The organism is uncultured Bacteroides sp., assembly GCF_937912035.1.
GTDB lineage: Bacteria > Bacteroidota > Bacteroidia > Bacteroidales > Bacteroidaceae > Phocaeicola.
The window spans coordinates 115,344-173,014 of sequence record NZ_CALDPF010000039.1 but is presented as its reverse complement, the minus strand read 5'-3'; the positions used below and the strand labels follow the sequence as shown (position 1 = coordinate 173,014).

General features: G+C 37.5%; 43 protein-coding genes (2 of these 43 cut by a window edge). 23 read left to right on the top strand and 20 right to left on the bottom strand.

Annotated features, from left to right (window positions below):
- From Q0486_RS11690 to Q0486_RS11675, 4 genes are all read left to right on the top strand, one after another.
- Positions 1-1,090, top strand: partial view of an arylsulfatase gene (locus Q0486_RS11690; protein ID WP_299233432.1) — the 3' portion only. Its footprint begins 476 nt before the window's first position; the window shows 1,090 of its 1,566 coding nt (coding positions 477-1,566); its start codon lies beyond the left edge, outside the window; the stop codon is at positions 1,088-1,090.
- Positions 1,091-1,220: 130 nt separating this feature from the next.
- Entirely contained in the window at positions 1,221-2,780 is a 1,560-nt protein-coding gene (locus Q0486_RS11685; protein WP_299233429.1) for a sulfatase, read from the top strand.
- Positions 2,781-2,841: 61 nt separating this feature from the next.
- Positions 2,842-5,529, top strand: a complete 2,688-nt coding sequence (locus Q0486_RS11680) for a glycoside hydrolase family 2 TIM barrel-domain containing protein (protein ID WP_299233426.1) — start codon at positions 2,842-2,844, stop codon at positions 5,527-5,529.
- Positions 5,530-5,762: 233 nt separating this feature from the next.
- A complete protein-coding gene (locus Q0486_RS11675) occupies positions 5,763-7,244 on the top strand; it encodes a S41 family peptidase (RefSeq protein ID WP_299233423.1) in 1,482 nt (493 codons plus the stop codon).
- On the opposite strand, the gene Q0486_RS11670 is transcribed toward Q0486_RS11675, so the two are convergent.
- On the bottom strand, positions 7,207-8,385 hold the full coding sequence (locus Q0486_RS11670; protein ID WP_299233420.1) for a hypothetical protein: 1,179 nt from the start codon (positions 8,383-8,385) through the stop codon (positions 7,207-7,209). The two genes, Q0486_RS11675 and Q0486_RS11670, sit on opposite strands and share 38 nt — an antisense overlap.
- Before the next feature lie 115 nt (positions 8,386-8,500).
- On the opposite strand from Q0486_RS11670, the gene Q0486_RS11665 reads away from it, so the two are divergent.
- Complete coding sequence (locus Q0486_RS11665) at positions 8,501-9,679, top strand: AAA family ATPase (protein ID WP_299233559.1); 1,179 nt, start codon at positions 8,501-8,503, stop codon at positions 9,677-9,679.
- Between the two features lie 48 nt (positions 9,680-9,727).
- On the top strand, positions 9,728-13,279 hold the full coding sequence (nifJ, locus tag Q0486_RS11660) for a pyruvate:ferredoxin (flavodoxin) oxidoreductase (RefSeq protein WP_299233417.1): 3,552 nt from the start codon (positions 9,728-9,730) through the stop codon (positions 13,277-13,279).
- Between the two features lie 257 nt (positions 13,280-13,536).
- Here nifJ and Q0486_RS11655 read toward each other — a convergent pair whose 3' ends face one another.
- The 6 genes from Q0486_RS11655 to Q0486_RS11630 form a co-directional block, all read right to left on the bottom strand.
- Complete coding sequence (locus Q0486_RS11655; protein WP_299233414.1) at positions 13,537-15,921, bottom strand: glycoside hydrolase family 88 protein; 2,385 nt, start codon at positions 15,919-15,921, stop codon at positions 13,537-13,539.
- A gap of 14 nt (positions 15,922-15,935) precedes the next feature.
- Entirely contained in the window at positions 15,936-17,132 is a 1,197-nt protein-coding gene (locus Q0486_RS11650) for a DUF2264 domain-containing protein (RefSeq protein ID WP_299233556.1), read from the bottom strand.
- Positions 17,133-17,331: 199 nt separating this feature from the next.
- Entirely contained in the window at positions 17,332-18,798 is a 1,467-nt protein-coding gene (locus tag Q0486_RS11645) for a sulfatase (RefSeq protein ID WP_299233411.1), read from the bottom strand.
- Positions 18,799-18,916: 118 nt separating this feature from the next.
- Positions 18,917-20,839, bottom strand: coding sequence for a RagB/SusD family nutrient uptake outer membrane protein (locus tag Q0486_RS11640; protein WP_299233408.1), 1,923 nt, complete (start codon positions 20,837-20,839; stop codon positions 18,917-18,919).
- Between the two features lie 12 nt (positions 20,840-20,851).
- Entirely contained in the window at positions 20,852-24,304 is a 3,453-nt protein-coding gene (locus Q0486_RS11635) for a TonB-dependent receptor (protein ID WP_299233405.1), read from the bottom strand.
- Between the two features lie 216 nt (positions 24,305-24,520).
- On the bottom strand, positions 24,521-25,513 hold the full coding sequence (locus Q0486_RS11630; RefSeq protein ID WP_299233402.1) for a FecR family protein: 993 nt from the start codon (positions 25,511-25,513) through the stop codon (positions 24,521-24,523).
- A gap of 501 nt (positions 25,514-26,014) precedes the next feature.
- On the opposite strand from Q0486_RS11630, the gene Q0486_RS11625 reads away from it, so the two are divergent.
- A complete protein-coding gene (locus Q0486_RS11625; protein WP_299233399.1) occupies positions 26,015-26,650 on the top strand; it encodes an RNA polymerase sigma-70 factor in 636 nt (211 codons plus the stop codon).
- Positions 26,651-26,873: 223 nt separating this feature from the next.
- Here the strand turns inward: Q0486_RS11625 and Q0486_RS11620 are convergent, their stop codons facing one another.
- Both Q0486_RS11620 and Q0486_RS11615 read right to left on the bottom strand, forming a co-directional pair.
- Positions 26,874-27,635: a LytTR family DNA-binding domain-containing protein gene (locus Q0486_RS11620; RefSeq protein ID WP_299233396.1), complete on the bottom strand. Its 762-nt coding sequence runs from the start codon at positions 27,633-27,635 to the stop codon at positions 26,874-26,876.
- A gap of 1 nt (position 27,636) precedes the next feature.
- Positions 27,637-29,541, bottom strand: coding sequence for a histidine kinase (locus Q0486_RS11615; RefSeq protein WP_299233393.1), 1,905 nt, complete (start codon positions 29,539-29,541; stop codon positions 27,637-27,639).
- A 320-nt stretch (positions 29,542-29,861) separates the two neighbouring features.
- On the opposite strand from Q0486_RS11615, the gene Q0486_RS11610 reads away from it, so the two are divergent.
- The 4 genes from Q0486_RS11610 (at position 29,862) to galK (ending at position 34,966) form a co-directional block, all read left to right on the top strand.
- Positions 29,862-31,163: a folylpolyglutamate synthase/dihydrofolate synthase family protein gene (locus Q0486_RS11610; RefSeq protein WP_299233553.1), complete on the top strand. Its 1,302-nt coding sequence runs from the start codon at positions 29,862-29,864 to the stop codon at positions 31,161-31,163.
- Between the two features lie 124 nt (positions 31,164-31,287).
- Positions 31,288-32,382, top strand: coding sequence for an aldose epimerase family protein (locus tag Q0486_RS11605; protein ID WP_299233390.1), 1,095 nt, complete (start codon positions 31,288-31,290; stop codon positions 32,380-32,382).
- A gap of 39 nt (positions 32,383-32,421) precedes the next feature.
- The gene (locus tag Q0486_RS11600) at positions 32,422-33,732 is read left to right on the top strand and encodes an MFS transporter (RefSeq protein WP_299233387.1); all 1,311 of its coding nucleotides are present in this window, start codon (positions 32,422-32,424) and stop codon (positions 33,730-33,732) included.
- A 79-nt stretch (positions 33,733-33,811) separates the two neighbouring features.
- Entirely contained in the window at positions 33,812-34,966 is a 1,155-nt protein-coding gene (gene galK / locus Q0486_RS11595) for a galactokinase (RefSeq protein ID WP_299233384.1), read from the top strand.
- 51 nt (positions 34,967-35,017) lie between these two features.
- Here the strand turns inward: galK and Q0486_RS11590 are convergent, their stop codons facing one another.
- Positions 35,018-36,199 carry an MFS transporter gene (locus Q0486_RS11590; protein WP_299233381.1) on the bottom strand — a complete coding sequence of 394 codons (1,182 nt, stop codon included), beginning with the start codon at positions 36,197-36,199 and terminating at the stop codon, positions 35,018-35,020.
- A 114-nt stretch (positions 36,200-36,313) separates the two neighbouring features.
- Here Q0486_RS11590 and Q0486_RS11585 point away from each other — a divergent pair, with 114 nt between their 5' ends.
- Complete coding sequence (locus tag Q0486_RS11585) at positions 36,314-37,153, top strand: alpha/beta hydrolase family protein (RefSeq protein ID WP_299233378.1); 840 nt, start codon at positions 36,314-36,316, stop codon at positions 37,151-37,153.
- Positions 37,154-37,226: 73 nt separating this feature from the next.
- Here the strand turns inward: Q0486_RS11585 and Q0486_RS11580 are convergent, their stop codons facing one another.
- From Q0486_RS11580 to Q0486_RS11550, 7 genes are all read right to left on the bottom strand, one after another.
- Complete coding sequence (locus Q0486_RS11580) at positions 37,227-37,478, bottom strand: cyclomaltodextrinase C-terminal domain-containing protein (protein WP_299233376.1); 252 nt, start codon at positions 37,476-37,478, stop codon at positions 37,227-37,229.
- 216 nt (positions 37,479-37,694) lie between these two features.
- Complete coding sequence (locus tag Q0486_RS11575; RefSeq protein ID WP_287679913.1) at positions 37,695-38,855, bottom strand: sodium ion-translocating decarboxylase subunit beta; 1,161 nt, start codon at positions 38,853-38,855, stop codon at positions 37,695-37,697.
- A gap of 1 nt (position 38,856) precedes the next feature.
- Positions 38,857-39,285 (bottom strand): biotin/lipoyl-containing protein, encoded by a 429-nt coding sequence (locus Q0486_RS11570; RefSeq protein ID WP_204392771.1) that lies wholly within the window; start codon positions 39,283-39,285, stop codon positions 38,857-38,859.
- A gap of 20 nt (positions 39,286-39,305) precedes the next feature.
- Positions 39,306-40,235, bottom strand: coding sequence for an OadG family transporter subunit (locus tag Q0486_RS11565; RefSeq protein ID WP_287679923.1), 930 nt, complete (start codon positions 40,233-40,235; stop codon positions 39,306-39,308).
- A gap of 22 nt (positions 40,236-40,257) precedes the next feature.
- Positions 40,258-41,811, bottom strand: a complete 1,554-nt coding sequence (locus Q0486_RS11560) for an acyl-CoA carboxylase subunit beta (protein WP_154044645.1) — start codon at positions 41,809-41,811, stop codon at positions 40,258-40,260.
- Between the two features lie 149 nt (positions 41,812-41,960).
- Positions 41,961-42,365 carry a methylmalonyl-CoA epimerase gene (mce, locus tag Q0486_RS11555; protein ID WP_154044646.1) on the bottom strand — a complete coding sequence of 135 codons (405 nt, stop codon included), beginning with the start codon at positions 42,363-42,365 and terminating at the stop codon, positions 41,961-41,963.
- Positions 42,366-42,534: 169 nt separating this feature from the next.
- Positions 42,535-43,500: a GNAT family N-acetyltransferase gene (locus tag Q0486_RS11550; protein WP_299233369.1), complete on the bottom strand. Its 966-nt coding sequence runs from the start codon at positions 43,498-43,500 to the stop codon at positions 42,535-42,537.
- An 80-nt stretch (positions 43,501-43,580) separates the two neighbouring features.
- Here Q0486_RS11550 and Q0486_RS11545 point away from each other — a divergent pair, with 80 nt between their 5' ends.
- Genes Q0486_RS11545 through Q0486_RS11530 form a run of 4 tightly spaced genes read left to right on the top strand, consistent with a single transcriptional unit; the run spans position 43,581 to position 46,055 of the window.
- Positions 43,581-44,117: a nitroreductase family protein gene (locus Q0486_RS11545; RefSeq protein ID WP_154044648.1), complete on the top strand. Its 537-nt coding sequence runs from the start codon at positions 43,581-43,583 to the stop codon at positions 44,115-44,117.
- Positions 44,114-44,932 (top strand): DUF2520 domain-containing protein, encoded by an 819-nt coding sequence (locus Q0486_RS11540; protein ID WP_299233366.1) that lies wholly within the window; start codon positions 44,114-44,116, stop codon positions 44,930-44,932. The genes Q0486_RS11545 and Q0486_RS11540 overlap by 4 nt, the downstream gene beginning before the upstream one ends.
- Positions 44,929-45,447, top strand: a complete 519-nt coding sequence (locus Q0486_RS11535; protein WP_299233363.1) for an HAD-IIIA family hydrolase — start codon at positions 44,929-44,931, stop codon at positions 45,445-45,447. The genes Q0486_RS11540 and Q0486_RS11535 overlap by 4 nt, the downstream gene beginning before the upstream one ends.
- A 26-nt stretch (positions 45,448-45,473) precedes the next feature.
- Positions 45,474-46,055: a Maf-like protein gene (locus tag Q0486_RS11530; protein WP_299233361.1), complete on the top strand. Its 582-nt coding sequence runs from the start codon at positions 45,474-45,476 to the stop codon at positions 46,053-46,055.
- Between the two features lie 75 nt (positions 46,056-46,130).
- Here Q0486_RS11530 and Q0486_RS11525 read toward each other — a convergent pair whose 3' ends face one another.
- The 3 genes from Q0486_RS11525 to Q0486_RS11515 all read right to left on the bottom strand — a co-directional run bounded on the left by Q0486_RS11525 (position 46,131) and on the right by Q0486_RS11515 (position 50,349).
- Positions 46,131-46,775 carry a porin family protein gene (locus Q0486_RS11525; protein ID WP_299233358.1) on the bottom strand — a complete coding sequence of 215 codons (645 nt, stop codon included), beginning with the start codon at positions 46,773-46,775 and terminating at the stop codon, positions 46,131-46,133.
- Positions 46,776-46,921: 146 nt separating this feature from the next.
- Entirely contained in the window at positions 46,922-49,387 is a 2,466-nt protein-coding gene (locus tag Q0486_RS11520; RefSeq protein WP_299233355.1) for a bifunctional UDP-N-acetylmuramoyl-tripeptide:D-alanyl-D-alanine ligase/alanine racemase, read from the bottom strand.
- Positions 49,363-50,349, bottom strand: coding sequence for a GSCFA domain-containing protein (locus Q0486_RS11515; RefSeq protein ID WP_299233352.1), 987 nt, complete (start codon positions 50,347-50,349; stop codon positions 49,363-49,365). Before Q0486_RS11515 ends, Q0486_RS11520 begins: the two co-directional genes overlap by 25 nt.
- A gap of 94 nt (positions 50,350-50,443) precedes the next feature.
- Here Q0486_RS11515 and dxs point away from each other — a divergent pair, with 94 nt between their 5' ends.
- From dxs to nuoH, 7 genes are all read left to right on the top strand, one after another.
- On the top strand, positions 50,444-52,363 hold the full coding sequence (gene dxs, locus Q0486_RS11510) for a 1-deoxy-D-xylulose-5-phosphate synthase (protein ID WP_299233349.1): 1,920 nt from the start codon (positions 50,444-50,446) through the stop codon (positions 52,361-52,363).
- A gap of 38 nt (positions 52,364-52,401) precedes the next feature.
- Positions 52,402-53,742 carry a Trk system potassium transporter TrkA gene (trkA, locus tag Q0486_RS11505; protein ID WP_299233346.1) on the top strand — a complete coding sequence of 447 codons (1,341 nt, stop codon included), beginning with the start codon at positions 52,402-52,404 and terminating at the stop codon, positions 53,740-53,742.
- Positions 53,743-53,888: 146 nt separating this feature from the next.
- Positions 53,889-54,251 carry a hypothetical protein gene (locus Q0486_RS11500; RefSeq protein WP_299233344.1) on the top strand — a complete coding sequence of 121 codons (363 nt, stop codon included), beginning with the start codon at positions 53,889-53,891 and terminating at the stop codon, positions 54,249-54,251.
- Between the two features lie 115 nt (positions 54,252-54,366).
- On the top strand, positions 54,367-54,717 hold the full coding sequence (locus Q0486_RS11495; RefSeq protein WP_299233342.1) for an NADH-quinone oxidoreductase subunit A: 351 nt from the start codon (positions 54,367-54,369) through the stop codon (positions 54,715-54,717).
- The gene (locus tag Q0486_RS11490) at positions 54,708-55,331 is read left to right on the top strand and encodes an NADH-quinone oxidoreductase subunit B (protein ID WP_299233340.1); all 624 of its coding nucleotides are present in this window, start codon (positions 54,708-54,710) and stop codon (positions 55,329-55,331) included. The genes Q0486_RS11495 and Q0486_RS11490 overlap by 10 nt, the downstream gene beginning before the upstream one ends.
- Complete coding sequence (locus Q0486_RS11485; RefSeq protein WP_299233338.1) at positions 55,328-56,926, top strand: NADH-quinone oxidoreductase subunit C; 1,599 nt, start codon at positions 55,328-55,330, stop codon at positions 56,924-56,926. The genes Q0486_RS11490 and Q0486_RS11485 overlap by 4 nt, the downstream gene beginning before the upstream one ends.
- A gap of 46 nt (positions 56,927-56,972) precedes the next feature.
- Positions 56,973-57,671 carry the 5' portion of an NADH-quinone oxidoreductase subunit NuoH gene (gene nuoH / locus Q0486_RS11480; RefSeq protein ID WP_299233336.1) on the top strand. 390 nt of this gene lie beyond the right edge of the window, so the window shows 699 of its 1,089 coding nt (coding positions 1-699); it begins with the start codon at positions 56,973-56,975; the stop codon falls past the right edge of the window.

Below are 57,671 nucleotides of genomic sequence, written 5' to 3'. Positions count from 1 at the left end.
TGGTGGTGGAAGCTATTACAAGCCTTCTCCTGTATATAATGACCTTGAAAAAGTCAACAATCTGCCTGATGATTATTATTACACAAATGCCATTACAGACTCTGCAGTATGCTTCGTTAACCGACATAACACTGAAAATCCTATGTTTCTTTATGTGGCACATTATGCTCCTCACCTTCCTTTACAGGCTCCTGAAGAATATGTAATGAAGTGCATAGAAAGATATAAAGTGGGATATGACGTGCTTCGCAGACAAAGATTCGAAAAACAGAAAGAATTGGGCATTGTTCCTACCGATATGGAATTACCAATATTCAATAAAGAGTTCGGAGGAAAGCGCCCGGCATGGGAGGATTTGTCAAAAGAGCAACAGGAAAAGTGGATTAGAGATATGGCTACTTATTCCGCAATGATAGAAATTATGGATGAGGGTATTGGAAAGCTTGTAGATGCCATAAAGAAGAAAGGCATGTATGAAAACACCGTATTTATTTTCCTGAGTGATAACGGTGCTACAGACGAGGGCGGATATATTGGTCAACTCATGTCCGACCTTTCGAACACTCCATATCGCAGTTACAAGAGATGGGTATTCCAGGGTGGTACAAGTACTCCATTTATACTCACATACGGCGACAGAAAGAAGAATAAGATGAAGGGAAAAATATGTAACCAGCCTGCCCATATCATAGATGTTATCCCAACATGTATGGCTTTAGGTAATGTAAGTTATCCTGATAATTTTTCCCATAACGATCTTGAAGGTAAAAATCTTCTACCTGCATCAGAAGGCAAAGCAACAGAAAGCCGGACACTGTATTTCGAACATCAGAGTTCGTGCGCTATAATAGATGGTTCATGGAAGCTTGTAAAGGCAAACCGTGATGAACAATGGGAACTGATAGATCTTAAAACAGACCCTTTCGAAACTACCGATCTATCATCCCAATACCCTGATAAGGTGGAAGAGCTTGAATCCAAATGGATAGAATGGGCAAATACACATAAGGTATTCCCTCTTGAAAATAAGCCATGGACAGAAAGAATTAATTTTTATAAGGCAAAGAACAGTAATCAGACTGGCAAATAAAAATTAATAATATATAGAGTGATTACATGCTTGCAGGAAAAACATAATAGGTATTGGATAATATAGAGAATAAAAAGAACTTGCATGTATCACTCTTTATATCAAGTATTTTTAATAAAAAACAAGAACTATGAATCATAAAATATTTTCTCTTATATCATTAAGTTTATACTGTATTTCTTATTCTACGGCTAAGACTTCCAAGCCTAATATTATTATGTTCCTGGTGGATGATATGGGCTGGCAAGACACTTCAGTTCCATTTTATGATAATGAAGTTACAGAATTGAATTTGCGTTACAATACACCAAACATGGAACGTCTGGCCAAACTAGGCGTAAAATTTACACAAGCTTATTCTTGTGCCATATCATCACCAACAAGATGTAGCCTTATGTCAGGAATGAATGCATCAAGACATAGGGTAACAAACTGGACTCTTGAACTTAATCAGAAAACAGACCAAAGCAGTGATATCATAGAACTTCCGGAATGGAATTATAATGGAATTCAACCTGCAAATAAAAAAGGCATTATTAATAATTCTACGGCAATAACATCTCTACCGCAGATTTTAAAAGATAACGGTTATAAAACAATACATTGCGGTAAAGCTCACTTTGGCGCAAGGACAACTCCTGGTGCCGATCCATCCAATATGGGTTTTGACGTAAATATAGCAGGAGGTCCCAATGGTGCTCCCGGAAGTTATCTGGGAACAAAAAATTTCGGTGAAGGATCCAGATTTGCAGTTAAGGGATTAGAAAAATATCATGGAAAGAATATATTTCTAACAGAAGCATTAACTATAGAGGCTATAAAAGAGATGAAAAAAGCAGTAGAAGAAGATTTACCTTTTTACCTTTATATGTCACATTATGCTGTACACACTCCTATAGAAGATGATAAAAGGTTTAGTGATAACTATAGAGGGAAGTACGACAGACTGTTGAAAACTGAATTAGGAGAGAAAGAGGCAAAATACGCTGCACTTGTAGAAGGTATGGATAAAAGTTTGGGAGATATTATGGATTATATCCAGTCTGATCCTAAACTTGCACAAAATACAATCATTCTTTTTATGTCAGATAATGGTGGACAAGCCTTGGGATATTGTAGAGAAGGTACACCTAATAGAGACCCTAACTATCCGGCAAGAGCAGGCAAAGGCTCTGCTTTCATGGGTGGTGTCAGAGAGCCTATGATTGTTTATTGGCCCAATATAACAAAACCTAACAGCAGCTGTTCCGAAAAAATCATCATTGAAGATTTTTTCCCTACTATAATTGAAATGGCCGGAATAAAGAAATATAAGACCATTCAGAAAATTGACGGTAAAAGTTTTGTAAGATGCTTGAAAAATGTTGATGATATATCTACAAATAAATCCATAGTATGGCATTTCCCGAACTTATGGGGAGAAACTCAGGATATTGAAGAAGGATATGGTGCGTACTCCTCAATTCTTAAAGGAGAGTATCATCTTATTTACCATTGGCAAAACGGTAAAATCAGATTATATAATATAATGGATGATATATCAGAACAGAATGATTTGGCTTCAGAGAAACCTGAAATCGTAAAACAGTTATGTATTGAGTTGTCTGATTATTTGAGAGAAAGAGAAGCTCAAAGGCCTAAGCTTAAAGCCAACGGTAAATCATTGCCTTTCCCGGATGAAATATATTAAGTTTATTAGAAGTCTCATCGTTTACATAAAGTATTTGTAATATTTTAAATATCGTATATCTATGAAAAAGGTATTATTATTTTTTGTTTGTATATTATTTAATTTTTCGTATGCTTTAACTTTAAAAGCATCAACCGTATTTCATCAGCCGGAATATTCCACGGCTGGGTTCTATCAGCTGAATAACACCGGTAGAACAGTCTATAGTATGAACCCTGCATGGCGTTTCTTTAAAGGCAAGGTACAGGGTGCGGAGGAAATAAACTTTGATGACAGCAATTGGACACTGGTATCTCTTCCTGACGGAATGGAAACACTTCCTACCGAGGCTAGCGGTTGTATAAATTACCAGGGTGAAGTTTGGTACCGAAAACATTTTACTCCTGAAGAGGAATGGAAAGGTAAAAGGCTGTTTCTGCATTTTGAAGCCATTATGGGTAAATCAAAGGTATGGATTAACGGCAAACTTGTTAAAGAACATTTTGGCGGATTCCTTCCAGTAATATCCGATGTAACAGATTACCTTGTGTACGGAAAAGATAATATTATAACCGTATGGGCAGACAATAGCGATGACCCTTCTTATCCTCCCGGAAAGCAGCAGGATATGCTTGATTTCGCTTATTTTGGTGGAATATATCGTGACTGCTGGATGATAGCCCATAATAATGTTTTTATAACCGATCCGAATTATGAAAATGAAACTGCTGGTGGAGGTTTGTTTGTTTCTTATAATAATGTATCAGAAAAATCGGCCGACATACGCCTTGATGCTCACATCAGAAACATGTCGGTAAAATCATTTTCCGGCAGAGTGGAATACGAACTTTATAACATGGATGGAAAAAGAATACTTTCTACAGGAAAGAATTTCTCCGTATCAAAAGGTAAAGCACGTAAAACAACTGTAAACGTTAATGTTGAGACACCACATCTTTGGGAACCGGATTCTCCTTATTTGTATCAGCTTCATGTGTTGGTAAAAGATAAGGAAGGTAATATAATTGACGGATATCGAAGAAGAATCGGCATACGAAGTATTGAGTTTAAAGGTAAAGATGGTTTCTGGCTTAACGGAAAACCTTACCCCTACCCTCTTATCGGAGCTAACAGACATCAGGATTTTGCTGTAATTGGTAATGCCTTGTCAAACAGCCTGCACTGGAGAGATGCAAAGAAATTGCGCGACGCAGGTCTGAGAGTGATAAGAAATGCTCACTATCCTCAAGACCCTGCTTTTATGGACGCATGCGACGAACTGGGACTTTTTGTGATAGTAAATACACCAGGATGGCAGTTCTGGAACGATGCACCTGTATTTGCCCAAAGAGTATACAGTGATATAAGAAATATGGTAAGACGCGACCGTAATCACCCTTCAGTATGGATGTGGGAACCAATTCTAAACGAAACATGGTATCCGGAAGATTTTGCCAAGAACGTAGTTGATATTCTGCATGAAGAATATCCATATCCTTATTGTTATGCAGGTTGTGACGTGACTGCAAGAGGAAGCGAATATTTCCCTATTCATTTCACACATCCTCTTAACGGAGCAGGCGGTGCTTTTAATACTCAAACTATGAATCCTAAGATTTCGTATTTTACACGTGAATGGGGAGACAATGTTGATGACTGGAACTCACATAATTCTCCTAGCCGTGTGAACAGGGCTTGGGGTGAAGTTCCTATGTTGATTCAAGCACAGGGATATGCAAAGACAGACTATAAATATACATGCTATGACGCTCTTTACAGAAACAGCCGTCAGCACATGGGAGGATGTCTGTGGCATTCGTTTGACCATCAGCGCGGATATCATCCTGATCCATTCTATGGAGGTATAATGGATGCTTTCCGTCAACCTAAATTATCGTATTACATGTTTTGTTCGCAACGTCCGACCGAGAAGAATGACAAACTTATTTCTGAAACAGGTCCTATGGTATATATTGCCAATGCAATGACACCGTTCTCGCCTAAAAATGTAACCGTATATAGTAACTGTGATGAGGTTCGTTTAACTTATTGTAAGGACGGAAAACAGTTGGTATATAAGAAAGAAAAAACTACAGACGGAATGCCTTCGCCCATAATTACATTTGAAAATGTATGGGATGTGATGTATGATAAAAAGCTTGCCCGTGAAAGAAAACATAATGACTCTTACTTGCTGGCAGAAGGTTTGATAGACGGCAAGGTTGTAGCCACTCATAAAGTTATGCCAACACGTCGCCCTTCTAAACTTATATTATGGGCAGATAATGAAAATATGGATCTGGAAGCAAACGGTTCTGATTTAGTTACTGTTGTTGCTGCTGTTGCAGATGATAAAGGGAACATCAAGCGACTGAACAATTACCATATCAAGTTCGAAATTGAGGGTAACGGTGAACTTGTAGCAGATAATAATACTTTCACTAACCCTCGCGAAGTACAATGGGGAACTGCTCCTGTACTGGTTCGTTCCAATACCGATGCCGGTGATATAAAAGTTAAGGCTTCAGTTGTATTTGAAGGAATCCATACTCCTTTATCTGCCGAACTTACAATTAAAACTGTTGAGTCAAAACATAAGCTTATTGCTGACAAGAATGAGATTTCCCTTCTTCTGAAAGGTAATAGAATAACAAATAAATCAATATCTGAGAAAGAAAATGATTATGAAGAGGAGATTAAAAGACTTCAACAGGAACTTAGCCGATTAAAACTTAAAGAGGTTGAGAAACAACAGAGTGATTTTGAGTAAAATTTTGATTCCTTATACTCCCCCAAAAAATGCGGTCAAATTTCAGATAAAACGTGGTCACGTTTTATCTGAAATTTGACCGCATTTTTTTCGAATTTACCCAAGTCCTGAAAACGGGAATTTTGGAGACGCTAAAAAAAACTTTTTTTATCATATAAATTACTTCAAAAAAACAGTTTTTTTCTTTAGATTTGTAATCAAGCTAAAACAAATCATCTTAAAAACGACCAGCTATGGACTTGAACAAACTGAAATTGACTTTATCCTGCATTATTATCTCAGGATTTGTATTCACCGGATGTACTAAAGAAGAAAATAGTGATAATCCTGAAGATACATCAAAAATAACAGAAGAAACAAAGTATGCGAACAGATTCGCAAGAGAAGCATTGGAAATATATTATTACTGGAACGAGGAGATTTCAAAAGATCTTAACCAACTTGATCCGGAAAAGAATAGTGACCCTATATCAACTGTTGAAAAAATAAGATATCACAACGGAACTAACGAGATAGACAAATGGACTATGCTGACTGACAACATGGACGAGTTTACAAGCAGTGTAGAGGGGGTAACTACTACATACGGATATACTCCTAAAGTTTATTTACTTAGTGAAAACTCCAACGAAGTTATAGCAGCTGTAGCATTTGTCTCAGAAAACAGTCCTGCCGAAAAAGCTGGAATTAAAAGAGGAGATTTGATATATAAAATAGATGGTAAAACACTTACTACAGAAAATTACCTTGATCTATTTTATTCTTCTCAAATAAAACTTTCACTTGCAAAACTGGTTGGTAATAATATAACACCAACTACTGAATTGTCATTGGCTGCTGTTGAAATGTACGAAAGCCCTATTTTGTGCGACTCTGTATATAATTTCAATGGCAAGAAAGTTGGATACCTTGCATACAGCAGCTTCGACCTGAAATCTATCCCTGAACTTATAAACATATGCAAGAAATTTAAGAATGAGGGAATTAAGGAACTTATTCTAGACCTCAGATATAATGGAGGAGGATATGTAATTACCGAGAATGTTTTGGCATCAATGTTTGCCCCACAGATTAATGTTACAAATAAATATGTTTTCGAAAAAGAAGATTATAATGACTTCTTTACTGAATACTATGAACAAGAAGGTATTTCTACTATCACAAGATTCGAAACAGAATATAATTATGATGAAATAGACCTGAATATAAGTACAAAAGACGCAAACATCGGTCTGGAAAAAATCTATGGTATCATAACAGGCAACAGTGCATCGGCTTCTGAAGCTCTTCTATCAGGATTAATGCCATATATGGATATAGAACTTATAGGTGAGCAGTCGCACGGTAAATATTGCACTGGATGGATGCTTGCAGCAAAGGATGCATACGATAAAGTTCCACAAGCCATAAAGAATTGGGGTATTTATGTTATGGTGAGCATATATAAAAATGCAAATGACGAAACACCTTGTATGCCAAACGGTCTTACACCTGATGTAGAAGCAGAAGATAACCCTCTGGAAACATATCAGCTTGGTGACGAAAACGAAGCTATGCTAAAAGTAGCACTTGAGAAAGCCGGAAAAGTATATCCTGCATCAAGATCGCAAGAAACATATACTCCTAATCTGAAAGCAATAGAGACTCCCCAAAAGGCAAACTTCGGAAGAAGAATCATCATTCCTTTACAATCACGTATGCCTGGTATCGAGTAGAAGACAGAACAGGAGTAAGAGTGAGATATCCGTTTTTAATACGACCATCGGAATCAAGAACCAAAGGTTGATCGGACAACATTTTCCGATGAGACAGCAGAGCTTCGCCATCTGAATTATAATGTTCTGTAACAAAATAGCCATGTGAGGATGAAGATAGGTATCTGTCATAAATGATGCGTGACACGACACCCATATTCATCCTCATATTTATTTCTACACATGGGTGTAACAATATCTTTTCGTTTTGAAGACACAACATCATATCCACTCCGAAATAACCAGTATAAGCTCCTGCTATCATTTTGCTTAATATACCTATCAATCGCCTGCGTACTTCACGCAATGTGTCCAACGGAATATTGTAAGAAAGCAAACGTGTTTCTATCTCATCATCAGACAATAATAAATTCTGCTTATAATTGCCAAAAGCATCAGTCTCAAACAATGAATAGCCGGCAAAAGACACACTACCTCCGGGAGAAGAATAGAACTCCATTGCAAAATCGCACACCTTATTATATATTGGTTCAGCCATTACACATCCTTGAGTGCGAATAATACGTGAAATCCACCCTTCAATATTTTTACTCCATGCATCAGAAGATACATGACAAAGACCTCTGCCACTACCTGACCATGGAGATTTAAGTATAAGTTTACCGTATATTTGAAGACAGTTTTTCACATCTTCCATGCTATAACAGCAAAAGGCCTTTCCACATGTAGAATCAACAACGGAAAGTTCTGACAATACATCTACACACCTCTGCCTGCCGGACAAGAAACGTATTTTATCCAGTGTCTCATGATTTGGCAAAAAACTGCTGTCGACCCCGTCTTTAACAAGCGTATGCACTAAGGAAGGGCTCCAACCCCAAGGCACAATATCGCATACAAAACTGTTTTCAACAAATCTTGACTTCTCAAATTTTCTGAATTCAGATACCTGGGAAATAAAAGTTTCAACCGTATCGATATCGTAGATTCTAATATATGCATCATCAGTAGCATACCAGACTGGGAGGAAACACAAATCGACACTCATGCGAAGTATTTCCGATGATACTTTAAAATATGGAGTGAAATTAGCCAAGGCCATGTCGTGCCAAGGATTGAATATATATAACAACTTTTCCATCGTTTCTTCACAGATTTTTATCTACAAAGATATACTAAAAAAATAATTTTTGCTATGTCTAGTTTGCAATATTATGAACTATTCGTATATTTGCACCGAAGTAAAGAATATATTCATGGAGGCTTTTTACAGAACACATTCTTATTTAGTAGAACATACCAATGCTCCCGTACGCAGAGATCTTATGGACGAAATAGACTGGAGTGCACGTCTGATTGGTATTAAAGGAACGAGAGGAGTTGGTAAAACTACTTTCCTGTTGCAATATGCAAAAGAGAAGTTTGGTTTTGACCGTTCTTGCCTTTATGTAAACATGAATAATTTTTATTTTTCACAAGTAAATCTGGTTGATTTTGCTTCAGATTTCATTAAACGTGGAGGTAAGGTTCTCCTAATTGACCAGGTTTTCAAACTTCCGGATTGGAGTAAATCATTACGAACATGTTATGATAGATTTCCTAACCTGAAAATTGTTTTTACAGGTTCATCAGTAATGAGATTAAAAGAAGAAAATCCTGAGCTGAACGGAATAGTAAAATCATATAACTTAAGAGGTTTCTCATTCAGGGAATTTCTTAATCTGCAAACTGGAAACAATTTCTCAAAATACACTCTTGAAGAAATACTTAACAATCACGAACACATTGCAAAAACTATATTGCCACATGTAAATCCAACTCAATATCTTCAGGATTATATACATCATGGATTCTATCCTTTTTTTCTTGAAAAAAGAAATTTCTCAGAAAATCTACTTAAAACCATGAATATGATGGTAGAAGTAGATATTCTGTTAATAAAACAAATTGAACTAAAATATCTATCGAAAATAAAAAAATTACTATATTTACTGGCGGTTGATGGGCCAGGAGCTCCAAACGTGAGTCAACTGGCAGAGGAAATACAAACTTCAAGGGCTACTGTAATGAACTATATAAAATATCTGGCAGACGCAAGACTTATAAATATGGTTTATCCTAAAGGTGAAGATTTCCCTAAAAAGCCTTCAAAAATAATGATGCACAACACAAGCCTGATGTATAGTATATATCCGGTTAAAGTTGAAGAACAGGATGTTTTGGAAACTTTTTTTGTAAATTCATTGTGGAAAGACCATAAAATCAATAAGGGAGACAAAGGAACATCTTTCCTTGTTGACAATAATATCCACTTTAGAATTTGTGCTGAAGGAGGTAAATTCAAAACCAATCCGAACGTTTATTACGCAATGCACAAACTGGAATTGGGACATGGTAACCAGATTCCGTTGTGGATGTTTGGATTTTTATATTAAACGAGAATACAAGTTCTTATTAACTAATTATTATAATTTAGTAATTGTATGACTAAACAAAAAAAATTCATCACTTGTGATGGTAACCAGGCTGCAGCACATATCTCGTATATGTTCTCAGAAGTAGCAGCTATCTATCCTATCACTCCATCTTCTACAATGGCTGAATATGTAGATGAATGGGCTGCCGCAGGACGTAAAAACATCTTCGGCGAAACAGTTCTTGTTCAGGAAATGCAGTCAGAAGGCGGTGCAGCAGGTGCTGTACACGGATCTCTTCAGGCTGGTGCACTGACTACTACTTACACTGCATCTCAGGGTCTTCTTCTTATGATCCCTAACATGTATAAGATTGCAGGTGAATTCCTTCCATGTGTATTCCACGTATCAGCTCGTACACTTGCTTCTCACGCATTGTGTATCTTCGGTGACCATCAGGACGTTATGTCTTGCCGTCAGACAGGTTTCGCTATGCTTTGCGAAGGTTCTGTACAGGAAGTTATGGACTTGGCCGGTGTTGCTCACTTGTCAACTATCAAATCACGCGTTCCATTCTTGAACTTCTTCGATGGTTTCCGTACTTCACACGAAATACAGAAAATCGAAATGTTGGAAAACGAAGACCTCGCTCCACTTATCGACCAGAAAGCTTTGGCTGAATTCCGTGAACGTGCACTAAGCCCTAACAAGCCAGTTGCACGCGGTATGGCTGAAAACCCAGACCACTTCTTCCAGCACAGAGAATCATGCAACCCATTCTATGATGCAGTTCCTGCTATCGTAGAAGAATATATGAACGAAATCAGCAAGATTACAGGACGTAACTACGGCTTGTTCAACTACTATGGTGCTGAAGACGCTGAACGCGTAATCATCGCTATGGGTTCTGTAACAGAAGCTGCTCGCGAAGCTATCGACCACTTGATGGCTAACGGCGAAAAAGTTGGTTTGGTTTCTGTACACTTGTATCGTCCGTTCTCAGCTAAACACTTCTTGGCTGCTGTACCTAAGACTGCTAAACGTATCGCAGTTCTTGACCGTACAAAAGAACCTGGAGCTAACGGTGAACCTCTTTACCTTGACGTTAAAGACTGCTTCTACGGACAGGAAAATGCTCCTGTTATCGTTGGCGGACGCTACGGTCTTGGTTCTAAGGATACAACTCCTGCTCAGATCCTTTCTGTTTACGAAAACTTGGCTTTGCCTACTCCAAAAGACCACTTCACAATCGGTATAGTTGACGACGTTACATTCACTTCTCTTCCTAAGAAAGAAGAAATCGCTCTTGGCGGCGAAGGTATGTTCGAAGCTAAATTCTACGGACTTGGTGCTGACGGTACTGTAGGTGCTAACAAGAACTCAGTTAAGATTATCGGTGACAACACTAACAAATATTGCCAGGCATACTTCTCTTACGACTCTAAGAAGTCTGGTGGTTTCACTTGCTCTCACTTGCGTTTCGGTGATCACCCAATCCGCTCTACATACTTGGTAACTACTCCTAACTTCGTAGCTTGCCACGTACAGGCTTATTTGCACATGTACGATGTAACTCGCGGTTTGCGTAAGAACGGTACTTTCCTTCTTAACACAATCTGGGAAGGTGAAGAACTTGCTAAGAACTTGCCTAACAAGGTTAAGAAATATTTCGCAGAAAACAATATCACTGTTTACTACATCAACGCAACTAAGATTGCTCAGGAAATCGGTCTTGGTAACCGTACTAACACAATCCTTCAGTCTGCATTCTTCCGTATCACAGGCGTTATCCCTGTAGAACTTGCTGTAGAACAGATGAAGAAATTTATCGTTAAGTCTTACGGTAAGAAGGGTGAAGACGTTGTAAACAAGAACTATGCTGCTGTTGACCGCGGTGGTGAATACAAACAGCTTACTGTAGATCCAGCATGGGCTAGCCTCGAAGTTGAAGGTGCTGCTGCTAACAACGATCCAGCATTCATTAACGAAGTTGTTCGTCCTATCAACGCTCAGGATGGTGACTTGCTTCCAGTTTCTGCATTCAAGGGTATCGAAGACGGTACTTGGCATCAGGGAACAGCTAAATACGAAAAACGTGGTGTAGCTGCTTTCGTTCCAGAATGGAATGCTGAAAACTGTATCCAGTGTAACAAGTGTGCTTACGTTTGTCCTCACGCTGCTATCCGTCCATTCGTTCTTGACGCTAACGAACAGGCTGGTGCTAACTTCACTACATTGAAGGCTGTAGGTAAGCAGTTCGACGGTATGACATTCCGTATGCAGGTTGACGTAATGGACTGCTTGGGTTGCGGTAACTGTGCTGACGTATGTCCGGGTAATCCTAAGAAGGGTGGTAAGGCTCTTACTATGAAACCTCTTGAAACTCAGCTTGCTGAAGCTGCTAACTGGACTTACTGCGCTGAAAACGTTAAGAGCAAACAGCACTTGGTTGACATCAAGGCTAACGTTAAGAACTCTCAGTTCGCTACTCCATTGTTCGAGTTCTCTGGAGCTTGCTCTGGTTGTGGTGAAACTCCATACGTTAAATTGATTTCTCAGTTGTTCGGTGACCGTGAAATGGTAGCTAATGCAACAGGATGTTCTTCTATCTATTCTGGTTCAGTTCCTTCAACTCCATATACTACTAACGAAAAGGGTCAGGGTCCAGCATGGGCTAACTCATTGTTCGAAGACTTCTGCGAATTCGGTCTTGGTATGGAATTGGCTAACAAGAAACTCCGCAACCGTCTGGAAGAAGCTATGAAGGCTGCTATCGCTGCTGAAGGTACTCCAGCTGAATATAAAGAAGCATTCCAGGAATGGATTGACGGCCGCAACGATGCTGACAAGAGCAAAGCTGCTGCTGAAAAGATCATCCCTATGGTAGAAGCTGCTAAAGATAAGTGCTCTTACTGCGCTACTATCGCTGAATTCAAAGACTACTTGGTAAAACGCTCACAGTGGATTATCGGTGGTGACGGTGCTTCTTACGATATAGGTTACGGTGGTCTTGACCACGTTATCGCTTCTGGCGAAGATGTAAACATCCTTGTACTTGATACAGAAGTTTACTCTAACACTGGTGGTCAGTCATCTAAGGCTACTCCTCTTGGTGCTATCGCTAAATTCGCTGCATCTGGTAAGAGAGTACGTAAGAAAGACCTTGGTATGATCGCTACAACTTACGGATATGTTTACGTTGCACAGATTGCAATGGGTGCTGACCAGGCTCAGACATTGAAGGCTATCCGCGAAGCTGAAGCTTATCCAGGTCCATCATTGGTTATCGCTTACGCTCCATGTATCAATCACGGTTTGAAAGCTGGTATGGGTAAATCTCAGGCTGAAGAGGCTAAGGCTGTAGAATGTGGTTACTGGCACTTGTGGCGCTTCAACCCAGCATTGGAAGAGGAAGGTAAGAACCCATTCTCACTCGACTCTAAAGAACCAAACTGGGAAGGATTCCAGGATTATCTGAAGGGCGAAGTTCGTTTCGCTTCTGTAGCTAAACAGTATCCTACTGAAGCTGCTGACTTGTTCGCTGCTTGCGAAGACATGGCTAAGAAACGTTATGCTTCTTACAAGCGCATGGCTGCAATGGACTGGAGCAACGAAGAATAATCTCTAACACAGATTAATATAATACAAAAGACGGCTCAAATACTTTATGTAGTGGGCCGTCTTTTGATTTTAAATAAATCCTAGTTCGGGACAAAAGAGAAAACAAAGGATTGTGTAAAATCTTTTATCATTACTTTATCGTGACATTATGTCTTTAATATTCAAATACTAATAGATTACCAATTTACAAATACAAAAAAACAATCCCACCAAAAATAGAATTTTAGTGGGACATATGTAAATATTATTAGGCGAATCTATTTGTTGATATATTTTAATATTTCGGAAGCTATCATAAGAAAACTTCCAGTAGAATATCCTCTATTATTTTTCTTCTCTACTAATCCAGGTTTTGCCGCAACCATCTGAGTCCAACCAACTTCTCCTTCTGTATTTACAGCTTTAACCATTGCTTCCCAACCTTTTTTTACAATTGGCAAATAAGTTTTTTCATCCAAAAGTCCTGAATTGATTCCATACAACATTGCGTATGTATAAAGTCCAGTTCCACTAGTCTCAGGCATAGGATAAATATCAGGACTTAAAAGATCAGAACGCCAATAACCATCCTTACCTTGTAAAGAAGCAATTTTCTCACACATTTCACGGAACAAGCTTTCATAATATGGACGATATTTCTTGTCATTAATAGGAATAGTCTTTAAGATTTCAGCAAGTCCTCCCAAAACCCAACCATTACCACGACTCCAGAAAATCTTCTTTCCCATTGAATTATGTTTTCCAAAATAATTGGCATCTCTATAAAATAAATGTTCATCTTTATCATAAAGATGTTCATAACATGCAATGAACTCTTTATGCATAAACTTCAAATATTGCTTATTACCAGTCAAAGTATACAAACGTGTAAACACGGCCGGAGCCATATACAAAGCATCACACCACCACCATCTGTCACTTCTCCCTTTTGTTATATCTATATTCTCTGCAGGGGGATTATTTATAATCCAATCAATACGAGCTTTTGTAGGAATCATCATAGAATTCTTCTTAAATTTTGCGTACATATCAAGATATACCTGTCCAACACAAATATCATCACCATGATACATTCTGTCACCAAGCTGCCAATAGAAACGTGAAAAGATTCGGTTCATAAAATCAAAATAAGTCTTATTATCTGTTGCTTCTGCCCAATCAAACAAGCCATTGTAAAGAACACCACTAACCCATCCTTTATCGCAATAACTACGATTTTTTTTATAAGTGTTCATTGTCCAATCAAATACAGAATTGGCAACATTATAAACGTCTTCTTTATTCCATTCTGAGCTAAAACCTTTAAATTCTTGGTTTATTCTTATAGCCGTGTCATATTTCTTAAAATGAGGATAACTATAATTATACATCCATAAAACTGCTGGTTGACCGTTTTTATAGTTACGAACTACATACGGTCTTACATTGTCACGTTCAGATTCGCTTGTTACAGACTCTTTAATCCATTTCTTATTACCACCAATGAAAGTCCATTTTTCTATTTCAAATACATTTTCTATTGGACGTGATGTATATACTATATTAGGATTTTCATGATCCAAATAAACTCCACCAGAATAATTTTCTTCAGATTCAAAATAATTCTTGTTATTATAATCATTTCTCATAAAACACAGGGAAGCATCAGTTATTTTATGATTCTCCCAACCTTTACCATTCCACCTTGCATACCAATACGAATGAATACTGTTAGCATGAGAAAATCTTGCGTAGACAAGGACTGGATTCTCTTTTTTATCAAAAGCAATATCCCAAATCCATGCTTTATCAAAAGTTTTCGTTGCATCGTAAACCTTATCTACCTGCGATGGTGTTACAGATCCCAGCGTATCAGAAACTACAGAACCATCAGCCTTACATAACTTTCCTTTATCATACATCATAAAATAAATTGAATTAGTTGCCCTGTTTCGAGGATGGGCATCTGTAAATGCAAAAAATATTTTATCCTTATGATTTGTAGTTATCTTTGTATAAGGTCTCCCGTAATCACCATATTCAGGATCATTACGTACTATATTAATTGGTTCACTCCATTTTTTCAAGTCATCAGAATAAACACATGTAGGTTTAAAATCCCTCCCACGGAAAAAAAGATAAACACGATTATCCTCAGAAGAAAGCATCGCAGGGTTACTATAACAAATTCCCAAATCACCTTCCATCTTAGGATTTATAATTTGTATGTCCTCCCATTCCGAAATATTTGAGGGATATTTACTTATGCGATAATACATAGGAGAGTTTTTTGTTCCCCCATGAGCTGAAAAGAACATGACCAGACGGTTATCATGCAATTTCATTATAGACGGATTAGCATGATCATCATAATCAAGTTTATCATACAATTTATATTGCTCCTTTTCATGAGTCTGAGGATTATAAGAAAAAGCCCATATACTACCTTCTTTATCAACAAATCCACCAAACATTTTATCACCAATATAAATAGCTCTAGGATCAGAAAACCAGCACCATGCTCCGTCTTTTGTTAATACTTCATAATCTTCTGAATAAGAAGGCACTTCTTTTTCCTGAGAAACCACAATTTGTGGTATACCCATCATTGATACAAATAAGGTAATAAAAATAATATTATTAAAAGTTCTATATTTAAACATCTTTCTTAAATTTATTAGTTTCTAATAGCATGATCCGCTTTAACATCTTCGCCATTCCAAGCTTTTAAGCCTGTCCATGACGTAAATGGTTCACTCCAAAAAGGGTCTGTTTCCGGCAATCCTAAAGCCAGAAATCCTGATGTACATAAATAAGTACTACCAGTATTAATATATCCTTCAGACATATTAATCTGACTTCCGGCAAAACCTATACGTAACCAACCATTATCACAAAATGTATTTGGTGCAGAAAACTGACGTGAAATAACGGCAGTCAAAGCACACCTCACCTGAGACGGGACAACAGACTTTGGGAGCTTATGAATCAATGAAGCATGAGCAAGAGCATGAAATGCCCCAACACGATAAACAATTGAACGACCAACTACAGGATAAGCACCTTCTGGGGAAATCATTCTTTCTTGCTGTTCTGCATATCTGGTCAAACGTTTCAACTGAACAGGTAAAAACTCATCATAACCTTCTAAATCGTGTTTAACCATAACATTAAGTACATCAGTCAGCATAGGATGAATGACAAAACTGTTATAGTAGTCAGCATGATAAGCAGGACCGTCACCATATACACCATCTCCCTTATACCATTTATCGCGGAAAGTATCAACACCGTATGTCAGACGTTCCATATCACATTCACCTGTAAACTCAAGCAATGCAGCCTCAACCATAGATGCGAAAAGAAGCCAATTGTTCTGTCCTGGCTTAATTCCACGAGAACGTTTCAGTTCAGTAATCATCCGTTCCTTTGTTACATCATCCATTCTACCCCACAACTGTTTTGGGGCACGCAATAATCCCTGAGCCAGAAATGCTGCGTCAACAAGCGGTTGTGAAGGAGTACCAAAATCGAGATAATCAGGAGAAGAAGGATTTACGGCATTTGAAAGTCCCTTTAAAGCTAACTCTATGTATTTTGCACGCAATTTACCTTCCTCTGTATTATCTTCTCCAAGTTCAAGCCACGGAGAAATACCACAAACAGTTCTTCCAACTGCCTCAAGATGAGAATATTTCTTTACTCTATTCTTATCTAAAGACTCCTGAGGCATATTCATCTTTAAAGTATTATTGGCTAGATTAATAAGAACTGGATCTGCTATTTTAGTTAGAGTTTTGACCCACAACTCTCTATCTTCTTTCCCTGTTTTTACGGTTTCATTCTTCTCTGGTTGAGTACATGATGCAAGCATTAAAATAAATACTAAACATAAAAATGACAAATGTTTTAGATTCATAATACAAAGATTTTAATAATATAATTAGTTAGTAAAAAAATACTTTAACAAAAGAAATATCATATAAATATTCTTAATAGATATAATTGATAAATATATCTTATACTAGTAACTTTTCAAACTAAAATATATTAAGGTTATACTAAAATCATTATTAAAAAGTTTTACCTTTCTTCCAAATAGGCAATAAATTTTCTACAACATCAGGATTTTCATCAGCTATATTCTTCTTCTCTATTCTATCATCATCATAACGATACAATTCTGTTATAATGACTTGACTTTTTTTATAACGTGAAAAACGATATTCAGGAGTTCTAACACTTACTCCATTATTGAAATAACTGTAAGCAACATCACTCCAATTTTTATCGTCAATATTATTAAGTAATGACACAAAACTCTTTCCATCAAGACCTCTCGGCTGATTTATTCCACATAATTCCATAAGGGTAGGATAAATATCTATGGAACTAACTATTCTTGTATTTTTTAGACCAGACTTGTATCCTGGAGCTTTCACTATCAAACTACTGCTCAATGCTGTTTCATGTAATGTATGTTTACCCCACACACGCAGATCACCAAGATGCCAACCATGGTCTCCCCAAAGCACAACAATTGTATTATCCGCTTCGCCAGAATCTTCAAGAGCTTTTAAGACCTTACCTATTTGGGCATCTGTATAACTAATACAGGCATAATAAGCATGCCTAAGTTTACGAGCATAATTATCAGATACATTTTTCTTTAATGAAGCTTTCTCATCACCTTTAAGATAACCATTAAATTCACCGCTACCATGAAGGGTTGCCAAATTACATCCTTCGGGAATATCTTTCATAGGAGAAAGAGAGATTGAATCCTCATTATAAAGATCCCAATACTTTTTCGGAGACGTAAAAGGAAGGTGAGGTTTAAAAAAACCAACGGCTAGACAGAAAGGCTTATTACCTAAAGCTAGTTCTTTTAATTTCTTTACAGCTAAATTTGCAGTAAGTCCATCTGGCAGACCATCATCATCGGTTTCTGCACATTCGTAAGGTTTTACTTGTTTCTTCATACTTTGCCTGTTACTACCGTCAGAATATCCAAAAAAAGCATTCCAACCATTACCCCATTTTCCAGCATCAAATAACATTTCATCCCAGCTATAAGGAAGTTCTAATTTATTTGATTTTGGTTCTTCGTATCCATACACAAATCCATCCGCAGAATGACTTATTTTACCTATACCAACAGTATAATAACCATTTCTTCGTAAATGATGGAACATAGTTTCTGGAGTTTCTTTTTCAGGCTGATTGGCTATTCTTGTTATACATGCATCATTGGAAAGATCTGACACACATCTTGGTAAATGACCAGTTAGCATACTTGCACGAGAAGCACCACTGGTTGGTACCTGAACATAATGATTAAAGAAAAGACTACCTTCAGATGCTAATCTGTCAATATTGGGAGTCTTTACAACTGAACCGTAACACCCCAACTCACGACGTAAATCATCTACACAGATAAAAAGTATATTAGGACGTTTTTCTCTTATTACATATTTATTACTAAAACAATTGGTAGAACTTACTAGACCAATCAACGAAAGAAAATAGAAATTTTTCATTATTATATTTTTTCAACTATAAATAAAGGTTTTAGGAGTGTTATATACTTATCCCCTAAAACCTTAATCGTTATTTATAAGATTAATTAGAAATTTTGTTATTCCAGCATTGGAATAATCAATTACTATAATCCATTTCAGATTTTATAGCATCTTCTATATTATCAAAAGGTTTTATATTATTCTCGTAACCTGCGTAACCTTTATTTTGATTTATAATACCATCTCGATTACCATCAATGCTACTTTGTGGTACTGGGAAGAAAATATGATATGGTGATATGGTATATTCAACATTTGAACGTGTCTTTATTCCTGAATTATAGAAATTATTATATTTCTTAACACGTTGCCACCAATAACTGTTATCAGATATTGTTTCCTCCGAATAAGTTTGACCAAATTCATCAGTTTGTCCTGTAAGGGCAAATATATAAGATACTCGGCTCAACTCAACATGTCTGAATTCTTCCATATATAATTCACGTGCACGTTCATCCATTATTACTCCCATATTAATTTCTTCAGGAGTAAATAATTTTGAACATTTGGCACGTTTACGGATTTCGTTTATATCTTTTGCAGCGTTAACTTTATCTCCTTTCCACATATATGCCTCCGCTCTCAATAAATATGTTTCAGCTAGACGAAACATATACCAATCTCCCTCACCACCATCATAATTTGTACCATTTTCTTGTGATGGATCTTCTATCCAAACTTTATATTGTGGCCAACCAAACCAATTACGTATAGTATCAGTACATAATAGAGTTCCATTATCATCATATAATTGAATATTCTTACCTGCATATGGATCATTATTCTTAAATAAATTAGGGTGATTATATTTTAATTGTTCCATATTAACCCAATTTCCACAATCAGAATTATGTCTTAAATCTGTAGGATCATTCAACCATAATCCATATTGAGCATAATTTGTAGGTCTTACTCTAGCAACTCCTCTCCCATAAGTTTTCCTATAATCAATATAAGTCTTACTTATATCCATTCCTTGTTTACCACTTGGCGTGATTATTCCTATAGAACCTGCTGCAGGCCAAAAGGGAACACAGTTTCTCATCATTTGTGTTCTAATACTCAACCCTTCGTATCCATATCTATTTATCAAACATAAAATAACCTCCTTATTTTGATTGTTCATTTTATTTTCCGGACGATGTAAATCCCATATTACGTTACGTGTTACCTTATGAACATCAGGCATTGGATTTATAAAATCACCAAAAGGCTCTTTCATCAATTCATATCCAGACTTATCTATTAATATATTTGCTTGTTCTATAGCCTTGTCAAACTGCCCCGTAGCCAAATAGCATTTTATTAATAAATGGCGACATGCGCCTTTGGAAATCATTCCTCCATACTCTACTTTATCAGGAACCCATTGTACTGCAAATTCCAAATCTTTTGTTATCATATCTAAAATTACAGAACGTTTTGTTGATTGATAATCAAATTTAGGTCCTCTAACTTCTTGAGTAAATAAAGGAACATCCTTAAACTGAAAAACTAAACTATAATATTTTGATGCACGATGGAAATATGCTCTCCCCAACATTTCATTACGTAGTTCTTCATCTATATCATCAATTTCTTGGATATTTGTAATAATTGAATTAGCAAATCTTATCCCTTTAAAAGAGACATCCCAAAAATCCTTACAATATGCACTATTTGTAGAAACTGTATATATAGGAGTCATATATACATTTAAATTTATAGCAGTACCAATAGCAGAAGATTGTCCTGTTGTTCCACTCACAGCCAAGTCAGAGAAAAAATATTCTGATATTATTGGTCCCCCATCTGCTATACTTGATGAAAAATACATATTTCTTAAATGTTTATCACATGTAGCTAATGCCGACTCTAATCCTTTACGAGTCTTAAATGTATTAGAAGGTTCATAAAACGAAAGAGGATCAGGTTTTAAAAAATCATCTGTACATCCAAATAAAATAGATGAACATAATAAGGTAATAAAAAGTTTTTTTGAATATATAAAATTTCTCATAATTATCTCAATTTACAAAGTTAAACCTATACCAAAATTAAATGTTAAAGGAACTACATTACCATATTCAGGATCATTACACTGGTATTCCTTCGTCCAACATGCAACATTACGAACACTACCAGAAATTCTTAATCCACCAATATTAAATTTAGATAGGAATTTCTTTGGTACTGAATACTCCAAAGCTATGCTTTCAAGACGTATAAATGATCCGTCAATTATACGTGGACCACCCGAGATATTTGTCGCACCAAGACGAGCATAATTATTAGTAGGGTTTTCTGGAGTCCAATATTTCCATTCGTAGGTGTTTTCGCGCTCGTACGCATATCCTGTAGCCATAAATTCTTCAGACTGTTTTTGTCCCCACTTGGAATAAATATTTACAGATGCTGTAAGATTCCTCCATAGTGTGAAGTCATTTCTGAAAGTCCAACAAACTTTAGGTGAAGTAGAACCTAAGAAGACCTTATCTTCATTTGAATATCGATGATTCTCCACGTCATATATATCTTTGAACTTTGGGTCTCCTGGTACCTGACCATATTTTGCAGCTTCTTCCTCTTCACCATTCTGCCATATACCATCGTATTGATAATTCCATATTTCATTTATATCTTTACCAATAAACCAACCATTTTTTAAATCGTCAATTTCTTTACGTCCAATTAAATTTCCATCTTCATCAACTATATCCTCATAAGTATAATATAAATGAACTATTCTGTTTTTATTATGAGAAATACCTAAACTTGAACGCCACTCAAAATTATCTTTTTGGATATTTACTGTATTTAATGTTATCTCAAAACCTTTATTCAATACTTCTCCAAGATTGGTAGTTATATTAGTGAAACCGGTTATACTGCTTAAACTTTGGCTCATAACCAAATCTGTAGTAGGCATGTGATAATATTCCAAACTACCGCTTATACGATTATCAAAGAATCCAAAATCAACACCGAAATTCCATGAAGTTGTTCTTTCCCATTTCAAATTTGGATTTGCCATTCTATTAACATATAATTGAGAAATCTGTATAATAGATCCGTCTGGCATTATATATCCATATGCTCCAGTACCTGTTGTTAAATCAGAAAGTGCAGTATACTCTCCAACACTTCTATTACCATTAGATCCCCATGATGCTCTAAATTTACCATAGTTCATTGGTTCCCAATTGAAAAACTTTTCATTAGTAAATGTCCATGCAAATGCTCCAGACATAAAATTAGCCCAGGGATTTGATGTTCCAAACGCAGAATATCCATCACGTCGGAATGTATAAGTAAACATATATTTATCATCGTATGAATAAAATCCACGTGCAAAATATGCCGCGGCAGTACTATGAGTATCATTGGATGAGAAGTCACTTTTTAGTTTATTGGCTCCTTCTGTAAAATGAAAACCAAGGTCATCACTAGGTGTAAAATCACGTGCGTTAATTACATCCCCCCACGAACGGTATTCTTCTGCTTCTTGTCCCAAAGTTACATTGATTTTGTGCTTATTCAAAAAAGTATAATCCCAGTTAATCAAATTATTTACAGACCATGAGAACCACTGAGTCTGTTCACGATCAACTGCACCATTATGAGATGATGCCCAAGCTGGATGTTTTGATGATTCATGATAACGGTTATGATACCATTGAAAACGTGGAGAGAAATTCAATGAATATGTAATGTTAAATGGTAATTTAAGTTTTGCAGTCAATATAGAATTTAAGACAGTATAACCTTTTTCTCTAGACTGATACTGCCTATCAAAGCGAAAGTTACTACCAGTATTCAAAGGATTCTCACCCATTGGGTAACGAACAAGTTCTCCATTCTCATCGTATGGCAAAGCAAAAGGAGAGTTTTTAGTTATAAGATTAGAAGAAGAAGCTATTCCACTTTCATCACGATTCTGAAAATTCACATTCGCACCTATTGTAAGAAAGTCGGCGGCAGTAGCTTCAAGTTTCATATTTGCACGTATAGCACTATAATCATCTCCTATAGTCTGACTCTTTGAGTTCAAATAACCCATTGAAAAATAATAGTTCACCTTATCTGATGCCCCTGATATGCTGGCTGTATAATCCTGTTTAAAGCCAGTGCGATAAACTTCATCATACCAGTCATATGTTCTTCCAGCAAGATAATTTGCTTTTTCCTGATCAAACAATCCTAAACGACTCAACCAAATTTCATCGTCTGAACCTTTATCTTCAGACATTGCTCTCCATTCATCAAGAGTTACGCCATATTTTTTAAGGTTTTCCTCAGTAGGCTTCATATACTTTACAGGATTTGCAAATCCGGTCTGGCTGTTATACCAATCTGAGCGGAAATTCAAATACCCTTCCGCATCATAAACTTTACGTTTATAATCATTAGCAATAATTCCGAAATTAGCATTAAAATTCACTCTTGGCTTGCCTTCTTTACCTTTCTTTGTTGTAATGATAACTACACCATTAGCAGACTGGGCACCAAATACAGCCGCAGAAGATGCATCTTTCAAAACATCAATCTGAGCAATGTCCTGAGGATTTATTTCTGATAGTTCACCATTAAAAATAACATTATCCACTACCAAGAGAGGAGAGTTTCCTGCTGTAAGGGAACGCTGTCCTCTAATTTGGAGTGATCCTCCACCTTTTGCAGAAGAACTAACACCTACATTCAGTCCTGGTACCCCTGTTCTAAGCATATCCTGTACATTGGTTATTCCTTCCTTCATTAAATCAGCCGGTTTTACTTGAGCTACGGCACCTGTAAGGTCCTTTTTTCGCATTGAACCATAACCTACAACTACAACTTCTTCTAGTGCCTGAGTATCTTCATTCAAAGTAATAGATAAATTACTGCTATTTCCAACTTTAACTTCCTGATTTGCATAACCTATATAAGAAATCTGCAAAACAGCCCCGGCAGGTACATTTAAAGCAAACTTACCGTCCATATCTGTAATGGTACCATTGGTTGTTCCCTTTACCATAACATTGGCACCGATAATAGGCAAACCGGTTGGGTCAACTATTGTACCGGTAATTTTCTTTTCATTCTGAGACACTACAGGAGATTGTTCTTTTACAGAGAAGACAATACTTTTGTCTTTCACCGTATAAGAAACATTTGTTCCGGCAAACATATCATCAAGCACTTCAAGAATGTCTGCATTACTGACATCTACAGATACTTTTCTATTAAGATCAACATGACTGTTATTGTAGAAGAATGAATATTCAGTGGTATTTTCTATTTCATTCAAAACCTCTTTTACAGTCTGGTTCTTCATGTTAATGCTGACCATAGTGGTCTGGGAATAAGTATTAGAAGCATAAGCCAGACCGGCCGAACTTAGTAAATAAGCATAAAACAATGATTTCATAATGACAGGTACTTTAGGAAACGCTGTTTTTCGCGTTTTTACACTCCACAATAGTGGAGGAATACATTTTTTTTTCATACTTTTGTTGTGTTTTTTAGGTAAAAAATGATTTAATATGATTTGTCGCCAAACAAATCTTTTAAAGTTAACTCATTTCAAACAGGGAAATACGCCAATATTTCTCTGTTTGTTTTTCTCTAATCTCCGTGTTTTTCCATAAGCTGTTGATTTTAATGCTTCTTTATTATCATGACATTTCTGAAAAGCAAGTTCCTAAACAAAAAAAAGATTTTTTTAATAAACTTCAATAATACTTCTTTTATCCTCCGTTTTGGATGTAGGCATATAACGCCATTTTATCTTTGAAGATATGCTGAACACACCTAATACCTGTTCCAGACGCTGAGTAGAGAATGTTCCTGTAAAAGAGTCCTTACGGTATTTCTCATTCTTGACTACAAAATCCACATTGAATCTTTTGGAAATGATTCTAAGGACTTCGTCGAATGGAGTATTGTCAAATATAACCATTCCGTCTCTCCATGCTGTTTCAACCTTTCCGTCTGTCCTCACCAGTTTTCCTCTGGAAGTATTTGTGTTATAGACTATCTTCTCACCTGGACTCATTTCCATACTACCTGCACTGCAATAGAATCTCACCTTTCCTTCGAGAAGGGTGGTACTGAGAATGGAGTCGCCGGGAAAAGCTTCCATATTAAATGAAGTACCTAATACTTCCACTCTTTCATTTCCGGAAGTCTTTACAATAAAGCGTTTGTCCGGATTTTTAGTTACATCGAAAAACGCCTCACCTATGAGTTCCACCTCACGCTTATCACCGGCAAAAAAATTCGGATAACGTATGACAGAACTGGAGTTTAAAGAGACATTTGTCCCGTCAGGAAGCACAAAGGCTGTTGTCATACCAGGACTTGTACGTATCTCCATCATAGTAGGCTCTGACTTATCACTAATTTGAAGAAGATATACCGAAAGTAATGGAACGAACAGCATAGCTGCAATTCTTTCAGTCCAAAGAAAGACAGTCTTGAATTTTTTCTTCATCAATACACCGTCAGTCTTCTTCAGAGCTTTTTCCGCATCAACTCCATTCATTATGCGTAGAGTATCTGTAGCCCAATAAAGTTCATGAATATTACGTGCAATTTTTTCATGTTCCTTGTCGGAAGCAATCCAGTCTTCAACCAACCTGGTTTCTTCATTGTTCAGAGAACCTTCGCAATACCGCAAAAGCATCTCTTCTATATTTTCCAGTTTTCTATTCATAAATACAATGAATTTTGAATTTAATAATCCAGGTTCTTTATTTCAGAGAACCTGGATTAGAATTGTTTGTTACCTATTTAAAAACAATCGTGTCCATTCAGTTTGCCAGAGCCTCAATGCAATGAACAAATATCTTTTTCCCTTTAAAAAACTATTTTATCGTCGTCTTTTTAATACAATGACAGTTCGAAAAACGAAAGTTCCTAAACCGTTCTTATTTTTTTTCAAAAAAAATATATATTTTTGTTCCACTTTTAAGAATACGCAAGACCTTACTGGTTTATCCGGCGTTGGAATCTGGACAATTTCAAACCTTATATGGATAAAATAACAGTAAAGATTTCTGCGTTTTTGTTGCTGTATCCGCTTTTAGACAAAACGACATACACACAAAAATACGCAGAGCTATTGATTTATTACAATAAGGTGGGCAGTCCAGAGCCTCAATGCAGTGGTAAACGATAGTCTCTGCGTTATTTTTTAGTCCTTAAAACTCAAAATATGGGAAAGTTGATACAAAATATAAAAGAATACAACGAAAGCAACATCATATCCGCGTTAAAGGATTCCGATAAGAAAGCTTTCAATAAATTGTACCGTCAATTCTATCCTATACTTTGTGCCTATTGCCACAAATTCGTTTCACTGGAAGACAGTGAAGAAATTGTTCAAGACACCCTATTGTGGCTATGGGAAAACAGAAGAACGCTTTCTGTGGAAAAAAATCTGTCTTCATACTTATTTAAAAGTGTATACAACAGGGCTTTAAACAAAATTGCAAGTACAGATTGCAGGAACAAAATAAACAGACTTTATTTTGAGTATATGCAGGAAATGCTACAGAACAAGGACTACTATCAGACAGACGAATTGATAGATAAGATACGGGAGGCTATCTCAAAACTTCCTGAAAGCTACAAACAAGCTTTTATGTTGCACCGATTCGAAGGTATGACTTATAAAGAAATAGCTGAAAAACTTGGGGTATCAAGCAAAACAGTGGACTACAGAATACAGCAATCATTGAAACTACTGAAAGAAGATCTTAAAGGTAACCTGCATAATTATCATTTGGGCGATAATGCAAAAACAATAGGATTACTTATACAGATAATCATAGGAGACAAATGGTTATAAACCTTCAATTTACAGAATAGAATATCAAAATAAAACGAGCTGTCATTCGATTTGAAATGAACTGTCATTTCAAATCGAATGACAGCTCGTTTTAAATCGAAGTTGAAACACTAAAATTCTACATCTTTTAGATTGATATTAAAACAGAAAGCCAATATCAAACCACACAATAATAAATGATAAAATTACACCTTATTATATATAGACATAATATTTGTCAATTCTAGAAAATACATAAATGGTCCATAAGATTTTTCTTATATTTTCTTGAAATTGTTATTTCAGTATTATTATCAAATGGAGGACATAATATGCATGAACTATCATGAATCATAACCAAAAAATCTATATTTACAATATAAGACTGATTGACCTGCACAAAATTCTTATTATAAGCACATAAAAACTCTGCTGAAACATTTCGCCTCAATGGTACGGACTCCTCCGTAACAAGAACTGCTTCCCAAAGCTTACGCTCAGATGCATATCTGAAAAAACCTACATCAGATGATTTTATCATTTTCATCTCACCCGTAGGTAAAACGACCATAAAAGAAGAACCTTTCTCTATATTAACAATATCATGTTTATCAAATAAGGAAGGTTTTGTTTCATAGTCTAGCAAAAATCTGGAAATGACAACCTCAAATTCTTTTTTATCTATTGGTTTCAGCAAAAAATCAAATGCACTATTTCTCAAAGCATTAATCAGATATTTATCATGGGCTGTGTAAAATACTACACGCATACTCCATTTGACATCATCCTTCACTTCGGCCAACAACTCCATACCATACATTTCAGGTAGTTCGACGTCAAGAAAAAGCAGGTCAGGCATAATCCTCATAATCATATTCCTACCTGTCTCCGCATCATGAGCTACCCCTTCAACATTAAATCGCGGATATTTCCTCAACTCTTCTATAAGAGCTCTTGCTGACGCTTGCTCGTCATCAATTATTCCTACTTTATAAAATTCCCCCATTTTACTTACTAATATTATATTTATAACATATAGGAACTGAATACTTTATATCACATCCTGTTTCCTGTTCGTTTATCTTCACATTTGATATTTTCATAACAATAGGTTCTTTATTATACATATTAAGCAACTGAATACTTTGCGTTATAACCTTTAACCCGGTTCCAGTACCCCTATTACTACTATTAGGTTTGAATCCACCACCATTATCTATAATCTCAATTACTATTCTATCAGTATTTTTTAAGACTTTTATCCATAAATACTTTTTTCCTTCCTTTACCTTCAAAGCATGTTTTATCGCATTTTCAACTGGAATCTGGATTAACATTGAAGGTATGTGTATCTCATTACTGACTACATCATCAGATACAGATATTTCATAATAAAATTCATTCCCCATAGTCTGAGCCTGTAAACTTATATAAGTTCTAACAAAATCAAGCTCCTCCTCTAAAGTTATACTAAGAGCTCCAGTCAGTTCAAGGTTTTTGCGAATCAGCTTAGAAAGATTTAAAAGATTATTTTTATCATCATCATTATCATATTTCACCATTTCCCTATTTAATACATTAAAAATGAAATGAGGGGAAATCCTGTTTCGAATGTTTTCCAATCTTAAAGTGCTTATATCTGTCTGCATGTTCCATATCTTCTTATCAAAACGACGTTTCCTATATATAATAAACATACCAGAAAATGAAACAATCAATAGTATTCCAAGTACCAGAATTGAAATCCACTGATGTAGAACCAGCACCTGATTTTCCTTTTGCTTTATAAAAATCTCCTTCTTCATCAAAGTACTATCCTGCTTATATCTTAAACTGATTTCAGCAGACCGCATTTTAATACGCTCGTTCCTGATTGAATCGTCAATATGTGCATTATTCTGCTGATAGTGATATGCCTGTTTGTAATCACCTCTCTCAGCATAATAATGTTGGAGATATTTATTTCTTATATGCAACATATTAGGTTCTATAAAATCCGGTGTCACAGCATCATTGATAATCTTTGATGCCAACATTACATTCCCCTTTTTCAAGGCTAGTTCTATAAGCTGGGTTTCAATATAATACAGCGCTGAAGTATGTTTGATGGATTTAAAAAAAGAATAACATTCTTCAAGATATACAGTTGCAGAATCCGTTTCGTTCATCAACATAAAAACCTCACCCATATTTACCTTTGTAAAATTCCTTTCGAACTCCATATCAGGATAAGTATTGGCCAAAAGTAATGATTTTCTAAAATAATCCATTGCCCTAGAATAATCTCCACGGTAATAATACGAATTACCACGATTATTCAAATAAATATGTTTCTCAAATGGCAACATTTTGTCATAATACTTACCTGCCAAATCATAATAATAATCACATTGATTATAATCACGCAAATCCATATATACTTGCGCCAATCCATAATATGAAGGGAATCTACGGCTTTCTGGAACAAGCAGCGTATCTGAAATCAATAAAGATTTCCTATACCAATATGCACCCATATCAAATTTACCGGTACGGACATTAGCATCTGCCAGATTTATGGCTATATTAATCAAGTCATGTGACAAGCCAAGTCTGGATGAATAATTGTAAGCTTTTGAAAAATAAATTACAGCCGAATCCATTACAGTTCTTCTAGCATACAGATTACCACGCATATTATTAATATTGGAGAGCAATCTATAAGAAGGATTTTCTTTATAACTGTTACAATATCTATCAATACTATCTAACAATATCAGCACGGAATCATATTCTGACATGAATAATTTAGCCTTTGACTTAATCATAAGTAAAGAATAGAAAAACTCTCTATCCGACCCTAAGGCAATAATGCTGTCTATCGATTTACAAACGTATTCAGGCTTGGAGGCAATCAATGTGTCAAAATTCATAATAATACTTTCGTTATTATTATTGAATTTAACGTCTCTGTTTCTTGATGCACAAGCTATAAAAAACAACTGGGCAAGAATTATATAAATTAAAATATTTAGACTTTTACACATAATACAAAATTTTATTTACAAAGGAATAAAAAACTATCAATATGACAAAAAATGTAATTAATAATTTACGTAAATAAAAAAACAATCTGATTGATTATTTATACAAATATGAAAACATATCCTACCAAACAAAAAATAAAACAATAAATAATATCGTAACAAAAAAAATGATGATATTTGCAAGATATTTTAAAATTCAAACAGAAATGAACTATAAGGAAACACTCGACTATTTATTCAATATTACTCCTTTATTTCAAAATGTTGGAAAAGAAGCATATAAGGAAGGACTTGAAAATACGTTATTACTTGATGAACATTTTCATCACCCACACAAAAAATTCAAAACTATACATATAGCCGGAACTAATGGAAAAGGGTCATGTTCACACACTATTGCAGCAATTCTTCAATCTGCCGGCTATAAAACCGGACTTTACACTTCACCACATTTAATTGACTTCAGTGAAAGGATAAGAATAAACGGCAAACCGATAGAAAAGGATTTTGTGATTAAATTCGTAGAAGAAAACAAAAAATTCTTCGAACCTTTACATCCTTCTTTTTTTGAGCTTACAACGGCTATGGCATTCTTATATTTTGCAGAAAAGGAAGTTGACGTAGCTGTAATTGAAGTAGGTTTAGGAGGCCGCCTGGATTGTACTAATATCATTTCTCCAGATTTAAGTGTTATCACAAACATCAGTTTTGACCATACTCAATTCCTAGGTAATACCCTGCAGGATATAGCCAAAGAAAAAGCAGGAATAATAAAACATAATATCCCAGTCATTATCGGAGAATACACTCCTGAAACAAAAGATGTTTTCGAAAAAAAAGCAAAATCTTCAAACTCGGATATCATATTTGCTGAAGACAATAAAATGGTAGAAGGCTATAGGCATACAGATAATGGGTTAATAGTTTATAAATCGAATAAAATAAATGATTTATATGGAGAATTAGGAGGTATATACCAAATAAAAAATACAAACACCATACTTAATGCTGTATATAAACTTATTGAACTTGGATACAATATAAATGAAAATAATATCAGATCTGGATTTAGAAATGTCTGTCAAACTACAGGTTTAATGGGTAGATGGCAGAAACTAGAAGAAAGTCCTACAATAATATGTGATACCGGACATAATATTGGTGGTATGAAATATATAGTTGAGCAACTTTCGAATATGAAATATGAAAGATTACATTTTGTCATTGGAATGGTAAATGACAAGGATATTAACGGGGTTTTATCATTATTACCACAAAATGCGGTATACTATTTTACTCAAGCCTCGGTAAAAAGAGCATTGCCTGCTGATAGAATAAAGGATATTGCAAAAGATCATGGACTAATCGGTGACGCTTATTGTTGCGTTAAAGATGCATTAACAGCCGCAAAAAAAGAAGCCCAAGAAAAAGACCTTATATTCATAGGAGGAAGTACTTTTATTGTATCAGATCTTATTGCATTGTATAAAAAACACGATATTGAGTAAAGCATTCTATATTAATACACAAATACCATTTCTTTTTCGATAAAAATGTTTGGGTAATTTAAAGAAAATCTTTTTATTTGCATAAGAAATTAATTAATGTGTAAATAAAAAGATTTTTTAATATATGGACAACACATTTTACCATGAAAACAATTTAAGCGGTCTAAAAAGATCAGATTTTCAGAAAAGCATAAATGGAAAAGAAACAGATTTATTTATTCTGTCTAATGAAAACAATGCTGAAATAGCAGTAACCAATTATGGAGGAGCTATACTTACAATAATGGTTCCTGATAAAAATGGAAACATCGAAAATGTAATTCAAGGACATGATACTATCGAAAATGTTATAAATAGTCCAGAACCATTCCTTAGTACATTAATAGGTAGATATGGAAACAGAATTGCAAAAGGTAAATTCAAATTGGATGGTAAGGAATACCAACTCACGATAAATAATGGTCCTAATTCACTCCATGGTGGACCAACTGGATTTCATGCCAGGGTATGGGATGCTGAGCAGACTAGCAAACAAAGCCTTACACTACATTATCTGTCTAAAGACGGAGAAGAAGGTTTCCCTGGTAATCTTGACATTACAGTAGTTTATACATTGTCAGACAATAATGAACTAATAATAACATACACAGCTAATACCGACAAGAAAACCTTGGTTAATCTTACACACCATGCTTTCTTCAGTTTATCAGGAGTTAAATCTCCTACTGCTTCTGTAGAAAATAACATCTTAACAATTAACGCAGATTTCTATACTCCAATAGATGAAGTATCTATCCCTACAGGAGAAATAAGTAAAGTAGAAAATACTCCTATGGATTTTAGAATGCCACAAATTGTAGGTAGCAGAATAAATGACAAATTCCAGCAATTAATTTATGGTGCAGGTTATGACCATTGTTATGTACTGAACAAGGAAGAACAAGGTTCATTGACTTTTGCTGCAAAATGTATTGAACCAAACAGTGGAAGAAGTATTGAGGTTTACACTACAGAACCAGGAGTACAGCTATATACTGCAAATTGGCATAATGGATTCAAAGGCTATCACGGGGCTACATTCCCAGCTAGAAGTGCAATATGCTTTGAAGCGCAACGCTTCCCTGACACTCCAAACAAAGGACATTTCCCTTCAGCAGTGCTACTCCCTGGAGAAACATATCATCAAGTAACAATTTATAAATTTGGAATAGAAAAATAATAAACCTAATAATTAATCATTTTATCTTTTAAACAAATTATGAACCAACAAAAACAAAATGGCAAATTTATTGCAATCATTACAATGATTTTCCTTTTCGGTATGATTGCTTTCGTAACCAATCTTGCCGCCCCAATGGGAATCGTATTGAAGAACCAGTTCTCGGTATCAAATGCCCTCGGAATGCTAGGCAATCTTGGTAACTTTATCGCATACGCTGTTATGGGTATTCCTAGTGGAATATTATTAACTAAAGTAGGATATAAAAAGACAGCACTTATAGCAGTAGCTATAGGTTTCATAGGTGTAGGAGTTCAATATCTTTCTGGTCATGCATCACCTTCATCGGCATTTGCTGTTTATTTGGTAGGAGCTTTCATTTCAGGTTTCTCTATGTGTCTGCTCAATACTGTTGTAAACCCTATGCTTAATAAGCTTGGTGGTGAAGGAAATAAAGGAAACCAGCTTATCCAGATTGGTGGATCATTCAACTCTGTTATGGCTACAATCACACCGATGTTTGTGGGTATACTTATAGCAGGCTCTGTGGAAAAAGCCACAATTTCACAGATTTTCCCTGTAATGTATACGGCTATGGCTGTATTTGCACTGGCATTTATTGTTTTGCTTTTTGTTAATATACCAGAACCTGCAGCTACAAAGACAAGTGAACCGATAGGAAACCTGATGAAAGGTGTACTTCGTTTCCGCCATTTCGTTTTGGGAGCAATTGCAATATTCGTATATGTTGGTATAGAAGTGGGAGTTCCAGGAACTTTAAATTTATTCCTTACAGAAGAAGCAGGTAAAGGTGGAGCTGGAATAAACACAACAATAGCAGGTTTTGTTGTAGGTACATATTGGTTACTGATGCTTGTAGGTCGTTTGGCTGGTGCATCATTAGGAGCAAAAGTTTCAAGTCGTGCAATGATGATATTTACATCAGGACTTGGTTTAGTTTTAGTATTGCTGGCAATTTTCTCTTCAACACAAACTATGGTTGACCTTCCTGTGCTTCAACAAAGTGCTACAGGCAGTCTGTCATTTGGATTGGCAAAAGTTCCTGTAAATGCTATGTATCTCGTTCTAGTAGGTATATGTACTTCTATAATGTGGGGTAGTATCTTTAACCTTGCAGTAGAAGGCTTAGGAAAATATATAGCAGCAGCATCTGGTTTATTTATGGTACTCGTTTGTGGTGGAGGTATTCTTCCACTGATTCAAGGTTGGGTTGCCGATGTTGCAGGTTTTATGAGCAGCTATTGGGTAATTGTACTTGCCCTTGCTTACCTTCTCTTCTACGGTCTCGTCGGATGCAAGAACGTAAATAAAGATATTCCTGTTGAATAATTAACTAATAATCATGGTAGTATTTTATTAATAGTACTATCATGATTTTATTATATTAACCTTTTAATAATTTATAATCATGGACATAGAATTTGTAAGAAGTCGCTTCATCAAGCATTTCGACGGTACTACCGGCTATATATACGCCTCTCCAGGACGTATCAACCTCATAGGTGAACATACAGATTATAACGGTGGATTTGTATTCCCAGGCGCAGTGGACAAAGGAATGTTGGCTGAAATAAAACCAAATGGAACAGACAAAGTTTGTGCATATTCAATCGACCTTAAAGATTACGTAGAATTCGGTCTTAATGAAGAAGATGCACCTTCTGCAAGCTGGGCAAGATATATTTTTGGTGTATGCCGTGAAATGATTAAACGCGGTGTTAACGTTAAAGGATTTAATACTGCATTTGCTGGAGACGTGCCTCTTGGTGCTGGTATGTCATCTTCAGCTGCATTGGAATCAACATACGCATTTGCATTGAATGACCTGTTTGGTGAAAACAAAATTGACAAATTTGAACTAGCTAAAGTTGGTCAAGCTACAGAACATAACTATTGCGGTGTTAAATGTGGTATAATGGACCAGTTTGCTTCTGTATTTGGAAAAGAAGGTAGTCTTATCCGTTTGGATTGCCGTTCTTTAGAGTACCAATATTTCCCATTTAAACCAGAAGGTTACAGACTTGTTCTTGTAGATTCTGTTGTTAAACATGAACTTGCATCATCTGCATATAACAAACGCCGCCAAAGTTGTGAAAATGTTGTTGCAGCAATCAAGAAAACTCATCCAAACGTAGAATACCTCCGCGATTGTACAATGGATATGTTAAACGCAGTGAAAGGTGAAGTCTCAGAAGAAGACTACATGCGTGCGGAATATGTTATTGAAGAGATTCAAAGAGTACTTGATGTTTGTGACGCTCTGGAAAAAGGTGATTACGAAACAGTAGGACAAAAAATGTATGAGACTCACCACGGTATGAGTAAACTATATGAAGTAAGCTGCGAAGAATTAGATTTCTTAAATGATATTGCATTTGACTGCGGAGTTACTGGTTCACGCGTCATGGGTGGTGGATTTGGTGGATGTACAATTAATCTGGTTAAAAATGAATTGTACGAAACATTCATCACAACAGCTAAAGAACGCTTCAAAGAGAAGTTTGGACGTAGTCCTAAAGTTTATGATGTTGTAATTGGTGATGGTTCTCGTAAAATCTGCTAATAATAATTCATTGCAATAAAAAAAGAGCTGTTTTTTAAAACAGCTCTTTTTTTATTGCAATGTTTTTGAAAAACGAGTTATCAGAAATGATATCAATGTTAATGCTACTCCAACAAATACAACACCATTCCACAGCAAAGCATGCCAAAAGATTCCTGCTAAAAATGTTCCAACTGCTCCACCAATAAAATAAGTAGTCATAAATATTGTATTAACTCTATTCGAAGCATTAGGCAAAGATGTAAGAACATAAGTCTGATTACTTAGTTGAATACATTGCATACCAATATCTATTAACATTATACCTACTATAAATCCTGCATAATAATCTTGGAAAAATAACATTATAAACCATGAGACTATTATAATCAGACATCCTGTATAGTTAAGTCTTTTTACTCCAAAGATACGTACATACCGTCCTACAAGCGATGCTGTCAAAGCTCCTGCAACCCCACATAGTCCTAACATGCCTATAATGTTGTTTCCTGCATAAAATGGTTCACCACTCAATTTAAAAGCCAAACACGCCCATAAAGAGAGGAAACTTCCAAAACACAATCCTGCTCTTAATGAAGACAGACGTATATCTTTTCTTTGTTTATATATAATAAACAAGGATTGCATTAGTTCTTTATAACTTCCCTTATAATTTACAGTCATATCAGGAATCAACTTCAGAACTATAAATATACAAACCAACATTATTATTGCTGCAAAAAGATACATAGTTCTCCATCCCAAGTACTCACCAATAAATCCACTAATAACTCTTGAACCTAAAATACCTGTTAATAAACCACTAACAAGAACTCCAACATTCTTGGATTTTTCTTCCGGTCTGGAAAATTGAGAAGCGATTGGTATAAATATCTGTGGCATAACTGAACAAATTCCAGTCACTAATGAAGAGACTATTACAAAACCAATCTTTTGAGATAAAGCAATTGATAGCATTGAAACAGATAACAATGAAAAATTTATCACAATAATCTTTCTCCGACTATACAAATCACCTAAAGGGATTATAAACAGCAAACCTATTGCGTAGCCTATCTGAGTTACCATTGGTATTAGGTTAGCAGTAAATTCACTTACATTAAAATCACGACAAATGTCGTTTAATAAAGGCTGATTATAATACAAATTTGCTACAGCCAATCCAGATATTACAGCTAATGTCATTAGCAGAAATCCGGGTATTCCTTCATTTTCTATCAGTTTATGTTTCATACTGCAAACTTAAAAAAAAAGCTGCACTAGATACATATAATTAATAAAAAACACACAAGAAACATGCATATAAAGAATTAAATCCTTAACTTTACAGATAAAAAACATATAAACATGAAAAACAAGATTATTAAAACGCTATTTGTATTAGTAGCATTAAGCACCACATTAACAACTTATGCGTCAAGGATTGACACAATAATGATTAAAAGTGAAAAGATGAATAGGAGTATAGAAGTTGTAGTAATTGTTCCTGAAAAGGCTATAAACAATCATCCCTGCCCTACACTTTATCTACTACATGGATATAAAGGAAATGCTCATACCTGGCTCGGTATAAAACCGGAATTACGCAATATGGCTGACAATGATGGAATTATAATAGTATGTCCAGATGGGGAGAACAGTTGGTATTGGGATAGCCCTATAAACGCTAACAGTCAATTTGAAACATTTGTTTCAAAAGAATTGGTAGAATATGTTGACAATAATTACAATACTATTAAAAACCGTAATGCAAGGGCAATCACAGGATTAAGTATGGGTGGTCACGGTGGATTATGGCTATCTATAAGACATAAAGACATATTCGGAGCTGGAGGTTCAACTAGTGGAGGAGTAGATATACGTCCTTTCCCAAATAATTGGAAAATGAAGGAACAATTAGGCGAATTTAGCAGTAATCAAGCAATATGGAATAAGCACACAGTTATAAACCAACTTGATAAAATAAACAACGGGGACTTGTCTATAATATTTGATTGTGGAACAGAAGACTTCTTCTTAGAAGTAAATAATAATCTACATAAAGAACTACTAAAAAGGAAAATTAATCATGATTATATTGTACGTCCGGGATCTCACAATGGAAAATATTGGAATAACAGCATAGAATACCAATGGCATTATTTCTGCAAATTCTTTAATGGATATAGAAACAATATATCAAAATAAAAGTTTGAAAAGATTAAAAAACGATGTAATTACAAAAATTACATCGTTTTTTTAATTGCTTCAAAAAATGACATTAACACTCAATAATAACCGATTTACGGGCAGGAACAACAATATCCTCTCTTAAATCGATTTTCTTTCCACTTGAAATTTCTTTCCCCTCAACACTCTCATTAATCAAAGCCTTGTAATGATTGCTTAAAAGAACTTGTTCAATGTCAGTGCTGTTTAAAACAATAAGTTCTGTTTTACCCTCTACATTTCTTGAATACACATACAAACCTTGCTGAGGTACATGATACTTGACTGTTCTTTTTGTAGTCATAATTTAGTCTTTTAGTTTAATTTCCTCGCAAATATATCCTAATATTAAATTATCAATTTGAATATTTATAATAAAAAATACTTAACCTGACAACTTTTTGATATAAATCAAGAAAAAAGCATTTTATATACAGATTGATAAAATATAATTATAAAAAAAGTCAGACAAGCAATATTAAATACCACTTGTCTGACTTTCTTATATACAATAAATAACTTAAATCAAGAATCCCAACAAAATACCTGCTGCAACAGCAGAACCGATTACACCAGCAACATTCGGACCCATTGCATGCATCAGCAAATAGTTACTTGGATCATATTCCAGACCTACAACTTGAGATATACGCGCTGAATCAGGTACGGCAGATACTCCGGCGTTGCCGATAAGAGGATTAATCTTATTGTCTTTCTTCAGGAACAAATTGAAGAACTTGACAAACAATACACCTGAAGCTGTTGCTATGATAAATGACAAAGCACCAAGTGCAAAAATAAAGATTGAATCACGAGTCAAGAACTCAGAAGCCTGAGTAGATGCACCAACTGTAAGTCCTAACAGGATAGTGATAGTATCAATCAACGGACCACGTGCTGTCTCTGCAAGACGACGTGTAACTCCACTTTCCTTCAACAGGTTACCGAAGAACAACATTCCCAACAATGGAAGACCTGAAGGTACAAGGAAACATGTAAGCAACAGCCCTACTATAGGGAACATTACTTTTTCTGTATGCGAAACGGCACGAGGAGCTTTCATACGGATAAGACGCTCTTTCTTTGTTGTGAGCAGACGCATGATAGGCGGCTGAATCACAGGGACGAGAGCCATATAAGAATATGCCGAAACCGCAATCGCACCCATTAGGTTAGGAGCCAGTTTGGATGAAAGGAATATGGCTGTCGGACCGTCCGCACCACCGATAATACCGATAGCAGCTGCTTGCATAGGGTCGAAACCGAATTCAAGCGCAAGCATATAAGCTCCGAATATACCAAACTGTGCCGCAGCACCGATAAGCATCAGTTTAGGATTTGATATCAATGCTGAGAAGTCTGTCATAGCGCCGATACCAAGGAAAATAAGAGGCGGATACCAGCCCGACGTTACACCCTGATATAAAATGTTAAGCACTGAGCCTTCCTCATAAAGACCTACCTTGAGGCCGGCTTCCATATTGAAAGGAATATTACCGATCAGAATACCGAAACCAATAGGAATCAGCAACATAGGCTCAAATTCCTTTGCCACTGCCAGATAGATGAAGAATATACCGACAAGAATCATTATCAGATGCTGCGGGGTAGCATTGAAGAAACCGGTATATGTCCAGAAATCTGCCAGGTTATTCTGCAAAAAACTAACAAATTCTCCCATATTATTCAACAATTATAAGGTCAGTACCTTCAAGAATAGATTCACCTTTGCTTACTTTGATAGAAGTAACTTTACCGTCACGGTCGGACTTGATATCGTTTTCCATCTTCATTGCTTCTAGAACGAGTAAAGTCTGACCACGTTTGACTGTATCGCCTTCCTTAACCTTTATATCAAGAATTACTCCTGGCAGAGGAGATTTGATTCCTGATTTGCTTCCAGCCACAACAGGACGAGACACTGCAGGTGGCGGAGCGGCAGGAGTAGTAGCTGCTGTACGAACTACCGGTTTGATTTTAGGTGTTGCTGATTTTTCCAGTTCTACGGTATATGAAGTACCATTAACTTCTACCTTTACATTGTTGTCTTGTATATCTCCAACAGTAACCTTATATAAGTTACCGTTTATCTTATATTTATATTCTTTCATACGATTAAATTTTATCAAAGTTATTTCTTGTTCGGAGTTTCACGCAAAGTATAAATCTTAGAACTCCATGGCGAGTAACTGCGTTTTACGCGGCTTATTGTAAGGATAGTTTCTTCCACATCGTGATCAGCACCCTGAGCTTCGTGCAATGCCATAGATATCGCGGCAATAACTTCTCCTGGAGCTTCACCAAGTTTCATTTCCTTAGCTTCCTTATGGTCTGTCACATTCTGTGCTTTCATAGCGTTACGCTTACGCAAAGCAATTGCAGCCTTACCGACAAACTTAAAGCAAATATAAAGCAGAATCAGACCTGTAAATACTACAGCCATAGCCGAAATAGCCATACCGACACCTACCGGGTCGTGCTGTTCGAATTTATCCATCTTCGGATTGCTTTCTATGGTCTTGTTGTTAGTGCTTGGAGTAACATACTTCTCAGCACTATCGTCCTTCACTTCCCATTCGTTCAATCCGTCGCTTACGCGGGCATAAGAATAGTTTTCTTTAAGTACACCTGCCGGAACAACAACCTGATCAAGAAGCTTCTTGCCAGAATCATAAAGTCCAATCCAGTTCTCGTTTGTTTTGCTCAAAACAAAATTTGTGTGGAAAGTACCACGACGCGGTGCACCGTCCGCCCAAAACAATGTGTGTTGGCGAGGTTTCAAAAGAGTCAACACATCACCTTTTGGAATAAAATAAGTGGCAGTATCACCCGGCTGTGAGCTTACACGAAGCAAGCATCCTGCCAAATCGGCACTGCTATACGATTTGTTGAATATTTCTATCCATCCGCTGTGCAATCCGTAATCATCCTGGAAGTTACTCTGATTATCGACAAGCACTTCATTGATGACTACCTTATTGTTAGGCTTTTGTTCCTTGCAGGACGAAAAAGCCACCAACAGCATCAAAGAAAGGAACATTCCGATATTAAGTTTTCTCATCATATTTTCAGATTTTAATTTATTACAAAGGAATATTACCGTGTTTCTTCGACGGATTAGTAAGTTTCTTGGTCTGCAACTGCTGCAATGCACGTATAATGCGGAAACGGGTATTACGAGGCTCAATCACGTCATCGATATAACCATATTTTGCAGCATTATAAGGATTAGCAAACAGTTTAGTGTATTCAGCTTCTTTTTCAGCCATAAATGCCTTAGGATCTTCTGCTTCCTTAGCTTCTTTAGCATAAAGCACTTCTACTGCACCTGCACCACCCATCACGGCAATTTCGGCTGTAGGCCATGCATAGTTCATGTCACCGCGCAACTGCTTACAACTCATCACGATGTGTGAACCACCATACGACTTACGCAAAGTGATAGTAACCTTAGGCACTGTAGCCTCACCGTATGCATAAAGCAATTTAGCTCCATGAAGAATAACAGCATTGTATTCCTGACCAGTACCAGGCAAGAATCCAGGAACGTCAACAAGCGAAACGATAGGAATATTGAAAGCGTCGCAGAAACGAACGAAACGTGCTCCCTTACGTGACGCATTGCAGTCAAGCACACCTGCAAGGAATTTAGGCTGATTGGCAACAATACCTACAGACTGTCCGTTGAAACGTGCAAAACCGATAATGATATTCTTTGCAAAATCTCTCTGAACTTCAAGGAACTCACCGTTATCGACAATAGCACCGATAACTTCGTACATATCGTAAGCCTTGTTCGCGCTATCAGGAATAATCTCGTTAAGAGAATCTTCCAGACGGTCAATTGGGTCTGTACAATCTACATATGGAGCCTCTTCAAGGTTGTTCTGAGGAATATAGCTCAAAAGTTTACGGATCAATGCCAGACCTTCTTCTTCTGTAGAAGCAGTGAAATGAGTTACACCCGAACGTGTTGAGTGTACGCTAGCACCACCAAGATCTTCCTGTGACACATCCTCACCTGTCACTGTCTTGACAACCTTAGGACCTGTAAGGAACATATAGGATGTACCTTCCATCATAAGAGTAAAGTCAGTCAAAGCAGGAGAATAAACAGCACCGCCGGCACAAGGACCAAAAATACCGGAAATCTGAGGGATGACACCAGAAGCAAGGATATTACGCTGGAAAATTTCGGCATAACCGGCCAAAGCGTTTATACCTTCCTGGATACGTGCACCACCAGAGTCATTAAGTCCGATACATGGAGCCCCCATCTTCATGGCCATATCCATCACCTTACATATTTTCTGTGACATTGTTTCAGACAATGAACCTGCAGACACAGTGAAATCCTGTGCAAATACATATACCAATCGTCCTTCTATTGTACCGTAACCGGTAACAACACCGTCGCCAAGATAATGTTTCTTGTCCATTCCGAAGTTTGTACAACGGTGTTTTACGAACATATCCAGTTCTTCGAAGCTACCTTCATCAAGCAACATAGAGATACGTTCACGTGCTGTATATTTACCTTTAGCATGCTGTTTTTCAATAGCCTTTTCACCACCTCCCAGACGGGCCTGAGCACGCAGTTCAATAAGCTCTTTCACTTTTTCCAATTGATTACTCATAGTTATAAGTATTTTTAAAGTTTATAATAACATTTACCAGACGAGGCTGCATAAAATAAGTGAAGAGTCGGCTTACATAATAATATGCAAACTGACTCTTCAAATATATCTATAAAACAGTTATTCCAACCATCGCCTCAACCAGTATTTTATTTTTCACAAAGTTCTGTCAAAACCCCCATTGTTGATTTCGGATGAAGAAAAGCGATATTAAGGTTTTCCGCTCCCTTACGTGGAGCCTTATCTATAAGGCGGATTCCTTTACCTTCGGCATCTGCCAAAGCATTTGCTACACCATCTTCAACGGCAAAAGCCACATGATGCACACCCATTCCTCTATTCTCAATAAATTTAGCTATTGTACTTTCAGGACCTGTCGGTTCAAGAAGTTCTATTTTTGTTTCACCACATTTCAGGAATGCAGTTCTAACTTTCTGATCTTCTACTGTTTCGATGTTATAACATTTCAATCCCAATACATTTTCATAGTATGGCAGGGCTTCTTCGATACTGTTTACAGCAATGCCCAAATGTTCAATATGAGATATTTTCATAATGATGTTGTTTTTTTGATATTAAATTAAAGTTCATAAATTCTATAAGACAAAGAAAAGAAATTTGGATTAAAATACGAAACTTTTTCAGTAAATATTTATCCTTATTACTTTTTTATAACGTCTGAACTTTGATTTTGGAAACTTAACTTTGCAATCGACTGTTATATCAAACATATATCTTTTCCATTATCCTATTCAGCCATTTCCATTTCAGTTTGTACCACCGGCGGGTACTCAATTGCTTGCCTCCAAACCTCAATATAAAATCACGGTATCCGTATTTTTTAAAAGGAAGTCCGGCATCAATAAACTCAAAATGACTATAACCTTTCTCCCTTGAATACAGCATAGCATTCCATACAGCCAACACACCTGGGTATAGCGAAGGATAACTCTTGCGCATTCCACCGGAAAACAGCAGAAATGCCGTATCGTCAGAGAACAGACAACACGAGCCTCCAATAATCTTACCATTATATGAGACTGTAAATATTTTTCCCATCTCTCCGCATTCCTCACCAAGTTCCAGTAAAGACGTAAAGAAATCCACTCCGGGAAAATATTTGAACACTTTCGAAGAATAATAGTTCTTCAGCATTCTAAAAAGTCCTTGAACCTGCTGTTTGTTTTCTGCTACTCCCATTACAGCACCGTTTTTCAAAGCCTGCTGTATCTGTCGTTTTCTTGAAGCCCCCATCCACTTATCCAAAGTCGTGTGATGAATGGAATTAATCACCCTCAAACGTTTTATAGGAAAATATCCGTTCTTCCTGAAATAACGATATCCGAAAAGCGGTTCTGTCAAGTTTCTGAACTCTATCAGAAAGAAATTATCCTTGTTCCGGGCTGTAAAGTACGAAAGAAGTTCATCGAAAATCAGGTCATGCTTAATATCCGTATCGAAATACTCACCAGTATCATATATAACACACTTTCTTATAAACCAAGACTTTCTGATTACACACAATAATTTACCTATAGGTCTGTCCCCATCAAAGGCCACAAGCATAAAAGGAGTATATCCGGATGTCCGTTCAAGAATCCTAAACAGGCCTACCGAATGAAAGACGTTCTTCCCAGGAAGCTGAGGCAACGTTTCAGAGTGTTCATATGTAACCAAACGTATTGCCATATATCGCAAATTTACATAAAAAGTTTCAGCCTTTAAAACGAAAATCATATATTTGTGACTATCATTTTAAATTTTCACATATGAAAAATTTCAGCGACCTCATAAAATCAAGGCGCAGTATGCGCAAATTCACTCCACAGGAACTCACTCAGGAAGAAGTAGTCACACTGCTCAAAGCAGCACTCATGTCGCCAACATCCAAACGAACCAACTGCTGGCAGTTCATCGTAGTTGACGACAAGGAAATACTTGAAAAACTTTCATACTGCAAGGAAGCAAGCTCATCGTTCATAAAAGATGCGGCATTGGCAATAGTCGTAACAGCCGATCCCATGGCGAGCGATGTATGGATTGAAGACGCATCAATAGCATCCATCATGATACAACTGCAGGCAGAAGACCTCGGACTTGGAAGCTGTTGGGTACAATTACGCGAAAGATTTACGGCAAGCGGCATTCCATCAAACGAATACGTACACGAAGTATTGGATCTGCCACTACAGCTACAGGCTCTATCCATCATCGCCATAGGACATAAAGGAATGGAAAGGAAGCCTTTCGACGAGTCGCATCTGCAATGGGAAAAAATACATATCAACAAATACGGAGGAAAATGACAGTGGAATATTCAGAAAAACATCCTTCAATAGTAATGATTGGAGCCGGCAACGTAGCTACACATCTTGGAAAAGCATTCCACGAAGCCGGTTGCCATATAAAAATGATTTACAGCAGGACTCAGGAATCAGCCAAAGAACTGGCAGAAAGTATAGGTTGCCCCTACACTACAGATATAACATCAACAGACAGTGATGCAGACATATACATAGTTTCTTTGAAAGATTCAGTACTAGAACATATCCTTCCAAAATTGGTAAAATGCAACAGCAAAGCATTATTCGTACACACAGCTGGAAGCGTTTCCATAGACATCTGGAAAGGACTGACAAACAGATACGGAGTACTATATCCAATGCAAACATTCAGTAAACAAAGAAAGGTTAACTTTGACAATGTGTATTTCTTTGTTGAAGCTAATACAAATGAGGATACCGAATTACTTATCCGTACTGCATCACTTCTAAGCAAATATGTGTTCAGAGCATCATCCGAACAAAGAAAGTATCTGCATATATCAGCTGTTTTTGCTTGTAATTTTACAAATCACATGTATTCCATTTGCGAACACCTCCTAACCTCACATGGTCTTCCTTTTGGTTCTATGTTACCTTTGATTGAAGAAACAGCAGAGAAAGTACATTATCTTTCACCGGTACAGGCCCAGACAGGACCTGCACAACGCAATGACACAAACATAATGGAAAACCACATGCAAATGCTTAAAGAAGAAACTGAAATAGCAGAACTTTATGAACGTATAAGCAAAAGCATTCACAAGTTTCAGGAAACCAATAAACAAACATCTATATGATAAATTATGACCTGACAAAAATTAAAGCACTTTTCTTTGATGTTGATGGTGTTTTAAGCTCAGACACGGTTCCATTACATCCCAACGGAGAACCTATGAGAATGATAAATATAAAGGACGGATATGCAATCCAATTTGCAGTAAAGTGTGGATTGCACGTAGCTATAATAACAGGAGGACGTACAGAAGCTGTAAAACTAAGATTTGAAGGACTTGGAGTAAAAGATGTATGTATGGGTGCATCATTAAAGACAAAGGAGTATTATGAACTTATTCAAAAATACAACCTTAAACACGAAGAAGTCCTTTATATGGGTGACGACATACCTGACTATGAAGTTCTCCGGCTCGTAGGATTACCTTGTTGTCCGGCAGACGCTGCACCAGATATAAAGGCTATATGCAAATACATTTCACACCGTTGTGGCGGACAAGGCTGTGGACGAGATGTGATAGAACAAGTACTGCGTGCTCAAGACAAATGGATGTCGCATGACGAAGCATTCGGATGGTAAATCAAACAAAAAAAAATAAAAATACAATGTTAGACAACCTGAAAAAATACAATATAATACTGGCTTCAAATTCACCACGTCGAAGAGAATTGCTCTCAGGACTCGGTATAAACTATGAAGTAAAAGTCATCAATGGTGTAGACGAAAGCTATTTGCCACATCTTAGGGGAAGTGAAATTCCAGAATTTATTTCAAGGATAAAAGCGGCAGCATACCGTCCTCTCATGGGTGAAAACGACCTTGTAATAACAGCTGACACAATAGTATACGCCAATAATGAAGTACTTGGCAAACCCAAAGATAGGGATGAAGCTGTAAAGATGCTGAAAATTCTGTCAGGACATACCCATCAGGTAATGACAGGAGTAAGCCTAACAACATACGATTTTCAAAAAACTTTCTCATCTGTTTCGGATGTTACTTTTGATGTTCTGAGCGATGAAGAAATAAACTTCTATATAGATAACTACAAACCATACGATAAAGCTGGAGCATACGGCATACAAGAATGGATAGGTTTTATAGGAGTATCCGGTATAAACGGCTCGTACTTCAATGTTATGGGACTGCCGGTACAAAAATTGTACAAAGAACTTTGTAATATATAAGGTATGTAGAAAATAATAAAACTCCCGATATAAGTTTTATCAGATTATACCGGGAGTTTACTGTTTATTATATAATCAGAATTTATACCCCAAAGTAAAATAAATTGCAAAATTATAAGGTGAATTTCCCGAAACAATCTTACAAAACCCAAAATCAGCATCAAGTCCGACAGTCCAGTCTTTAAAATCAAGTCCAACCCCAGTCTGCACTCCTGCATCAAAACGATTATAACCGCTTGAGATGTATCTATCTTTCAAATACAAATCATCGAAAGTTGGCCATGACATAGTCATTGCATCTACCTGGGTTTCAGATCTGCCAGATACGCCATAAGCCAAATAAGGACCTACTGTAAAAACCATATCAAAATTAGAAGTTGCTCCTACGTGGAAAGCTGCAAGAAGTGGCATCTGAAAGTAATTCTGATTAACATTCACTTTAGAAAAAGTTTCGGAATCAGTAATAAAATCATTAAACATTTTGTAATTTGCTCCCTTAGACGTCCAGTTTAATCCAGTCTGAAAAGATACAAGCCAGTTAAGAGGAATATCAAGAGTCACTCCCACTTTATGATTAAACAAAGGTTTACTTCCATCAGCGCTTTTTCCCATCCACGCTGACATACCTGCTCCCACTTCAATACCCCATTTCACTTTATTTTGGGCTACAACCGGGAATATAGACAGAATTCCTACAATTACAATAAAAAGTTTCTTCATAATATTTTCAATTTATCCAATAACACAAAATTAAAAAATTAAATGATATTACCCATAACAAAATATCACAAAAAAATGCTTTGTCATTCGACTCAAAACGACAAAGCATTTTTATTAAAATGACAGTTCATTTTTTTATATGATTATCAGTCCTGATAATACACTCTTTTCACACGCATGGAAACGCTGGTCAATATCTCATAAGGTATAGTATCAAGCCACTCTGCCAATGTTGTGACGGGCAGGTTTTCGCCAAACACTTCCACCTTGTCACCTTCCTTACAGTCTATATCAGTGACATCTATCATACAAACATCCATACAAATATTTCCAACGTACGGAGCTTTCTTTCCATTTACAAGGCAATAACCTTTTCCGTTTCCCAGCTTACGGTTCAGTCCGTCTGCATAGCCAATAGGTATCGCTGCGATACGTGAATCTCTTTCCAGTATTCCCTTGCGGCTATACCCTACAGTGTCCTCTGCTTTCACATCATGTATCTGCAATATGGTAGTCTTAAGCGTACTTACGTTGTTTATCATTTTCCCGGTATAAGGATCTATTCCATATAATCCTATACCAAGCCTTACCATATCGAACTGTGCTCCAGGATATCTTTCTATACCGGCTGTGTTACAGATATGACGCAATATCTTATATGAAAATCCTTCCTGAAGTTTTGCTGCCGCCGCTTCAAATGTTTCAATCTGTCTGCGGGTAAATGCATCAAAACGATTGGAATCACTTCCTACCAGATGAGAAAACACCGAACGTGGTATTACCGCCGACTGACGTTTCAACCGGTCAACCAACTGTGGCAACTGTTCAGGCTCAAAACCTAGACGGTTCATTCCGGTATTGATTTTCACATGAATAGGGAAATTGCTGACACCTTCCCTCTCGGCAGCCTTTATAAGTTCTTCCAAAACATTAAAACTATACACCTCCGGTTCAAGGTGATAATCGAACATTGTCTTGAACGCCGTAAGTTCAGGATTCATTATTATAATAGGACAGTTAATTCCTGCCTTGCGCAAATCCGCACCTTCATCGGCCACTGCAACAGCCAAATAATCCACTCTATGCTCTTCCAGTGTTTTTGCAATCTCAAAAGGTCCAGCCCCGTACGCCGAAGCTTTAACCATGCAGACCATCTTGGTCTCCGGTTTAAGTTTATTGCGGAAATGATTTAGATTGTCAGTTAAAGCCCTAAGGTTGATTTCAAGTATCGTTTCGTGCACCTTTAGCTCCATGTAATCAGTAATATCGTCAAAATGGAACGCGCGTGCTCCCTTGATCAATACCACTTCATTTCTCAGCGAATCCAGTATTCCAGACTCCATGAGTTCAGAAGTCTTGTTGAAGAAATATTTTTCAATCTGGAAACGTGATGCCGATGCCGATATTTCAGGCCCTACACCGATAATCTTATCTACCCCACGGCTGTGTACAAGTTCTGCCACCTGTCTGTACAAGAGTTTGCTGGTCTGTCCACTCTCAAGAATATCCGACAAAATCAATGTACGTTTCTTGCCTTTATCTTCTGTTCTTCGCGACATGAAGTCAAGAGCAATATCCAATGATGCAAAATCAGAGTTATAACTGTCGTTTATCAGGATACAACCATTCTTTCCTTCCTTCACCTCCATTCGCATTGCCACAGGTTCCAGTGTAAGCATTCTTTCGGCTATCTCTTCCGGAGAAATCATCAGATACAGAGCTACGGCCAAACAGTTTATGGAATTTTCAATTGAAGCATCATCAATAAACGGAATACGATATTCCTTCATAAATCCCAAATAGCGGTATTTGATATCAGTATAGCTGCTGCACTTGTCTATACTTTCGATATACAGCGGACGCTCCATGTCTTTTGTGGACCACGCTATTTCCTTCGCTCCGAACAGCGATTTTGTCACACAACTACTTATAAGTTCATTATCGCCATTATAGATTACAACATCACAATCCTTGAACAACTGAAGTTTCTCCATACATTTGTCCTGAATGGATGTGAAATTCTCCTGATGAGCGCCACCTATATTCGTAAGGACACCTATGGTTGGACGGATTATTGGCTTCAATTCTTCCATCTCGCCCATCTCAGATATACCGGCCTCGAATATACCTATCTCAGTATTTTCGTTCATCAGCCATACTGACAGAGGTACTCCTATTTGTGAGTTATAGCTTCTTGGGGAACGGGTCACTACCCTGCTTGGACTGATGATATGATAAAGCCACTCCTTTACCACTGTCTTGCCATTACTTCCGGTAATTCCAATCACAGGAACATCGAACAGTTCTCTGTGACTTGCAGCAAGGCGCTGAAGCGATTTCAAGGTATTTGAGACCTTCAGAAAGTTGCAGTTCTGAAATTCTGACATATCTTCAGGCAAATCAGTAACCACAAAGTTTCTCACACCGCGGTTATACAATTCAGCTATATATTTGTGACCATCATTCCTTTTTGTCTTTAAAGCAAAAAAAAGAGTTTCTTCCGGAAAGCACAATGATCGGCTATCGGTAAGTATCCAGTCTATTTTAGCAGAAGCATCACCTATACGTTCTGCATTCAAAATGGATGTTATTTCTTCAATTGTGTGCGACATAATTCTATTTCCTTTTCGACGTCTAAGTACGTGAATTTTTCCTTTAGTCTCTCTATTTTTAACAGAATTTGACTTAAAAAATCACGATAAGCTTCACTATCCGGATTAAAAGGCCTGTGTTCCAAAGCCCGTGTTATTTCATTACACGCTTTTATTGCTTCCATGGTTTTCCTGCTAAAATACGTTTCTGAAAATTTTTCCCAAATATAATCAACAGCCTTTCCAGAGGGATGAAGCATATCGTCAGCATAGAAACGATAATCTCTAAGTTCGTCCATCATAATTTCATAAGAAGGAAAATAATAACAATTCTCGTTAGTAAAACAGATTTTATCTATTGCAAGCAATAATACTGACTTACTTATCTGATTGCCATGCATTCCATCCTTGGCATGACGTATCGGACTGACAGTAAAAAGAATTCTCAATTCTGGATTTAGAATTCTCAAATCTGCTATCAGATTAGAATAAGAACTTACAATCTCATCAACGTCAAGAAGAACACGTGAAAATAACTTTTCATTCAACTTATGACAATTACCTACTATACACCCGTTTTCATTCCATCTGTACACACGAGCTGTTCCAAATGTCAGAACAAGCCAGTCGGCATTCTTTATAAAATCATAACTTTCATCTATATGCCTGTTTATATTATAAAGACACTCATTAATATCATAAGAAGAAAAAGAGCTATGATGCATCAGGCTAAACCACATTCCATGGGATTCCATCAAATCGTTGGCCGTATATACTTTCTTATTAAGAATCTGAGTCAATGCTTCTTTAATCGACATCGGATTATAAAGTACCCCGAAAGGATTAATATCACATACGAATTTATTAGCGGATAACTTGTTTCCAATATTTTCGGTAAAACATGATCCTAGCAGCATTAATGTGTCAGAATGCTTTATCTCACACTGTCCTACAGGCAGTTCAGTCCTGGTTATCAGTTCCATATAAATCAATATCTATTATTTTTTCTTACAAATGTAACCACAATATATATATTTGTACTACTTTTGTGGAATAAATGTTTAATTTAATGTATAGATGGAACTAAACGCATCATATAAATTCCTTGACAAAATTGATAGTCCTGAAGACCTTCGTAAACTTCCTATAGAAAAATTACCTGAAGTTTGCCATGAGCTTCGTGAAATGATTATAGACGAACTTTCACGCAATCCGGGACATTTCGGTTCAAGCTTGGGAGTAATAGAACTGACCGTCGCATTACATTACACATTCAGCACACCATACGACCGTATTGTATGGGATGTCGGTCATCAGGCATACGCTCATAAGATACTGACAGGAAGACGTGATAGATTCTGTACAAACAGAAAACTTAACGGACTTGCACCTTTTCCATCGCCAGCAGAAAGTGAATACGATACATTCACGTGCGGACACGCTTCAAACTCCATATCTGCAGCATTGGGAATGGCTGTGTGTTCAAATCTGAAAAAGGAATCAGACAGACACATTGTTGCCGTTATTGGCGACGGTTCAATGAGTGGAGGATTGGCGTTCGAAGGATTAAACAATGCTTCAGCTACCCCAAACAACCTCCTCATTATACTGAACGATAACAATATGGCTATTGACAGAAGTGTTGGAGGAATGAAACAATACCTGCTCAATCTGCATACGTCCGAAGGCTATAATCGTTTCCGCAATGTCATGTCCAGACAAATGGCAAAGTGGGGACTACTAACTGATGAAAGAAAAAAAGCAATCATACGGTTCAACAACAGCCTGAAATCGTTACTCATGCAACAGCAAAACATATTCGAAGGCTTGAACATCAGATATTTCGGTCCTATAGACGGACATGACACTTTTTCATTAATAAAAGTCCTAAATGAGATTAAGGACATGAGTGGACCGAAACTATTACATATACATACCATAAAAGGCAAAGGATATAAACCTGCGGAAGAATGTGCCACAGAATGGCATGCTCCTGGTAAATTCGACAAAACTACAGGAGAAAGAATTAAGACATCATCAGATGGTATTCCTCCTTTATATCAGGAAGTGTTTGGTAATACTCTTCTAGAGTTGGCACAAGATAATCCGAAAATTGTAGGAGTAACACCCGCAATGCCTTCAGGATGTTCAATGAACATAATGATGAAGGAAATGCCACAAAGAGTTTTCGATGTAGGAATAGCAGAAGGTCATGCTGTTACTTTCTCAGCCGGAATGGCAAAAGATGGACTAACTCCATTTTGTAATATATATTCCACATTTATGCAAAGAGCATACGATAATGTAATACATGACGTCGCCATACAGAAACTAAACGTAATAATGTGTCTTGACAGAGCAGGACTTGTAGGCGAAGATGGAGCAACACACCATGGAATATTTGATATTGCATACATGAGGATTATACCTAACCTTACAGTGGCAGTTCCCATGGATGAACATGAATTGAGAAAACTCATGTATACAGCACAATTGCCAGATATGGGGCCGTTTGTTATAAGATATCCACGTGGAAGAGGACAAATTATAGACTGGAAGTGCCAATTTGAAAATATTCCTATAGGAAAAGGAAGACTTCTTAAAGAAGGAAAGGATATAGCAGTGATCTCTGTTGGACCAATTGGATATAAAGCACAAAAAGCAATAGAAAGAGTAGAAAAAGACAGATCATTAAGTATTGCACATTATGATTTGAGGTTCGTTAAACCTCTGGATGAAGAAATGCTTACCTCAATAGGAAAAAAATTCAGTAAAATTATAACGGTTGAAGACGGTATCCTTGCTGGTGGAGCGGGATGTGCGATAATGGAATTTATGTCTGACAGTTGTTTTAATAAAGGAATCACAATTAAAAGAATAGGTATAAACGATTGTTTCGTACAGCATGGTTCCGTAGATGAATTATATAAAATATGCGGACTTGATGAAGAAGGTATTTATAGTTCGATTGTTCAATTGGCTGATGATAAACGATAACTAACAATATAATAAAACTTGAATAAAGATAATATATAATGAAAATAATAATAGCAGGTGCGGGAGCCGTTGGTACACATCTGGCAAAACTCCTAGCAGGAGAAGATCAAGACATAATTCTGATAGACGAAAATCAGGAAAGATTGGGGAAAATGAGCAGTAATTTGGACATGATGACTGTAAATTATTCACCTACTTCTATAAACGGGCTAAAAGAGGCGGGAGTTGCAGGTGCAGATTTGTTTATAGCTGTAACTCCAGATGAAAGCAGAAATATGACAGCCTGCATGCTTGCCAACAATCTTGGTGCACAGAAAACTGTTGCCAGGATTGACAATTATGAATACCTATTGCCTAAACATAAGGAATTTTTCAGCGGTCTCGGAGTTCATTCACTAATCTACCCTGAGATGTTGGCTGCCAAAGAAATTGTAGACGCCGTAAGAATGAGCTGGATAAAACAGTGGTGGGAATTCGCTGGTGGCTCACTTATCATGATAGGTGTAAAAATGAGAGAACAAGCTGAAATACTGAATGTTCCGTTTCATGAACTAGGAGGACAAGGTATACCTTTCCATATTGTAGCTATAAAAAGAGGAAATGAAACAATTATACCTAGAGGTGATGATTTTGTAAAACTGAACGATATTGTTTATTTCACTACTACAAAAAAATATATACCATATATCAGAAAAATATCAGGACGAGAAAACGAAGCTGACGTAAGAAGTGTCATGATAATGGGAGGAGGAAGAATAGCAGTACGTACTGCACAATACCTGCCAGAATATATGAAAATCAAGATAATTGAGATTGATGAAAGCAGATGTAACAGACTTACGGAAGTAGTGGACGATGATGTAATGGTCATAAACGGAGATGGACGTGACATGGAACTTCTCATTGAAGAAGGAATTAAAAATACCGAAGCTTTTGTTGCATTGACAGGCAATTCTGAAACTAATATATTGGCATGTTTGGCAGCCAAACGTATGGGAGTAAGCAAAACTGTGGCTGAAGTAGAGAATGTAGACTATATAAGTATGGCTGAAAGTCTTGATATAGGTACAGTAATTAACAAAAAATACATAGCAGCAAGCCATATATATCAGATGATGTTAAAAGCAGACGTATCAAACGTTAAATGCCTTACTTTTGCTAATGCAGATGTGGCAGAATTCATTGTAAAAGAAGATTCCAGAATCACTAAAGCACCTGTAAAAGATATAGGTCTACCAAAAGGCGCTACAATTGGAGGACTTATAAGAAATGGTGAAGGAATACTTGTAACCGGTAACACAACAATACAGAAAGACGACCATGTTGTAGTATTCTGTTTGGGAGCTATGATAAAAAAATTAGAGAAATATTTTGGATAATATGTTTTTTAACATAAAAATAATCATCTTTACTCAAAATATATTCTAACTTTGCAAACGTGATTGAATAAGGTAATAGTTTTTATATGAATTATTGGTTGAAGGTTATATTTATAGGCATAATATCTTGCTTATTATTGCAAGGGATGAAGGAAGACATTTCTTCCGTTTGCGAAGAAGGAATATGCCATGAAAATATACTATCAGCTAGCAATGAAAATTGTATGTCATTTGAAGAATCATCATCTGACATTTACCTTATACGTACTATAAACCATATTCTCAAATCAAGATATGCAGATTTATTAATACCAGTATGCTTCATTCCTACTGGTGTAAAGGATAATAATGACAATAAATCTATACTGACAATAACCGGTGGGTTACAAAGAAATAATATCACGTATAAATATTATAGTATAGACACAAAACATTGTACGGATTGTCATAATCAGATTCATTCTCCAAAAGATTATTACATATATACATTAGGAAAAATCATAATTTAGATTTTACCCAATGATTGTTTGTCTCCATATTTTAGATATGGAGACAAACCGTGTACGCACACAGTCTAAATAACATGTTATGTTATCGCAAATAAATAACTAAAACAAATAAATCATGTATTTTATTTTTTTAATTGTAGTGATTCTCACGGCAATTGCCTTGGTTGTTGCAGCCATGACTATTGCCAAACTAATCGCCCCCCGTTCATTCAATCCCCAGAAAGGTGAGCCATACGAGTGTGGTATCCCTACGAGGGGTGAATCGTGGGTTAAATTCAAAGCCGGCTACTACCTCTTTGCCATTCTCTTCCTGATGTTCGACATTGAGACGGTGTTTCTGTTTCCATGGGCAGTGGTAGTGGCCCGCACGGGAGTATACGCACTATGTGGAGCCGCATTCTTCGTGGCGGTTCTTATTTTGGGCCTGGCATACGCCTGGCGGAAAGGAGCGCTGGAATGGAAGTGAAAAAACGCGCGGAAATACGATCAATGCAGTATGACGAGTTCCGGAATAATGACTATCTGGAACGCATGGTGGACCAGCTGAACCGCGACGGAGCGGGAGTGATAGTGGGCAAGGCCGACGAGCTGATAAACTGGGGAAGGAGCAATTCGCTGTGGTCGCTCACATTCGGAACCAGCTGTTGCGCCATAGAGTTCATGGCCCTGGGAGCCGCACGCTATGACATGGCGAGGTTCGGATTCGAGGTGACACGCAACTCGCCGCGACAGGCGGACATGATAATGGTGCTGGGAACTATAACCTACCGCATGGCGCCGGTGCTGAAACGTCTGTATGACCAAATGGCCGAACCAAAATACGTGGTGGCCGTGGGCGGATGCACCATAAGCGGAGGGCCCTTCAGGCGGTCGTATCATGTGGTGAACGGTATAGACCGGATAATACCGGTGGACGTGTTCATTCCGGGATGTCCTCCGCGTCCGGAGGCTTTCTATTACGGAATGATGCAGCTTCAGAGAAAAATCAAGGTGGAACGCTTCCTGGGCGGAGCGAACCGCAAGCAGGACACGCCGCAATCTGAAAAGGCGGCAAAAACAGACAGGGAGGAAAAACTATGAGTACAGACATCGTTACACCGGTCGGGGCGGAAGACTTCTACAGCGTGGCTTCCGGACTGAGACATGACACCACGGAGCCTATGGACTATCTGCGCGACATCGTAGGCATGGACTGGGGAGAAGAAGGACTGGGCGCGCTGTATTATCTGGAAAGCACTTCCACGGGCCGGCGCTGTGTGCTGAAGGTTGTGGCTGCAGAGAGGGAGAAGGCCTTTGACTGCGGCGGAGAGAGACTTGCGTTTCTGCCGTCGGTGTGCAGCCTGTGGCAGACGGCACGCATAAAGGAGCGCGAGGTGTTCGATTTCTTCGGCATACGCTTCACGGGCAATCCGGACATGCGGCGCCTCTTCCTGCGCGAGGACTGGAAGGGATATCCCCTGCGCAAGGACTATGATATGGATTCAAACGGGCTGAACATGGAGAACGAGGTGAACGCCGACGTGACGGAGGAATACACCCTGCGTCCGGACGGAACTGTGGAAGGAAGGGAGAATGTGGTGTTCGGCAGCGACGATTTCGTGGTGAACATCGGTCCGCAGCATCCTTCCACTCATGGCGTGCTGCGATTGCGCACGTCTGTCGACGGCGAGAACATACGCCGTGTGGATCCTGTGCTGGGATATATCCACCGCGGCATTGAGAAGATGAACGAGAGCCTTACCTATCCGCAGACTCTGGCTCTGACGGACAGGCTTGACTATCTGAGCGCTCATCAGAACCGTCATGCGCTGTGCATGTGCATAGAGCAGGCGGCGGGAATAGAGATTCCGGAGCGTGCGCAGTACATCCGCACCATAATGGACGAGCTGCAGCGCATCGACTCGCATCTGCTGTTCTACTCGTGTCTGGTTATGGATATGGGGGGGCTGACTCCTTTCTTCTACGGATTCAGGGAGAGGGAGATGATTCTCGACATCATGGAGGAGACTACGGGCGGACGCCTGATTCAGAACTACAACGTGATAGGCGGTGTGCAGGCCGATCTGCATCCCGACTTCTGCCGGAAGGTGAAGGAGTTTATCGGGCATCTGCGCGGCGTGATAAAGGATTATCACGACATCTTCACGGGGAACGTGATAGCAAGGCAACGTCTTGTGGGAGTGGGAGTACTCTCGCGCGAGGATGCGATATCGCTTGGCGCCACGGGCGGAACAGGACGTGCCTCGGGCTGGAGTAACGACGTGCGCAAGCATCATCCGTATGCCATGTACGGCAAGGTGGATTTCCGCGAGATAACACGCACGGAGGGCGACTCGTTTGCGCGCTACATGGTGCGTATGGACGAGATTATGGAATCGTGCCACATCATAGAACAGCTCATCGACAATATCCCGGAAGGGGATTTCCGCACGAAGACAAAGGCGGTGATAAAGCTGCCTGAAGGGAATTTCTCCACTTCGGTGGAAAGCAGCCGTGGCGAGTTCGGGGTGATGCTGGAGAGTCATGGCGACAAGTATCCGTACCGCCTGCATTACCGCTCTACGGGATTGCCTCTGGTGGACGCCATGGACACCGTGTGCCGCGGACAGAAGATTGCCGACCTGATAGCGATAGGCGGTACGCTGGACTTTGTGATTCCGGATATCGACAGGTAGATAATTGAACAACTCATTTTTAATTATTAATTATTAATTGAACAACATGTTTGACTATTATAATCTTGAGCCGCTCCTGATGTGGATTCACTCTGCCATGTGCAGCATGATGCCTGAATGGCTGGCATTCACTATAGAGGGTATCGCCGTGGGGGTGTTCATCATGGTGATGTATGCCGTACTGGCTATTATCCTTATTTACATGGAGCGTAAGGTATGTGCGGCTTTCCAGTGCCGCATCGGACCGGACCGTGTGGGTGGTCGTGGAGGACTCCTGCAGGTGCCGGCCGACGTTATAAAGATTCTGACCAAAGAGATTATCTCGCTGAAAAACTCGGACAAGTTTCTGTACGGGCTTGCCCCGTTCCTGGTGATCATGGCGTCTATTCTGACATTCTCGTGCCTGCCATGGAACAAGGGGGGAGAAATCCTGCACATGAACATTGGTATTTTCTTTGTGCTTGCCGCATCGTCTATAGGCGTGCTGGGAATTCTGCTGGCAGGCTGGAGCAGCAACAGCAAGTATACACTGATAGGGGCCGTGCGAAGCGGAGCGATGATTATCAGCTACGAGCTTTCCATAGGTCTGAGCGTACTGACCATGGTCATCCTGTGCGGAACAATGGACATCCAGGAGATCGTGGCCTATCAGGAGAACGGATGGAACATTTTCAAAGGACACATTCCGGCCGTGATGGCTTTCATCATCTATCTGATAGCCGGCAATGCCGAAGCAAACCGCGCG

What these genes read in the sequence shown, in the direction of transcription:
- Q0486_RS11550 (WP_299233369.1), bottom strand. Translation starts at nt 43,500, where the DNA reads ATGGCAATACGTTTGGTTACATATGAACACTCTGAAACGTTGCCTCAG.
- Q0486_RS11590 (WP_299233381.1), bottom strand. Translation starts at nt 36,199, where the DNA reads ATGAAACATAAACTGATAGAAAATGAAGGAATACCCGGATTTCTGCTA.
- Q0486_RS11670 (WP_299233420.1), bottom strand. Translation starts at nt 8,385, where the DNA reads ATGGAAAAGTTGTTATATATATTCAATCCTTGGCACGACATGGCCTTG.
- Q0486_RS11485 (WP_299233338.1), top strand. Translation starts at nt 55,328, where the DNA reads ATGAGTACAGACATCGTTACACCGGTCGGGGCGGAAGACTTCTACAGC.
- Q0486_RS11515 (WP_299233352.1), bottom strand. Translation starts at nt 50,349, where the DNA reads ATGGAACTGATAACCAGGACTGAACTGCCTGTAGGACAGTGTGAGATA.
- Q0486_RS11500 (WP_299233344.1), top strand. Translation starts at nt 53,889, where the DNA reads ATGAAGGAAGACATTTCTTCCGTTTGCGAAGAAGGAATATGCCATGAA.
- Q0486_RS11600 (WP_299233387.1), top strand. Translation starts at nt 32,422, where the DNA reads ATGAACCAACAAAAACAAAATGGCAAATTTATTGCAATCATTACAATG.
- nifJ (WP_299233417.1), top strand. Translation starts at nt 9,728, where the DNA reads ATGACTAAACAAAAAAAATTCATCACTTGTGATGGTAACCAGGCTGCA.
- Q0486_RS11585 (WP_299233378.1), top strand. Translation starts at nt 36,314, where the DNA reads ATGAAAAACAAGATTATTAAAACGCTATTTGTATTAGTAGCATTAAGC.
- Q0486_RS11535 (WP_299233363.1), top strand. Translation starts at nt 44,929, where the DNA reads ATGATAAATTATGACCTGACAAAAATTAAAGCACTTTTCTTTGATGTT.
- Q0486_RS11675 (WP_299233423.1), top strand. Translation starts at nt 5,763, where the DNA reads ATGGACTTGAACAAACTGAAATTGACTTTATCCTGCATTATTATCTCA.
- Q0486_RS11635 (WP_299233405.1), bottom strand. Translation starts at nt 24,304, where the DNA reads ATGAAAAAAAAATGTATTCCTCCACTATTGTGGAGTGTAAAAACGCGA.
- Q0486_RS11490 (WP_299233340.1), top strand. Translation starts at nt 54,708, where the DNA reads ATGGAAGTGAAAAAACGCGCGGAAATACGATCAATGCAGTATGACGAG.
- mce (WP_154044646.1), bottom strand. Translation starts at nt 42,365, where the DNA reads ATGAAAATATCTCATATTGAACATTTGGGCATTGCTGTAAACAGTATC.
- Q0486_RS11560 (WP_154044645.1), bottom strand. Translation starts at nt 41,811, where the DNA reads ATGAGTAATCAATTGGAAAAAGTGAAAGAGCTTATTGAACTGCGTGCT.
- Q0486_RS11630 (WP_299233402.1), bottom strand. Translation starts at nt 25,513, where the DNA reads ATGAATAGAAAACTGGAAAATATAGAAGAGATGCTTTTGCGGTATTGC.
- Q0486_RS11665 (WP_299233559.1), top strand. Translation starts at nt 8,501, where the DNA reads ATGGAGGCTTTTTACAGAACACATTCTTATTTAGTAGAACATACCAAT.
- Q0486_RS11640 (WP_299233408.1), bottom strand. Translation starts at nt 20,839, where the DNA reads ATGAGAAATTTTATATATTCAAAAAAACTTTTTATTACCTTATTATGT.
- Q0486_RS11545 (WP_154044648.1), top strand. Translation starts at nt 43,581, where the DNA reads ATGAAAAATTTCAGCGACCTCATAAAATCAAGGCGCAGTATGCGCAAA.
- galK (WP_299233384.1), top strand. Translation starts at nt 33,812, where the DNA reads ATGGACATAGAATTTGTAAGAAGTCGCTTCATCAAGCATTTCGACGGT.
- Q0486_RS11540 (WP_299233366.1), top strand. Translation starts at nt 44,114, where the DNA reads ATGACAGTGGAATATTCAGAAAAACATCCTTCAATAGTAATGATTGGA.
- trkA (WP_299233346.1), top strand. Translation starts at nt 52,402, where the DNA reads ATGAAAATAATAATAGCAGGTGCGGGAGCCGTTGGTACACATCTGGCA.
- Q0486_RS11680 (WP_299233426.1), top strand. Translation starts at nt 2,842, where the DNA reads ATGAAAAAGGTATTATTATTTTTTGTTTGTATATTATTTAATTTTTCG.
- Q0486_RS11525 (WP_299233358.1), bottom strand. Translation starts at nt 46,775, where the DNA reads ATGAAGAAACTTTTTATTGTAATTGTAGGAATTCTGTCTATATTCCCG.
- Q0486_RS11610 (WP_299233553.1), top strand. Translation starts at nt 29,862, where the DNA reads ATGAACTATAAGGAAACACTCGACTATTTATTCAATATTACTCCTTTA.
- Q0486_RS11575 (WP_287679913.1), bottom strand. Translation starts at nt 38,855, where the DNA reads ATGGGAGAATTTGTTAGTTTTTTGCAGAATAACCTGGCAGATTTCTGG.
- dxs (WP_299233349.1), top strand. Translation starts at nt 50,444, where the DNA reads ATGGAACTAAACGCATCATATAAATTCCTTGACAAAATTGATAGTCCT.
- Q0486_RS11495 (WP_299233342.1), top strand. Translation starts at nt 54,367, where the DNA reads ATGTATTTTATTTTTTTAATTGTAGTGATTCTCACGGCAATTGCCTTG.
- Q0486_RS11650 (WP_299233556.1), bottom strand. Translation starts at nt 17,132, where the DNA reads ATGCTTGCATCATGTACTCAACCAGAGAAGAATGAAACCGTAAAAACA.
- Q0486_RS11605 (WP_299233390.1), top strand. Translation starts at nt 31,288, where the DNA reads ATGGACAACACATTTTACCATGAAAACAATTTAAGCGGTCTAAAAAGA.
- Q0486_RS11615 (WP_299233393.1), bottom strand. Translation starts at nt 29,541, where the DNA reads ATGAATTTTGACACATTGATTGCCTCCAAGCCTGAATACGTTTGTAAA.
- Q0486_RS11530 (WP_299233361.1), top strand. Translation starts at nt 45,474, where the DNA reads ATGTTAGACAACCTGAAAAAATACAATATAATACTGGCTTCAAATTCA.
- Q0486_RS11645 (WP_299233411.1), bottom strand. Translation starts at nt 18,798, where the DNA reads ATGAAAAATTTCTATTTTCTTTCGTTGATTGGTCTAGTAAGTTCTACC.
- Q0486_RS11655 (WP_299233414.1), bottom strand. Translation starts at nt 15,921, where the DNA reads ATGTTTAAATATAGAACTTTTAATAATATTATTTTTATTACCTTATTT.
- Q0486_RS11520 (WP_299233355.1), bottom strand. Translation starts at nt 49,387, where the DNA reads ATGTCGCACACAATTGAAGAAATAACATCCATTTTGAATGCAGAACGT.
- Q0486_RS11620 (WP_299233396.1), bottom strand. Translation starts at nt 27,635, where the DNA reads ATGGGGGAATTTTATAAAGTAGGAATAATTGATGACGAGCAAGCGTCA.
- Q0486_RS11580 (WP_299233376.1), bottom strand. Translation starts at nt 37,478, where the DNA reads ATGACTACAAAAAGAACAGTCAAGTATCATGTACCTCAGCAAGGTTTG.
- Q0486_RS11625 (WP_299233399.1), top strand. Translation starts at nt 26,015, where the DNA reads ATGGGAAAGTTGATACAAAATATAAAAGAATACAACGAAAGCAACATC.
- Q0486_RS11570 (WP_204392771.1), bottom strand. Translation starts at nt 39,285, where the DNA reads ATGAAAGAATATAAATATAAGATAAACGGTAACTTATATAAGGTTACT.
- Q0486_RS11565 (WP_287679923.1), bottom strand. Translation starts at nt 40,235, where the DNA reads ATGAGAAAACTTAATATCGGAATGTTCCTTTCTTTGATGCTGTTGGTG.
- Q0486_RS11685 (WP_299233429.1), top strand. Translation starts at nt 1,221, where the DNA reads ATGAATCATAAAATATTTTCTCTTATATCATTAAGTTTATACTGTATT.